Source organism: Pseudomonas sp. L-22-4S-12, assembly GCF_009799935.1.
Classification (GTDB): Bacteria; Pseudomonadota; Gammaproteobacteria; order Pseudomonadales; family Pseudomonadaceae; genus Aquipseudomonas.
On record NZ_WELL01000005.1, the window covers coordinates 1 to 56,800 of the forward strand.

The 56,800-nt window shown below is 65.3% G+C and carries 49 protein-coding genes and 2 pseudogenes (1 of these 51 cut by a window edge); 21 read left to right on the top strand and 30 right to left on the bottom strand.

The features are described from left to right. The 3 genes from F3I16_RS13110 to F3I16_RS13120 form a co-directional block, all read left to right on the top strand. Positions 1 to 428 (top strand): type IV pili methyl-accepting chemotaxis transducer N-terminal domain-containing protein (locus tag F3I16_RS13110; protein WP_178116668.1); only part of this gene is annotated, 428 nt, incomplete at its 5' end. A gap of 95 nt (positions 429 to 523) precedes the next feature. Continuing rightward, positions 524 to 1,204, top strand: a complete 681-nt coding sequence (locus tag F3I16_RS13115; protein ID WP_160079040.1) for a Crp/Fnr family transcriptional regulator — start codon at positions 524 to 526, stop codon at positions 1,202 to 1,204. 41 nt (positions 1,205 to 1,245) lie between these two features. Continuing rightward, positions 1,246 to 1,650: a putative zinc-binding protein gene (locus F3I16_RS13120; protein WP_160494042.1), complete on the top strand. Its 405-nt coding sequence runs from the start codon at positions 1,246 to 1,248 to the stop codon at positions 1,648 to 1,650. 569 nt (positions 1,651 to 2,219) lie between these two features. Here the strand turns inward: F3I16_RS13120 and F3I16_RS13125 are convergent. The 6 genes from F3I16_RS13125 to moaB all read right to left on the bottom strand — a co-directional run bounded on the left by F3I16_RS13125 (position 2,220) and on the right by moaB (position 8,367). Then, positions 2,220 to 3,806, bottom strand: coding sequence for a methyl-accepting chemotaxis protein (locus tag F3I16_RS13125; RefSeq protein ID WP_160494043.1), 1,587 nt, complete (start codon positions 3,804 to 3,806; stop codon positions 2,220 to 2,222). Between the two features lie 295 nt (positions 3,807 to 4,101). Then, entirely contained in the window at positions 4,102 to 4,611 is a 510-nt protein-coding gene (locus F3I16_RS13130; protein ID WP_160494044.1) for an SCP2 sterol-binding domain-containing protein, read from the bottom strand. Beyond that, the gene (locus F3I16_RS13135; RefSeq protein ID WP_160494045.1) at positions 4,605 to 5,495 is read right to left on the bottom strand and encodes a U32 family peptidase; all 891 of its coding nucleotides are present in this window, start codon (positions 5,493 to 5,495) and stop codon (positions 4,605 to 4,607) included. The genes F3I16_RS13130 and F3I16_RS13135 overlap by 7 nt, the downstream gene beginning before the upstream one ends. Positions 5,496 to 5,502: 7 nt before the next feature. Beyond that, a complete protein-coding gene (locus F3I16_RS13140) occupies positions 5,503 to 6,498 on the bottom strand; it encodes a peptidase U32 family protein (protein ID WP_160494046.1) in 996 nt (331 codons plus the stop codon). Between the two features lie 79 nt (positions 6,499 to 6,577). After that, positions 6,578 to 7,816, bottom strand: coding sequence for a gephyrin-like molybdotransferase Glp (gene glp, locus F3I16_RS13145; RefSeq protein ID WP_160494047.1), 1,239 nt, complete (start codon positions 7,814 to 7,816; stop codon positions 6,578 to 6,580). Further along, positions 7,813 to 8,367 (bottom strand): molybdenum cofactor biosynthesis protein B, encoded by a 555-nt coding sequence (moaB, locus tag F3I16_RS13150; RefSeq protein ID WP_160494048.1) that lies wholly within the window; start codon positions 8,365 to 8,367, stop codon positions 7,813 to 7,815. Before moaB ends, glp begins: the two co-directional genes overlap by 4 nt. A gap of 207 nt (positions 8,368 to 8,574) precedes the next feature. On the opposite strand from moaB, the gene F3I16_RS13155 reads away from it, so the two are divergent. Further along, the gene (locus F3I16_RS13155; RefSeq protein WP_160494049.1) at positions 8,575 to 8,793 is read left to right on the top strand and encodes a DUF3079 domain-containing protein; all 219 of its coding nucleotides are present in this window, start codon (positions 8,575 to 8,577) and stop codon (positions 8,791 to 8,793) included. 154 nt (positions 8,794 to 8,947) lie between these two features. On the opposite strand, the gene moaE is transcribed toward F3I16_RS13155, so the two are convergent. From moaE to norR, 4 genes are all read right to left on the bottom strand, one after another. Beyond that, entirely contained in the window at positions 8,948 to 9,400 is a 453-nt protein-coding gene (moaE, locus tag F3I16_RS13160; RefSeq protein ID WP_160494050.1) for a molybdopterin synthase catalytic subunit MoaE, read from the bottom strand. Between the two features lies 1 nt (position 9,401). Then, on the bottom strand, positions 9,402 to 9,650 hold the full coding sequence (gene moaD / locus F3I16_RS13165; protein ID WP_160488447.1) for a molybdopterin converting factor subunit 1: 249 nt from the start codon (positions 9,648 to 9,650) through the stop codon (positions 9,402 to 9,404). 295 nt (positions 9,651 to 9,945) lie between these two features. Then, a complete protein-coding gene (moaC, locus tag F3I16_RS13170; RefSeq protein ID WP_160494051.1) occupies positions 9,946 to 10,413 on the bottom strand; it encodes a cyclic pyranopterin monophosphate synthase MoaC in 468 nt (155 codons plus the stop codon). 17 nt (positions 10,414 to 10,430) lie between these two features. After that, a complete protein-coding gene (gene norR, locus F3I16_RS13175) occupies positions 10,431 to 11,960 on the bottom strand; it encodes a nitric oxide reductase transcriptional regulator NorR (RefSeq protein ID WP_160494052.1) in 1,530 nt (509 codons plus the stop codon). A gap of 139 nt (positions 11,961 to 12,099) precedes the next feature. Here norR and ytfE point away from each other — a divergent pair, with 139 nt between their 5' ends. The 3 genes from ytfE to F3I16_RS13190 all read left to right on the top strand — a co-directional run bounded on the left by ytfE (position 12,100) and on the right by F3I16_RS13190 (position 15,588). Continuing rightward, positions 12,100 to 12,783, top strand: a complete 684-nt coding sequence (ytfE, locus tag F3I16_RS13180; protein WP_160494053.1) for an iron-sulfur cluster repair protein YtfE — start codon at positions 12,100 to 12,102, stop codon at positions 12,781 to 12,783. A 109-nt stretch (positions 12,784 to 12,892) separates the two neighbouring features. Next, positions 12,893 to 15,052, top strand: coding sequence for a nitric-oxide reductase large subunit (locus F3I16_RS13185; protein ID WP_372239629.1), 2,160 nt, complete (start codon positions 12,893 to 12,895; stop codon positions 15,050 to 15,052). A 188-nt stretch (positions 15,053 to 15,240) separates the two neighbouring features. Further along, positions 15,241 to 15,588, top strand: a complete 348-nt coding sequence (locus F3I16_RS13190) for a hypothetical protein (protein ID WP_160494054.1) — start codon at positions 15,241 to 15,243, stop codon at positions 15,586 to 15,588. 64 nt (positions 15,589 to 15,652) lie between these two features. Here the strand turns inward: F3I16_RS13190 and F3I16_RS13195 are convergent, their stop codons facing one another. Together F3I16_RS13195 and F3I16_RS13200 are read right to left on the bottom strand one after the other, a co-directional pair. After that, positions 15,653 to 16,900, bottom strand: a complete 1,248-nt coding sequence (locus F3I16_RS13195; protein WP_160494055.1) for an acyl-CoA dehydrogenase family protein — start codon at positions 16,898 to 16,900, stop codon at positions 15,653 to 15,655. A gap of 168 nt (positions 16,901 to 17,068) precedes the next feature. Further along, complete coding sequence (locus F3I16_RS13200; protein WP_160494056.1) at positions 17,069 to 19,075, bottom strand: U32 family peptidase; 2,007 nt, start codon at positions 19,073 to 19,075, stop codon at positions 17,069 to 17,071. Positions 19,076 to 19,511: 436 nt separating this feature from the next. On the opposite strand from F3I16_RS13200, the gene F3I16_RS13205 reads away from it, so the two are divergent. From F3I16_RS13205 to F3I16_RS13215, 3 genes are all read left to right on the top strand, one after another. Continuing rightward, entirely contained in the window at positions 19,512 to 20,498 is a 987-nt protein-coding gene (locus F3I16_RS13205; RefSeq protein ID WP_160494057.1) for a DUF4105 domain-containing protein, read from the top strand. 28 nt (positions 20,499 to 20,526) lie between these two features. Next, positions 20,527 to 22,752, top strand: a complete 2,226-nt coding sequence (locus F3I16_RS13210; protein WP_218573249.1) for a patatin-like phospholipase family protein — start codon at positions 20,527 to 20,529, stop codon at positions 22,750 to 22,752. A gap of 502 nt (positions 22,753 to 23,254) precedes the next feature. After that, positions 23,255 to 23,509 carry a hypothetical protein gene (locus tag F3I16_RS13215; RefSeq protein WP_160494058.1) on the top strand — a complete coding sequence of 85 codons (255 nt, stop codon included), beginning with the start codon at positions 23,255 to 23,257 and terminating at the stop codon, positions 23,507 to 23,509. A gap of 166 nt (positions 23,510 to 23,675) precedes the next feature. Here the strand turns inward: F3I16_RS13215 and F3I16_RS13220 are convergent, their stop codons facing one another. The 6 genes and pseudogenes from F3I16_RS13220 to F3I16_RS13245 all read right to left on the bottom strand — a co-directional run bounded on the left by F3I16_RS13220 (position 23,676) and on the right by F3I16_RS13245 (position 27,254). Then, positions 23,676 to 24,404: a putative DNA-binding domain-containing protein gene (locus F3I16_RS13220; RefSeq protein ID WP_160494059.1), complete on the bottom strand. Its 729-nt coding sequence runs from the start codon at positions 24,402 to 24,404 to the stop codon at positions 23,676 to 23,678. Next, on the bottom strand, positions 24,401 to 25,270 hold the full coding sequence (locus F3I16_RS13225) for a DUF692 family multinuclear iron-containing protein (RefSeq protein WP_160494060.1): 870 nt from the start codon (positions 25,268 to 25,270) through the stop codon (positions 24,401 to 24,403). The genes F3I16_RS13220 and F3I16_RS13225 overlap by 4 nt, the downstream gene beginning before the upstream one ends. A gap of 3 nt (positions 25,271 to 25,273) precedes the next feature. After that, positions 25,274 to 25,561, bottom strand: coding sequence for a DUF2282 domain-containing protein (locus F3I16_RS13230; RefSeq protein ID WP_160494061.1), 288 nt, complete (start codon positions 25,559 to 25,561; stop codon positions 25,274 to 25,276). A 20-nt stretch (positions 25,562 to 25,581) separates the two neighbouring features. After that, positions 25,582 to 26,205, bottom strand: coding sequence for a glutathione S-transferase family protein (locus F3I16_RS13235; RefSeq protein WP_160494062.1), 624 nt, complete (start codon positions 26,203 to 26,205; stop codon positions 25,582 to 25,584). An 83-nt stretch (positions 26,206 to 26,288) separates the two neighbouring features. Next, positions 26,289 to 26,699, bottom strand: a pseudogene (locus tag F3I16_RS13240) (DoxX family protein); the annotation flags it as partial. A gap of 54 nt (positions 26,700 to 26,753) precedes the next feature. Next, on the bottom strand, positions 26,754 to 27,254 hold the full coding sequence (locus F3I16_RS13245) for a YHS domain-containing (seleno)protein (protein WP_160494064.1): 501 nt from the start codon (positions 27,252 to 27,254) through the stop codon (positions 26,754 to 26,756). A 176-nt stretch (positions 27,255 to 27,430) separates the two neighbouring features. On the opposite strand from F3I16_RS13245, the gene F3I16_RS13250 reads away from it, so the two are divergent. From F3I16_RS13250 to F3I16_RS13280, 7 genes are all read left to right on the top strand, one after another. Further along, positions 27,431 to 28,345 (top strand): LysR family transcriptional regulator, encoded by a 915-nt coding sequence (locus tag F3I16_RS13250; RefSeq protein ID WP_160494065.1) that lies wholly within the window; start codon positions 27,431 to 27,433, stop codon positions 28,343 to 28,345. A gap of 3 nt (positions 28,346 to 28,348) precedes the next feature. Beyond that, the gene (locus tag F3I16_RS13255) at positions 28,349 to 29,248 is read left to right on the top strand and encodes a LysR family transcriptional regulator (RefSeq protein ID WP_160494066.1); all 900 of its coding nucleotides are present in this window, start codon (positions 28,349 to 28,351) and stop codon (positions 29,246 to 29,248) included. Between the two features lie 140 nt (positions 29,249 to 29,388). Next, complete coding sequence (locus tag F3I16_RS13260; RefSeq protein ID WP_160494067.1) at positions 29,389 to 30,018, top strand: glutathione S-transferase family protein; 630 nt, start codon at positions 29,389 to 29,391, stop codon at positions 30,016 to 30,018. Positions 30,019 to 30,074: 56 nt separating this feature from the next. Then, complete coding sequence (locus tag F3I16_RS13265; RefSeq protein WP_160494068.1) at positions 30,075 to 32,138, top strand: pyridoxamine 5'-phosphate oxidase family protein; 2,064 nt, start codon at positions 30,075 to 30,077, stop codon at positions 32,136 to 32,138. 11 nt (positions 32,139 to 32,149) lie between these two features. Next, on the top strand, positions 32,150 to 32,461 hold the full coding sequence (locus tag F3I16_RS13270; RefSeq protein ID WP_160494069.1) for a cupin domain-containing protein: 312 nt from the start codon (positions 32,150 to 32,152) through the stop codon (positions 32,459 to 32,461). A 25-nt stretch (positions 32,462 to 32,486) separates the two neighbouring features. Then, complete coding sequence (locus F3I16_RS13275; protein ID WP_160494070.1) at positions 32,487 to 32,960, top strand: nuclear transport factor 2 family protein; 474 nt, start codon at positions 32,487 to 32,489, stop codon at positions 32,958 to 32,960. A 185-nt stretch (positions 32,961 to 33,145) separates the two neighbouring features. Continuing rightward, on the top strand, positions 33,146 to 33,472 hold the full coding sequence (locus F3I16_RS13280) for a hypothetical protein (protein WP_160494071.1): 327 nt from the start codon (positions 33,146 to 33,148) through the stop codon (positions 33,470 to 33,472). A gap of 74 nt (positions 33,473 to 33,546) precedes the next feature. On the opposite strand, the pseudogene F3I16_RS13285 reads toward F3I16_RS13280, so the two are convergent. Continuing rightward, positions 33,547 to 33,989, bottom strand: a pseudogene (locus tag F3I16_RS13285) (transposase); the annotation flags it as partial. Positions 33,990 to 34,710: 721 nt separating this feature from the next. Between F3I16_RS13285 and F3I16_RS13290 the strand changes: the two are divergent. Beyond that, positions 34,711 to 36,351, top strand: a complete 1,641-nt coding sequence (locus F3I16_RS13290; RefSeq protein ID WP_160494325.1) for a VRR-NUC domain-containing protein — start codon at positions 34,711 to 34,713, stop codon at positions 36,349 to 36,351. Further along, a complete protein-coding gene (locus F3I16_RS13295; RefSeq protein WP_160494072.1) occupies positions 36,348 to 38,621 on the top strand; it encodes an ATP-dependent DNA helicase in 2,274 nt (757 codons plus the stop codon). Before F3I16_RS13290 ends, F3I16_RS13295 begins: the two co-directional genes overlap by 4 nt. 283 nt (positions 38,622 to 38,904) lie before the next feature. On the opposite strand, the gene F3I16_RS13300 is transcribed toward F3I16_RS13295, so the two are convergent. Both F3I16_RS13300 and F3I16_RS13305 read right to left on the bottom strand, forming a co-directional pair. Then, positions 38,905 to 39,645, bottom strand: coding sequence for a hypothetical protein (locus F3I16_RS13300; protein WP_160494073.1), 741 nt, complete (start codon positions 39,643 to 39,645; stop codon positions 38,905 to 38,907). Between the two features lie 308 nt (positions 39,646 to 39,953). Continuing rightward, positions 39,954 to 40,973, bottom strand: coding sequence for a S9 family peptidase (locus F3I16_RS13305; RefSeq protein ID WP_256670173.1), 1,020 nt, complete (start codon positions 40,971 to 40,973; stop codon positions 39,954 to 39,956). A gap of 390 nt (positions 40,974 to 41,363) precedes the next feature. On the opposite strand from F3I16_RS13305, the gene F3I16_RS13310 reads away from it, so the two are divergent. Both F3I16_RS13310 and F3I16_RS13315 read left to right on the top strand, forming a co-directional pair. Next, on the top strand, positions 41,364 to 42,878 hold the full coding sequence (locus F3I16_RS13310; RefSeq protein ID WP_160494075.1) for a wax ester/triacylglycerol synthase family O-acyltransferase: 1,515 nt from the start codon (positions 41,364 to 41,366) through the stop codon (positions 42,876 to 42,878). 379 nt (positions 42,879 to 43,257) lie between these two features. Then, positions 43,258 to 44,583: an MFS transporter gene (locus tag F3I16_RS13315; RefSeq protein WP_160494076.1), complete on the top strand. Its 1,326-nt coding sequence runs from the start codon at positions 43,258 to 43,260 to the stop codon at positions 44,581 to 44,583. A 35-nt stretch (positions 44,584 to 44,618) separates the two neighbouring features. Here the strand turns inward: F3I16_RS13315 and F3I16_RS13320 are convergent, their stop codons facing one another. The 9 genes from F3I16_RS13320 to F3I16_RS13360 form a co-directional block, all read right to left on the bottom strand. Continuing rightward, the gene (locus F3I16_RS13320) at positions 44,619 to 47,282 is read right to left on the bottom strand and encodes a LuxR C-terminal-related transcriptional regulator (RefSeq protein WP_178116669.1); all 2,664 of its coding nucleotides are present in this window, start codon (positions 47,280 to 47,282) and stop codon (positions 44,619 to 44,621) included. A 293-nt stretch (positions 47,283 to 47,575) separates the two neighbouring features. Next, positions 47,576 to 48,934 (bottom strand): DUF1329 domain-containing protein, encoded by a 1,359-nt coding sequence (locus tag F3I16_RS13325; protein ID WP_160494077.1) that lies wholly within the window; start codon positions 48,932 to 48,934, stop codon positions 47,576 to 47,578. Between the two features lie 363 nt (positions 48,935 to 49,297). Beyond that, positions 49,298 to 49,753 carry a MaoC family dehydratase gene (locus F3I16_RS13330; RefSeq protein ID WP_160494078.1) on the bottom strand — a complete coding sequence of 152 codons (456 nt, stop codon included), beginning with the start codon at positions 49,751 to 49,753 and terminating at the stop codon, positions 49,298 to 49,300. A gap of 46 nt (positions 49,754 to 49,799) precedes the next feature. Beyond that, positions 49,800 to 50,939 carry an acyl-CoA dehydrogenase family protein gene (locus F3I16_RS13335; RefSeq protein ID WP_160494079.1) on the bottom strand — a complete coding sequence of 380 codons (1,140 nt, stop codon included), beginning with the start codon at positions 50,937 to 50,939 and terminating at the stop codon, positions 49,800 to 49,802. 13 nt (positions 50,940 to 50,952) lie between these two features. Next, the gene (locus tag F3I16_RS13340; protein WP_160494080.1) at positions 50,953 to 52,146 is read right to left on the bottom strand and encodes an acyl-CoA dehydrogenase family protein; all 1,194 of its coding nucleotides are present in this window, start codon (positions 52,144 to 52,146) and stop codon (positions 50,953 to 50,955) included. A gap of 12 nt (positions 52,147 to 52,158) precedes the next feature. Beyond that, positions 52,159 to 53,346, bottom strand: a complete 1,188-nt coding sequence (locus tag F3I16_RS13345; protein WP_160494081.1) for a lipid-transfer protein — start codon at positions 53,344 to 53,346, stop codon at positions 52,159 to 52,161. Between the two features lie 209 nt (positions 53,347 to 53,555). Further along, positions 53,556 to 54,356 carry an enoyl-CoA hydratase/isomerase family protein gene (locus F3I16_RS13350; protein ID WP_178116670.1) on the bottom strand — a complete coding sequence of 267 codons (801 nt, stop codon included), beginning with the start codon at positions 54,354 to 54,356 and terminating at the stop codon, positions 53,556 to 53,558. 73 nt (positions 54,357 to 54,429) lie between these two features. Beyond that, positions 54,430 to 55,572 (bottom strand): acyl-CoA dehydrogenase family protein, encoded by a 1,143-nt coding sequence (locus F3I16_RS13355; protein ID WP_160494328.1) that lies wholly within the window; start codon positions 55,570 to 55,572, stop codon positions 54,430 to 54,432. Between the two features lie 313 nt (positions 55,573 to 55,885). Further along, positions 55,886 to 56,800 carry the end of a LuxR C-terminal-related transcriptional regulator gene (locus F3I16_RS13360; RefSeq protein ID WP_160494082.1) on the bottom strand. Its footprint extends 1,791 nt past the window's final position, so the window shows 915 of its 2,706 coding nt (coding positions 1,792-2,706); its start codon lies off the right edge, out of view; it ends in the stop codon at positions 55,886 to 55,888.

Below are 56,800 nucleotides of genomic sequence, written 5' to 3' on the forward strand. Positions count from 1 at the left end.
TCAGCGACCAGCTGCTGGCGCAGAGCGAGCAGGTGGTGCTGCTGATCGAACGCCACACCGGCAGCCAGAGCGCCCGCCTGGTCAACCGCAGCGGCCGCCAGCGCATGCTCAGCCAGCGCATCGCCAAGCTCTACCTGGCCGTCAGCTGGCGTCTGCCGGTCGAGGGCCTGGAGGCGCAGCTGCAAAAAGCCACCGAGGAATTCGAAACCGCCCAGCAGGAACTGCTCGCCGCAAGGCAGAACACCCCGCAGATCAGCCAGGCGCTGCAGAAGGTCGATGCCCAGTGGCGCTTCGCCCGCGCCGGCTTTCGCCTGTCGGCCGACTCGCAGTACGTGCCGACGGTGATCACCACCACCACCGAGACCCTGCTCTGGCAAATGAACGACCTGACCAGCGCCTATGAACAGGCGCTGCAGCAGGGCAGCTGAGACGCGCACCCGGCACTGCCTCTTTGGAGGTAGTGCCATGGGGGAATGGGAGAGCCGTCCCGCGCCGCCTAGGATGACAGCCTAGGAGGTGACCCATGCTGACCGACTCAGAAAACCTCAAGGCCTTGCGCCAGCACCACTTGTTCAACCGGCTGCCCGAGGCCCTGTTCACGGAAGTCAGTTGCCTGGCCATCCAGCGCAAGCTGGACAGCGGCGATGCACTGTTCCACCAGGGCGATGCCGCCGACCGCTTCTATCTGCTGCTCAACGGCCAGATGAAACTGACCCGCGTACTGTTCGAGGGCCAGGAAAAGCTGGTGGAAGTCATCCAGCCCGGGCAGAGCTTCGCCGAGGCCCTGCTGTTCACCGGCGCCAGCCACTACCCCGTGACCTGCAGCGCGCTGAAAGCCAGCAACCTGATCAGCATCGACGGCACCCACTACCGGCGCCTGCTGGAAGAACAGCCGAAGATCTGCCTCGACCTGCTGGCCAGCTTCAGCATGCGCCTGCACCAGCGCCTGGACGAGATCGACACCCTCACCGTCGGCAATGCCAGCCGCCGCGTGGTGCGCTTCCTCTGCCAGGAGCAGCGCGAGGCCGGCAACGGCCAGATCCAGCTCAGCGTGCCCAAGCGCCTGATCGCCTCGCAGCTGGGCATCCAGCCGGAAACCTTTTCGCGCATCCTGCATCGCCTGATCGATGCCGGCCTGATCGCCATGGAGCGCCGCAGCATCCGCGTGCTGGACCGCCCCAGCCTGGCCAACTACTACGAGTGAGCCGGCGCCCGCGAGCGCCCGGCCGCCCGAGGAGAACCCCGATGTCCGATCCCAACCTTCCCCTGGTGTACTCCTGCTCCGGCTGCTCGAACGTGGCACAGCTGGCCAACACCCTGGCCGTGCGCCTGGATCGTGCCGGCCTGGCGGAAATGTCGTGCATCGCCGGGGTCGGCGGGCGCGTCGCCTCGCTGGTCAACAAGGCCAGCAGCGGCCGGCCGATCCTGGCCCTGGACGGCTGCCAGCTGCAGTGCGTGCGCGGCTGCCTGGACCAGCACGGGGTACGCGCCGACGTGCACCTGATCCTCAGCGACCTGGGCCTGAAGAAACGCTACGGCGAGGACTTCAGCGGTGACACGGTCGAGCAGGTCTATGCCGAGGTGGCCGGGCTGATCGCCAGCGACCGCCTGCCGGCGCGCACGGTGGCACTGCAGAGCGGCGGCCACTGACCCTGTAGGGTGCGCCGTACGCACCTAGTGGCCCCTAGGGCAGCCTGCTGAGCTGATTACCGAGCGGGCTGATGGTTTGGATTTCGCCCACCCGGGCGACTCACTTTGACTCGCTGTGCTCGCCCTGCGGGCCAGCCTGCGGCTGTTACTCCGCTTCGCTACGTAGCTTTGTTTGCGCAAAGAAAAGTAAGCAAAAGAAAGCGCACCCCGGCATCCGGCCCTGCGCTTCGCTCCGGGTGCCCTCCCTCCGGTGCCGCTCCGGGGGCCGGCTTACAAGGGCCATCCCTGGCCCTTTAAGCCTCTCGCCGCATCCCTGCGGCTCGTCCCCCTGCGCAACACCTCCACTACTCGCTGCGCTCGCCCTGCGGGCCAGCCTACGGCTGTTACTCCGCTTCGCTACGTTTCGGCCTCCTGACGGGGACTCGGGCTCCGAGCTGCCTGACCGCTCTTTCCTGCCGCTACGCGGATTTGCTTTCCACCCTGCAAGCCATGGAGCTGCACACAACACGCTATTGGGACATCGCCAACCTCAACGCAGCATGGCCGACGATAAAGAGATCCGAAGGTTCTTACAGGCGAAAGCGCGCCATCTGCGCCTGCAGACTGCCCATGTCCTGGTTGATCCGCTGACTGCCCTGCTCGGTGGCCTGCGCCGAGCTGGCCGTGGATTCGGCGATGCCGGCGATGCGCGTGAGCGACTGGTTCATTTCCTCGGCCACCTGCGACTGCTCCTCGGCGGCCGTGGCGATCTGCCCGGTCATGCCGCGGATGGTCTGCACCGCGTTGACGATCTGCACGAACACCCGCTGCACCGCCTCGACCTGCTGCAGGGTCTGCTCGCTGCCCTGGCGCGACTCCTCCATGGCCGTGCCGGCACGCCCGGCCTGGGCCTGCAGGCGCTCGATCAGGCCGCTGATTTCCCCGGCCGAGGCCTGGGTCCGCCCCGCCAGGCTGCGCACCTCGTCGGCCACCACGGCGAAGCCGCGGCCCTGCTCGCCGGCGCGGGCCGCCTCGATGGCCGCGTTGAGGGCCAGCAGGTTGGTCTGCGCGGCGATCGCGCTGATCACCTCCAGCACCCGGGCGATCTGGTCGCTGTCGGCCAGCAGCTGCTGCAGCACCTCGGACAGGCCTTCGACCTGTTGCGACAACTGGCGGATGGCCGCCACCGAGTCCTGCATCAGCGCGTCGCCGCGGCTGGTTTCCTGCTCGGCGGTGTCGGCGGCACCCGCCGCATCCACGGTGCTGCGGGCCACCTCGTGGGAAGTCGCCAGCATCTCGTTCATTGCCGTGGCCACCTGCTCGATCTCGCTGCGCTGGGCCTGCACATGCTCGGCATTGTCCGCCGCCATCGCCGACATCTGCACGCACTGGCCGGCGCCCCCTTCGGCGGCCTGACGCACCGCCCGAATCATCTCGCCGACCTGCTCCAGCAGGCGGTTGTAGGCCGTGGTGATGCGGCCGATCTCGTCATCGCCGTGGCGCACCGCCAGCGGCCGGGAGAAATCGCCGCCGGCGACCAGCTCCAGGCGCCCGCGCAGCTCGTCGACCCGCGCCATCAGCCAGTTCATCCCGGCCAGGCGGCCGAGCACCACCAGCAGCAGGATGGCCAGGGTCGCGCCCATCGACAGCCAACGCTGCAGCGCCGCCGTGTGGTTGCTGTCGGCCGACAGCAGCGTCACCACCTGGTGCATGTCCTTGAGCAGGGCCTCCGATTCGCCGGCCAGCTGCTGCGCCGCGCTGGCCTGGCCGCCGGCGACCCGACGCACCAGCTCGCGGTAGCCCTGCCAGCGCTGGTCGACCAGCTCCAGCTGCGCCCGCGCCGCGGGCAGCTGCACCGCCGGCAGGCCGGCCGGGGCGCCATCGCGCAGGCTCCGGTGGCTCTGCTCGAAGCGCTGGATGGTCTGCTCCAGGCTGCTGGCCGGCAGCAGGTCCTGGGCCACCAGCAGGCTTTCCTTGGCCATTTTCTGGCTCAGCATGCGCTGCGCCCCGGCCATGTCCAGCTGGCTGGCGTCGCGCACCGAAAGGAACAGCACGGCGGCCGTCAGCGCGGCGCAGAGGAAGATCAGGCTGTAGGAGAAGAAGAACTGCGCATTGATGGTGCGCAGGCCCAGGGCGCGCAGGGCGGCCTGGATGCTATCGGTGATCCAGTCGAACATGAGGTTCTCCTTGAAGCCGCCCCGCGTGCCGTGCGGGCCGCTTGTGACGAGCCCACGGACCACGCGGTGACGGATGAATCCCTGTCGCACCGGCCCCATGCCGGATGCAGACATTGCAGCTCCCCTGGCGCCGCCGTATAGCCGGCGGCACCAACGAATTGCAGTACAGCAAAAAACCGGCCAAACACCAGGCCGGCTGCCGTCTGCGCTGCTCTCGGAACCTGTCTACGATCCGCTGCGCGGCAGCCATGCCGGGTTAGAACCGGCTCTAGCTCGCGGGATCGCAGACAGATGTTCAGCCGGCGCTGCCGGCCGCTGTCGATCGGCGTTGCGCCAGGTCCTCGCGCAGCACTTCGCCGACCCGGCACAGCGAGCGCCACAGGCGCGGCGGCAACTGCTCGGGGTCGAGGCTGTCGATCAGGTTCTTCATCGCCAGGCCCAGTTCGGTATCGCCTTCGATGACCAGGCGCCGGCGGAAGAACAGGGTGTCCGGGTCTTCCTGGCGGCTGGCCAGCAGCACGAACTCACGCCAGTTGCCGCGGATGCACACGTCCACCGGCGCCCGCGCCGCCATGCGCAGGCCGCGCCGCTCGCGGGTCAGGCACCAGGCCAGCTGCAGGTCGCTGACCTCCAGGCGCAGCCAGCGCCCTTGCAGCAGATCGAAGGCGCCCTCCTCCACCGGCTCGGCAAACAGCCGCGCCACCACGGCTTCGAGCACCCAGCGCTGCAGGGTGAACGGCACATGACGGGCCAGCCCGAGCAGCGGGTCGGCACTGCGCAACGCCAACTGGGTCAGGTTCAGCACAGGCCGACCTCCTCTGCGCTGAGCATGCCCGGACGGCCATGCCAGTAGCCGTTGCAGCCCTGGGCCAACAGCGGCGGCAAGGCGCCCTGGCGCACCGCGTGGTAGTCGCCGATCACCGCCGGCATGCCTTCGGCCCGCGGGCTCAGGCGCAGGCAGTCGACGCCGCTGTGCTGCACCTCGCGGTAGTCGGCGAGCAGGTTGTTGACCCGCGCCGAGAGGGTCTGGATGCCGTTGAGGGTGAACAGCGCCTCGCCCTCCTGGCTGAGCAGGGGAATGCCTTCGGGGTAGTTGATGCAGCAGAACTGGCAGTCGTCCTTGGGCCGGTTTTCCGCGCGGGCGGTGAAGCAGCGCGCCGAATAGGCCAGCGGCAGGTGGCCGTAGGCGAACAGCTCGACCTCCGGCCGCGGCCGGCCGAGGGCATCGAGCTGGCCCAGGCAATCGCGCAGCAGCGCGGCCGAGCACTCCACCGGCGGCACCCAGCGGCGCAGCCCGCAGTCCTGCAGCTCGGCCAGGGCCTGGGCGTTGTACAGGTTGAGCGCGGGGCCGGCGACGAAGTCCAGGCCCTGCTCGCGCAGCAGCTGCACGGCGCCCATGTCGTTGGCCTCGACCAGCAGCTCGCCATTGCCGCACAGGCGTTTGAGGCTGGACAGCTCGGAAGCCGCCTCGATCAGCGCCAGGCCGGACAGCACCAGCTCGGCGCGCGTGCATTCGCGCAGCTCGCGGGCCAGCCCCAGCCAGTCGTCGAGCGACAGGGCGCGGCGCTTGGAACAGACGGTCTCGCCCAGGTAGATGATGTCGAGCGGCTGGTTGGCCATCTCGGCATAGAAATCCAGCAGTTTGTCGCGCTGCCAGTAGAACAGGACCGGCCCCAGACTCAGTTTCATAACGGCCTCACTGCCAGGATCTATGGTAGGCGCCGAGGGTGCTCTGGCTGCCTTCGGAGAGCCCGTCCAGGGCGCTGCGCCATTGCGGCAGCACGCTGAACTGGGCCGGCGCGCGGGCATGCGCATCCAGCGCGGCGCGCCACACGCGGGTGACCTGCTCGACATAGGCAGGGCTGCGCTGGCGGCCCTCGATCTTCACCGCGGCGATGCCGATCTCGGCCAGCTGCGGGATCAGGTCCAGGGTGTTCAGGCTGGTCGGCTCCTCCAGGGCATGGAAGCGCTGGCCATTGACCAGGAAGCGACCCTTGCACAGGGTCGGGTAGCCGGCCGACTCCTCGGGCCCGTAGCGGTCGATCAGCACCCCGCCCAGGCGCGAGCTGAGGCCCTCGGCCTCCTCCTGCCAGCGCACCGCCTTGGCCGGCGAGCAGACCCCGCACAGGTTCGGCGACTCGCCGGTGACGTAGGACGACAGGTGGCAGCGGCCCTCGGCCATGATGCACAGGCTGCCGAAGGCGAACACCTCCAGCGGCACCGTGCTGCGCTCCGCCACCTGGCGCACCTGGGCCAGCGACAGCACCCGCGGCAACACCGCGCGGCGGATGTTGTAGCGCTGCTGGTAGAAGGCCAGCGCCGCCGCGTTGGTCGCCGAGCCCTGCACCGACAGGTGCAGGTTGAGGTCGGGGTAGCGCCGGCTGGCGTAGGCCAGCACGCCGGGATCGGCGGCGATCAGCGCATCCACGCCGAGATCGGCGGCCTGGTCGACCGCGCGCTGCCAGCGCGCCCAGCCCTGCGGCTGGGCGTAGGTGTTGACCGCCACATAGAGCTGCTTGCCGCGCTGGCGGATCAGCTGCAGGCCGCAGTCCAGCTGCTTCTCGTCGAGGTTGAGGCCGGCGAAGTGACGGGCGTTGGTGTCATCGCGAAAGCCCACGTAGATGGCGTCCGCGCCTTGCTGCAGCGCAGCCTTGAGGGCGGGCAGACTGCCCGCCGGACACACCAGATGCATGCGAAAACCCCTTGCTCGGAATGCGTGGCGCCACTCTAGGGCGCTGCCCGGTGCACGCCTTGACCATGGTCAAGCCGTGTCAGTCGAGCAGCGCGCTGAACGGCAGGAAGTCGATCGGTTCGCCGGCCACCAGGGTCCGCTCGCAGTCGACGATGGCCAGGCCGTCGGCCCAGCAGGCGGCGGTGAGCATGGCCGAGCCCTGCTTGGGATGCGCCACCGCGCGCAACTGGCCGTCGACCATCTGCAGGCGCGCGCGCAGGTACTGGCGGCGCGCGTTGCGCTTGCTCCAGGCGAAGCCGGCGGGGACCTGCAGCGGCTGCGGCATGACCTCGCGGCAGCCCTGGGCACGCAGGAGGAACGGCCGCGCCACCACCAGGGCGGTGATCAGCGCCGCCGCCGGGTTGCCCGGCAAGCCGATCCACGGCGTGCCGCAGACGTGGCCGAAGGCCAGCGGCTTGCCCGGCTGGATCGCCAGGCGCCACAGGTGCAGCTCGCCCAGTTCGCGCACGGCCTGCTTGAGGTGGTCTTCCTCGCCGACCGAGACGCCGCCGGAGGTGATCAGCACATCCCATTCCGAGGCGGCCAGGCTCAGGGCGTCGCGGCTGGCGGCCAGCTCGTCGACCAGGATGGCGCAGTCGTCCACCTCGCAGCCCAGGCTGCGCAGCACGCCGCCGATGCTGTAGCGGTTGGCGTTGTAGATCTGCCCGGGCAGCAGCGGCTCGCCCGGTTCGCGCAACTCGTTGCCGCTGCTCAGCAGGCCGACGCGCAGGCGCCGGTGCACGGCCACCTCGGCGATGCCCAGGCTGGCCAGCAGGCCCAGTTCCTGCGGACGCAGGCGCACGCCGGAATCGAGCACGCAGCTGCCGGCGTCGAACTCCTCGCCGCGCCGGCGCACATGGGCGCCGGCCACCACCGGCGGCAGGTGCACCGCGGCGCCCTCCTCGCGCGCCTGCTCCTGCGCCACCACGCTGTCGGCCCCCGGCGGCAGCGGCGCGCCGGTGAAGATGCGCACCGCATGCCCAGCCGGCAGCGGTTCCAGGGCCGAGTCGCCGGCGGCGATGCGCCCGGCCAGCGGCAGCTTGCCGCCCTCGGCCGGCAGGTCGGCGGCGCACAGGGCGTAGCCGTCCATGGCGCTGTTGTCCCAGGCCGGCATCGGCCACAGCGCGTGCACCGGCTCGGCCAGCACGCGGCCGCCGGCCTCGCTCAGCGGCACCCACTCGGCCAGCGGGGCCGGCGGTACGCGCTGCAGCAGTTCGGCAATCGCCTGGTCGACCGGGCGCAGCTCATGGCCGTGGCCATCGCAGCCACAGGCGCTCACGAGCGGGCTCCGCACGCCGCCACCGGTTGCTCCGGCAGCTGCTTGAGGTGCGGCACGAAGTTGCACGGGCGGGTGCGGCTATCCAGCTGCTCGACCAGGATCTTGCTCCAGGCGGTGCGGCAGGCGCCCGGCGAGCCGGGCATGCAGCACACCAGGGTGCCGTTGCTGATGCCGGCCAGGGCGCGCGACTGCACGGTGGAGGTGCCGATCTCCGCCAGGGACACCTGGCGGAACAGCTCGCCGAAGCCGTCGACCTGCTTGTCCAGCAGCGGCGCCACCGCCTGCGGCGTGTTGTCCCGCGCGGTGAAGCCGGTGCCGCCGGTGATCAGCACCGCCTGCACCAGCGGGTCGGCGATCCAGGCGCACAGGCGTGCGCGGATCTGCCAGATGTCGTCGGGGACGATGGCGCGCTCGTACAGCGCATGCCCGGCCGCCTCCAGGCCATCGATCAGGGTCTGTCCGGAGCTGTCGGTGAGCACGGTGCGCGTGTCGCTGACGGTGAGCACTGCGATGCGCAGTGACTGGAATTCGACGCTGGACAAGTGGGCCATGCTGCAAATCTCCGCAAGATATCTGCGCGCAGCCTGCGCCCCCACCTGGCCGGCGCCCATTCCCCGTTGGAGGTATCACCCGGGGTAGCTCGCCGCAGCCTTGACCGGGATCAATGCCCGGCGCGGCCCTTGATCCCGATCAAGGCCGCCGCGATCCGGCGCGACTAGCCTGACGACAACGGCCTGGAACCCGACCAAGGTGGCGCCATGAGCAAGAAATTCCCCCTGCAGCCCAAGCACCCCGAACGCATCTGCTGGGGCTGCGACCGCTACTGCCCGAGCGGCTCGCTGGCCTGCGGCAATGGCGCCGACCGCACCATGCACCCGATGGAGATGCTCGGCGAGGACTGGTACCTGTTCGGCGACTGGGGCATCGATCCGCCGGCCGAGCAGGCCGACTCCGGCCCCAGCGACGAGGCGGCCTGAGCCGCTCGCTATAGATTCGGCCCGCAAATAGATTGATTGGTGTAGGAGTCAGCTTGCTGGCGATGCTCTTCACGCCCCGAATCGCCAGCAAGCTGGCTCCTACAATCAATAGCTACGCCGTTTAACCCGGCCTTCACACTTTATTCGGGCCGGATCAAAAGGCCCAGCGCTGCGCGGCCTGCTGGTCGCTGTCACGGGCGGCCACCCACTGGCTGCCCTGGTCGCCGAGTTCCTTCTTCCAGAACGGCGCGCGGGTCTTCAGGTAATCCATGATGAAGGCGCAGGCGTCGAAGGCCGCCTGGCGATGGGCGCTGGCCACGCCGACGAAGACGATCGGCGCACCCGGCGCCAGCTCTCCGACCCGGTGCACGATGCTCACCGCCAGCAGTGGCCAGCGCTGACGGGCCTCGGCCTCGATGGCGGCCAGGGCCTTCTCGGTCATGCCCGGGTAGTGTTCGAGAAACAGGCCGTGCACGTCCTGGCCGACATTGAAGTCGCGCACATAGCCGACGAAGCTGACCAGCGCGCCGACGCCCGGGTTCTGCCCGTGCAGGGCATCGAGCAAGGCGCCGCTGTCGAAGGGTGCGCTCTGCACACTGACGCTCATCTCAACCTCCGGTCACGGGCGGGAAGAACGCCACTTCGTCGCCGTCGACCAGCGCTTCGGCAGGGCTGCACAGCTCCTGGTTGCGTGCGCACATCAGGTTGCGCGCGGCCAGCTCGGTCCAGTTGCCGCCGCGTTCCACCAGCAGCTGGCGCAGTGCACCGACGGTCGCCAGCGCGGGCTGCCAGGCCAGCTGCTCGCGGTCCAGGCCGAGCTGCTCGCGGTAGCCGGCGAAGTAATGAATGGTCAGCATGGGACTCTCTCCTTGCACTCGGGGCCAGGCGCATACGGCACCGGCCCGAGGCCTGTTTCAGCTAACAGGCTGTTGAAAAACTACCTGCGTTGTCTGGCCGTTGTTAAAAACAGCCTCAAAATGCTCATTTACAGCTCGTAAACTGCGCTTTTTCGGCTGTTTTTGCCTAGTCCAGCCTGCCTCGCCGACGTTTTTCAACAGCCTGCTAATGGATGCGCTCGGTGCGCCTGGGCGCGGCCGCGTTGCGCCGACCGGGCTATCCCAGCAGCTTGCACACGCGCCGCCTTGACCAGACTCAAGGGGCGCGGAAATCTCCGGACGCCCCGCCGCTCTTCTGCAGCAGGCGTACCGATTCGATGAGCATGCCGCGGTCCACCGCCTTGCACATGTCGTAGATGGTCAGCGCGGCGACGCTGGCGGCCGTCAGCGCCTCCATCTCCACCCCGGTCTGCCCGGCCAGCTTGCAGCGCGCCTGGATGCGCACGCCGTCCTCGCCGCAAGCCTGCAGCTCGACCTTGACGCTGGTGAGCATTAACGGATGGCACAGTGGAATCAGCTCCGAGGTTTTCTTCGCCGCCTGGATGCCGGCGATGCGCGCCACGGCGAACACGTCGCCCTTGGGGTGGCCGCCGGCCACGATCATCTGCAGGGTGGCGGGCAGCATGCGCACCCGGGCTTCGGCCACGGCCTCGCGGGTGGTCGGCGGCTTGTCGGTGACGTCGACCATAGTGGCGCGCCCCTGGGCATCGAGATGGGTCAGCATTGCGGTTTCCTCATGGTTCAGATCAGGTTCAGTCGGCGCGCCAGCTTGCGCAGGTTGCTCGGATCCATCTGCAGGTCGCGGGCGGTGGCCGCCCACTTGCCCTGGCGGCGGGCCAGGGCGGCTTCGATCAGTTCGCGCTGGCAGCGCTCCACCGCCGCCTGCATCGCCTCGACCGCCGGCGGTGCCAGGGCGGGGGTGGCCTTGTGCTGCGCCGCCGGGGTGGCGTCCAGGCCCAGCCAGGGCGCCTCGATGCTGAGCAGCGCGGTGCGTGATTCCGCCTGGCTGAGCACCTTGAGCGCCGCCCGGCTGATGACGTGTTCCAGTTCGCGCACATTGCCCGGCCAGGTATAGGCCAGCAGCGCCCGCTCGGCATCGCTGGACAGGCGCAGGCAGCGCAGGCCGAGGCGCGCGCGGTTGAGTTCGAGGAAGTGCCCGGCCAGCACCAGCACATCGCGGCCGCGCTCGCGCAGCGGCGGGATATGCACCGGGTAGACCGACAGGCGGTGATACAGGTCGGCGCGGAAACGCCCCTCGCGCACCTCCTCCCACAGGCGCCGGTTGGTCGCCGCGATCACCCGCACATCGACGTGCCGCGGCTGGTCGGCGCCCAGGCGCTGGATCTCGCCGTTCTGCAGGGCGCGCAGCAGCTTGGCCTGGATCGACAGCGGCAGCTCGCCGATCTCGTCGAGAAACAGGGTGCCGCCATTGGCCGCCTCGAAGCGCCCGGGGCGGTCCTGGCCGGCGCCGGAGAAGGCGCCCTTGGTGTGGCCGAACAGCTCGCTCTCGGCCAGGGTCTCGGGCAGCGCCGCACAGTTGACGTAGACCAGCGGCTTGCGCGCCCGCGGCGAGTGGGCGTGCAGCCAGCGGGCGAACAGCTCCTTGCCCACCCCGGTTTCGCCCTGCAGCAGCACCGGCAGGTCGGAGTCGGCGACCACACCGAGCTCGTCGAGCAGCTCGCGCAGCACCGGGCTGCCGCCGAGGATCATCGACTCGCGCTGATCGCCGTCCTCGACCGACTCGCGCCGCGCCAGGCGCAGGCTGCGCACCTCGCCTTCCAGGCGGCTGACCCGCAGCCCCGCCTCGATCAGCAGGGCGTAGCGCTGCAGGCGCTCGCGGGCGTGGCGGTCGAAGCTGCCGGGGCTGAGCGCGTCGAAGGTCACCGCGCCCCACAGGGCGCCGTCCAGGTACAGGCTCATGCCCATGCAGTCGTGCACCGGCAGCGGCTCGTCGGGGCTGTCTTCGAGCAGGCCGTCGTAGGGGTCGGGCAGCTCGCTGTCGGCGGCGAACTGCAGCGGCTCGCGCTGCGCCAGGATCTGCGCCAGGCGCGGGTGGCGGGCCAAGGCGAAGCTGCGGCCGAGCACATCGTGGGCCAGGCCGACGGCGGCCTGCGGGCGCAGGCTCTCGCCATCCAGGCGCAGCAGCACCACGGCGCTGCAGGCGAAGGCCTCACGCAGGCTGACCACCAGGCGCTGCAGGCGCACGGCGGTCGGCAACTCGCCGGCCAGGTCGGCCAGCAGCACGTTCTGCAACGGGGTCAAATCTACCATTTCGGGTACCTGGCACCTTGAAATTCCCGGGTAGATTAGACCTCAAAAGGACGCAAGCCCTTGATTTTCGTCAAGTCCAGACCCGGCACGCTGCTTGCGATAGAGCATTCGAGACTTAGCCCGATACGGAGCCCCCCCAATGGCCACTCAACTGCTCGATCACACCCTCGGCAACCTGGCATGCAACATCCCCGGCGCCACCCGGGTATTCCACGCCTTCCATCTGGACTTCTGCTGCGGCGGGCAGAAGTCCCTGCGTCAGGCGGCGCTGGAGCGCGGCATCGACGCCCTGGCGGTGCAGGAGCGCCTGCTCGCCCTCAACCCGGACGACGCGCTGGAAGCGGACTGGCGCAAGGCCTCCAACGAGCGCCTGATCGAACACCTGCTGCAGCGCTACCACGAGGTCCATCGCCAGCAACTGCCGGAGCTGATCCGCCTGGCGGCACGGGTCGAGCAGGTCCACGGCAGCCGCGCGGAATGCCCGCGCGGCCTCACCGACCTGCTGATCGCCATGCAGCAGGAGCTGGAAAGCCACATGCAGAAGGAGGAGCAGATCCTCTTCCCGATGATCCAGCGCGGCGGCGGCCTGATGGCCGGCGGGCCGATCTCGGTGATGCGCTACGAGCATGAGCAGCACGGCGACGCGCTGGAGCAGCTGATCGAACTGACCGACGACATGCAGCCGCCAGCCAATGCCTGCAACACCTGGCGCGCCCTGTACCGCGGGCTGGACGAGCTGCGCATCGACCTGATGCAGCACATCCACCTGGAAAACAACCTGCTGTTCCCCCGCGCCCTCGGCGAGGAGGCCCAAAATGGGTGAGTACCGCAAACTCTGGTAGCTGCTGATCGGCGTCCTCGGGGTCACCTTCTGCCTGCTCGGCTGGTTCGGCCGCGAGGTCTACCGCCAGGCTCCGCCGATCCCCAGCCAGGTGCAGAGTGCCGATGGCACCCGGCTGTTCGGCGACGAAGACACCCTCGACGGGCAGACCGCCTGGCAGAGCGTCGGCGGCATGCAGCTCGGTTCGATCTGGGGCCATGGCGCCTACCAGGCGCCGGACTGGACCGCCGACTGGCTGCACCGCGAACTGACGGCCTGGCTCGACCTGGCCGCCCAGGACGGCTTCCAGCGGCCCTACGCCGAGGTCGACGAGGATCACCAGGCCCTGCTGCGCCAGCAGCTCAAGCGCGAGTACCGCGGCAACCAGGTGGCCGACGGCGTGCTGGTGCTGAGCGAACGCCGCCTGGCCGCCATGCAGCAGACCGCCGCCTATTACGACGCACTGTTCGGCAGCGACCCGGCCCTGCAGGGCAGCCGCAAGAGCTTCGCCATGAAGGAAGGCACCCTGCCCGACGCGGCGCGGCGCGAGCAGCTGACCCGCTTCTTCTTCTGGACCGCCTGGGTGGCCGCCACCGAGCGGCCGGGGCAGCAAGCCACCTACACCAACAACTGGCCGCACGAGCCGCTGATCGGCAACCAGCCGACCGCGGAAAACCTGATGTGGTCGATCCTCAGCGTGATCCTGCTGATCGCCGGGATCGGCTTCCTGGTCTGGGCCTGGGCCTTCCTGCGCGACCACGAGGAGGACGAACCCGCCGCGCCGCTGCACGATCCGCTGAGCCTGGTGGCGCTGACCCCGTCGCAGAAGGCGCTGGGCAAGTACCTGTTCCTGGTGGTCGCGCTGTTCGGCTTCCAGGTCATGGTCGGTGGCGTCACCGCGCACTACACGGTGGAGGGCCAGGATTTCTACGGCATCCCGCTGTCGCAGTGGTTCCCCTACACGCTGATGCGCACCTGGCATATCCAGAGCGCGCTGTTCTGGATCGCCACCGGCTTCCTCGCCGCCGGGCTGTTCCTGGCGCCGATCATCAACGGCGGCAAGGACCCGAAATTCCAGAAACTCGGCGTCGATGTGCTGTTCTGGGCCCTGGTCGCGGTGGTGGTCGGCTCCTTCGTCGGCAACTACCTGGCCATCGCCCAGATCATGCCGGCCGAGTGGAACTTCTGGCTCGGTCACCAGGGCTATGAATACGTCGACCTCGGCCGCCTGTGGCAGATCGGCAAGTTCGCCGGCGTGGCCTTCTGGCTGCTGCTGATGCTGCGCGGCATCCTGCCGGCCTTCCGCCAGCCCGGCGACAAGAACCTGCTGGCCCTGCTGTCGGCCTCGGTGATCGCCATCGGCCTGTTCTACGGTGCCGGCTTCGCCTACGGCGAGCGCACCCACCTGTCGGTGATGGAGTACTGGCGCTGGTGGGTGGTGCACCTGTGGGTGGAAGGCTTCTTCGAGGTCTTCGCCACCACCGCGCTGGCCTTCATCTTCTCCAGCATGGGCCTGGTGTCCAGGCGCATGGCCACCACCGCCAGCCTGGCGTCGGCCTCGCTGTTCATGCTCGGCGGCGTGCCCGGCACCTTCCACCACCTGTACTTCGCCGGTACCACCACCCCGGTGATGGCGGTCGGCGCCACCTTCAGCGCCCTGGAAGTGGTGCCGCTGATCGTGCTCGGCTACGAGGCCTGGGAGAACTGGCGGCTGAAGAGCCGCGCGCCGTGGATGGAACGGGTCAAGTGGCCGCTGATGTGCTTCGTTGCCGTGGCCTTCTGGAACATGCTCGGCGCCGGGGTGTTCGGCTTCATGATCAACCCGCCGATCTCGCTGTACTACGTGCAGGGCCTCAACACCACGCCGGTGCATGCGCATGCCGCGCTGTTCGGGGTCTACGGCTTCCTCGCCCTGGGCTTCACCCTGCTGGTGCTGCGCTACATCCGCCCGCACCTGCAGTTCAACGAGAGCCTGATGAAGACCGCCTTCTGGTGGCTCAACGGCGGCCTGGTGCTGATGATCGCCACCAGCCTGCTGCCGATCGCCATCCTGCAGTTCCACGCCAGCGCCAGCCAGGGCCTGTGGTACGCCCGCAGCGAGGCTTTCATGCAGCAGGACCTGCTGCAGACGCTGCGCTGGGTGCGCACCTTCGGCGACGTGGTGTTCATCATCGGCGCCCTGGCCATGGCCTGGCAGGTGATCTACGGCGTGCTGTTCGGCGCCCGCGAGCCGGAACCACTGGCCGAGGTGCAGGCGCAACGCAGCCGCTGAGGAGGCGCAGGAGCGAATCGGCAAAGCGCGCTACGCTCTAGTGGTCTGTACGGTTAATTCATGCCTAGCCACACAGGCCACTATCCATGCACCACGCTCCCCGGCGTGCGTGCATGAACCACGACCCGCTGCCGCCTGCGGCAGCGACCCCAAGGATAAACGGGCCGCCAGCAGCCCCGGGAGGTGATATGAGCAAGCTCCAGCAGATCTTGAATGAACCGGGCAGCACGCCGCTGTGGGTGGTGTTCTGGCTCTACGGCGTGGCGCTCAGCCATGTGCTGTTCGGCCTGATCATGGTCGCCTTCAACACGGTCGATACCGCGCTGTTCGGCCTGATGTTGCTGAGTTTCGTCGCCTACACCGCCTTCGTGCTCAACGCCGTGTGGCGCAATGCGCAGAATGTCGGCGAGCCGATGTACGGGCAGATCGCCCGCTACCTCACGGTGGCCTGGTCGATCAATGCGGTGCTGGTGTCCGGCTTCCTGTTCCTCAGCCACCTGAATGCCGTGGTTACGCCGCTGCCGTCGGTTTTCTAGCCCGCGCAGCGCCCTCCCCCCTCAAGCCACAAGGCCCGCTAATGCGGGCCTTGTGCTTTCACTTTCAACCAAGGAAAGGCATCAGATAGGCCGCCGTATGGCCGCGCCGTTCGGCGCTTTCGCTCAGCTCCCAGTGCGCCAGGCTGCGCAGGTGCACTTCATCCGGCCCGTCGGCGAAGCGCAGCGCCCGGCCCAGGGTGTAGAAATCCGCCAGCGGCGTGTCCGGGCTCAGGCCCATGGCGCCGAACACCTGCATGGCGCGGTCGACCACCCGGCAGAGCATGCGCGGCACCGCCGCCTTGATCATGGCGATCTCCCTGCGCGCCGCCCTGGCCCCCACCGCATCGAGCATCCAGGCGGTCTTCAGCACCAGCAGGCGCGCCTGTTCGATGTCCAGGCGCGACTCGCCGATCCAGTCGCCGATATTGGCGTACTGCGCCAGGTGACGACCGAACAGCTTGCGCTCCTGGCAGCGCTCCAGCAGCAGCTGCAAGGCCAGCTCGGCCATGCCGATGGCGCGCATGCAGTGGTGCACGCGCCCCGGCCCCAGGCGCGCCTGGGCCATCATGAAACCGTCGCCTTCGGCGCCGAGCAGATGATCGAGCGGCACCCGCACATCGCGCAGGAGGATTTCCGCATGACCTTCCGGCGAGACGTGGTTGAGCACCGGGATATTGCGCAGCACCTGCACGCCGGGCGTGTCGAACGGCACCAGGAGCATGCTCTGCTGGCGATGGGCAGGGCCATCCGGGTCGGTCTTGCCCATCACGATCAGCAGCTTGCAAGCGGGGTGCGTCGCGTTGGTGATGAACCACTTGCGCCCGTTGAGCACGTAGTGCTCGCCCTCGCGGCGGATCAGGGTCTGGATATTGCTGGCGTCCGCGGACGCCACGTCCGGCTCGCTCATGGCGAATGCCGAGCGGATGCGGCCGTCGAGCAGGGGATCGAGCCAGCGCTCGCGCTGCGCCGGGCTGGCGAACAGGTGCAGCAGCTCGATATTGCCGGTATCCGGCGCGCTGCAGTTGAACACCTCGGACGCCCAGGGGATGGCGCCCATGATTTCCGCCAGCGGCGCATATTCCAGGTTGCTCAGGCGGGTGCCCGGCTCATTGGCCTGCAGCCCCGGCAGGAACAGGTTCCACAGGCCCTCGCTGCGCGCCAGCGCCTGCAGGTCGGCCATGAACGACACCGGCAACTGCCCGGCGCGCACCTCGGCCTGCCACTGGGCATGCCGCGGCAGCACATGCTGGTCGATGAAATCGCGCAGTTGCCGGCGCAGGCTGTCTACTCGGGGGCTGAAGGCGAACTCCATGGGGCTGTCCTCTCTAGGATTCAGCCTGCCACGCTAGGCCGATAGCGCGAGCGACAGAAGCATGTTGGCCGGCGCCGATGGACGACCATCAGCGCCGCGCCTTCTTGACCGCCATCATGGTGCCGGCTGCAGGCCGCGCCAGGCGCGGCAGTTGCCGAGGGGCGCGGCTCAGTGGCCGCCGGCCGGCTTGCGCTTGATGGTCTTGAGCAGGTCTTCGGGGCTGATATAGCCGACCATGCTGGCACTGCTGCCCGGCTGCGGCTGGTGCAGGATATGGCCCTTCATCTTGCCGATGATGTGCATCTCGCAGGGCTTGCAGTCGAACTTGAGGGTCAGCACCTCGTCCTGATGGATCAGCTGCATGTCCGCCACCTTGGTGCGTACGCCGGTGACGCCCTTGGCCTGCTTGGGGCACAGGTTGAAGGAGAAGCGCAGGCAGTGCTTGGTGATCATCACCGGCACCTCGCCGCTTTCCTCGTGGGCCTCGTAGGCCGCATCGATCAGTTGCACGCCAAAGCGCTGGTAGAAGGCGCGGGCCTTGGCGTTGTAGACGTTGGCGAGGAAGGTCAGGTGCGCCTCCGGGTACACCGGCGGCGGCACGCTGACCGGCTTGCGGCTGCCACGCGGATGGGCGGCCACCCGCGCCGCGGTCAGCGCCTCGATGGCTTCGCGGCGCAGGGCCTTGAGCTGCGAGTTGGGCACGAACAGGGCCTGCGGTGCGTCGATCTGCACGGCAGTGACGTAATAGATGGTGGTGCCCAGCTTGCTCAGGGTGTCGGCCAGCTGCGCGCGGGCCTGCTCGGCATCCTTGGCCGGGCCGAACGGGCCGGGCAGGCTGACGCTGGCGCTGCTGCCGTCCTCGCTGGTCACCGTCAGGCGCAGCCCGGCTTCGCCCAGCTCGGCCTGCCAGCCGACCGCCACGCGGCGCTCGGACGAGGTCTTGAGCAGCGCCTGCTGCCAGTTGTGGTCGAGGTTGCGGTTGAGCACCTGGTGCGGGCGCAGCTGCTTGAGCTCGGCCGGCATCTCGTTGGGCACCACGCGGTACTGCCACTGGCTGCTGCCTTCTTCCTCGACCTGGGCCAGCTGCTCCACTGTGTTGGCGCGAAAGCCCACCACTTCGCGCTTGATCAGCACGTTGAGGCCATCGCCATTGTTGAGCTTCTCGCTGGTCTGCACGGTGAGGTCGTGCTTGCCGACCTTGAGCACTTCACCCACCGGCAAGCCGACGAACTTGGGCGACTCGAAGGCGCCGATGTCGATCTTGCGGTCGGTGACGAAGTAGTCGGTGCTGCCGCGGTGGAAGGTCTTTTCCGTGTCCGGGGTGAAGAAGTGCTCGGTGCGGCCGCTGGAGCTGCGCGCCAGTTCCGGGCGCTGGGTGAGGATGGCGTCCAGCTCCTGGCGGTAATGAGCGGTGATGTTCTTCACGTAGCTCATGTCCTTGTAGCGGCCCTCGATCTTGAACGAGCGCACGCCGGCATCGACCAGGTGGATCAGGTTGGCGGTCTGGTTGTTGTCCTTCATCGACAGCAGGTGCTTGTCATAGGCGACCACGCGGCCCTGGTCGTCCTTGAGGGTGTAGGGCAGGCGGCAGGCCTGGGAGCAGTCGCCGCGGTTGGCGCTGCGCCCGGTCTGCGCATGGGAGATGTTGCACTGGCCGGAGAAGGCCACGCACAGCGCGCCGTGGATGAAGAACTCGACGGCGGCATCGACGCTGTCGCTGATGGCGCGGATCTGCTCCAGGTTCAGCTCGCGGGCCAGGACGATCTGCGAGAAGCCGGCCTGGGACAGGAACTTGGCCTTGTCCAGGGTGCGGATGTCGCACTGGGTGCTGGCATGCAGCTCGATCGGCGGGATGTCCATTTCCATCACGCCCATGTCCTGCACGATCAGCGCATCGACGCCGGCGTCGTAGAGCTGCCAGATCAGCTGGCGCGCCGGCTCCACTTCGTCGTCATGCAGGATGGTGTTGATGGTGACGAACACCTTGGCGTGGAACAGGCGGGCGAACTCCACCAGCCCGGCAATGTCCGCCACGCTGTTGCTCGCATTGTGCCGCGCGCCGAAGCTGGGGCCGCCGATATACACGGCGTCGGCGCCATGCAGGATGGCTTCCTTGGCGATGGCGGCATCGCGCGCCGGGCTGAGCAGTTCGAGGTGGTGCTTGGGCAGGGACATGGTCTGGATTCGGCTTCGCGCTGGGTGGTCACGGAATAGCCGGCCATTTTAGCGCGAAAGCCGGTGGATTCCGCGCCCAGATGACAACCGGGTACGCGGGCGCTGCCGGCAGAGCGCAAAGGCGCTCAAGCTGCGCGAAATGCCGGCCGGGCTCGAACAGCCGATTAGCAGGCTGTTGAAAAACGTAGGCGAGGTAGTCAGCGCAAGGCAAAAACAGGTGGAACGTAGCAACGCGGAGTAACAGCCGAAGGCTGGCCCGCAGGGCGAACGTAGTGAGTCAAAAGCGCAGTTTACGAGCTGTAAATGAGCATTTTGAGCCTGTTTTTAACGCCGCGATGGCAACGCAGGTAGTTTTTCAACAGCCTGATAGACCTGCATAGCATGTGGGTTAATCTGGTATACGGATGGCAGTTCCCCTGTGCAGATTGCGCCCACCATGCAGACATTCGCAAAGATCCTCCTGGCCCTCGCCCTGCTCTGCCTGACCGCCTGGGGCGCCGCCGCGCTGCTGATCGCCGGTCCCCAGGGCAGCCTGGGCCAGGCGCTGGCCGCCGGCATGGCCCTGCCGAGCCTGTTCGCCGTGACCCGCCTGTGGCGGCGCCCAGGCCGCGCCCTGGCCACCGGCCTGCTGCTGGCGGTCGGCGCCACCTGGCTGCTGTGGTGGCAGTCACTGGCGCCGTCCAACGAGCGCCAGTGGCAACGCGATGTGGCGGTGCTGCCCTCGGCCACCGTCGAGGGCAACCGCATCACCCTGCACAACGTGCGCAACTTCCAGTATCGCAGCGAGTACGACTACAGCCCCGCGTACTACGACAAGCAGGTCAAGCTGGACGAACTGGTCGGCGTCGACCTGATCGCCACCTACTGGATGGGCCCGTCGATCGCCCATATCTTTCTCAGCTTCGCCTTCGCCGATGGCCAGCACGTGGCCGTGTCCATCGAAACCCGCAAGGAAGTCGGCGAAAGCTACTCGACCATCAACGGGTTCTTCCGCCAGTACGAGCTGTACTACGTGGTGGCCGACGAGCGCGACGTCATCGGCCTGCGCACCAACCACCGCGACAACCCGCCCGAGCAGGTCCATCTGTACCGCCTGCAAGGCCCGCTGGACAACGCCCGGCGCCTGTTCATGGCCTATGTCGAGCGGATCAACCAGCTGCACCAGCGCCCCGAGTTCTACAACACCCTGACCACCAACTGCACCACCAGCATCTGGATGAGCAGCCAGGTCAACGAACAGCACCTGCCGTTCAGCTGGAAACTGCTGGCCAGCGGCTATCTGCCCGAATACCTCTATCAGCAAGGCCGGCTGGCCGGCAGCCAACTGCCCTTCGCCAGCCTGCAGCAGGGTGCCCTGATCAATGCCAAGGCGCGCGCTGCCGGCGACTCGCCGGAGTTCTCGCGCCTGATCCGCCAACCCTGACCGACAGCCCACACCGCCAAGGCCGACCATGACCGCCATGCCCCGCTTTCTCGCCCTGCTGCTTGCCAGCGCCGTCCTGCCCCCCGCCCAGGCGGCGGTGAACAGCCCATCTGCCGAGGCCCCCCCGAAACGCCCGCGCATCTGCCTGGTGCTGTCCGGCGGCGGCGCCCGCGGCGCGGCCCATGTCGGGGTGCTCAGGGTGCTCGAGGAATACCGCGTGCCGGTGCACTGCATCGCCGGCACCAGCATGGGCTCGCTGGTGGGCGCGGCCTACGCCACCGGCACCACCCTGCCGGAGATGGACGTCATCCTCAGCAGCATTTCCACCGAGCTGCTGTTCAAGGAGGAGCCGCCGCGCCAGGAACTGGCCATGCGCCGTAAACAGGACGACTACGAAATCCTCTTCACCCCCGAGGTCGGCCTGAGCAAGGGCGAGGTCAAGCTGGGCAAGGGCATCGTCACCGGCGTGCAGCTGGAAACCGTGCTGCGCCAGCTGAGCAAGACCAAGGGCTACCAGCACTTCGACCGCCTGCCGATTCCCTACCGCGCGGTGGCCACCGACCTGGTCACCGGCCAGGCCGTGGTGTTCGAGGAGGGCGAACTGGCCAACGTGATGCGCGCCAGCATGTCGGTGCCGGGCGCCGTGGCCCCGGCCGAGTTCAACGGCATGATGCTGGTCGACGGCATGCTGACCAGCAACCTGCCGGTCGAGACGGCCCGGCAGATGGGCGCCGACGTGATCATCGCGGTCAACGTCGGCACCCCGCTGCTCAAGCGCGAGCAGCTCAACGGCATCCTCGGCGTCTCCGGGCAGATGCTCAGCATCCTCACCGAGCAGAACGTGCAGGCCTCGCTGGCCAGCCTGCAGCCACAGGACATCCTGATCTCCCCGGAGCTGGGCGACTACGCCACCGGCGACTTCGACGCCCTGCCGCACATCGCCCCGCTCGGCGAGGCCGCCACCCGCAAGATGGAGCAACGCCTGCGCCCGCTCGCGCTGCCGCCGGCCGAATATGCCGCCCTGCGCCAGCAGCAGACCCACCAGGCCAAGCCCGAGCAGCTGGTGGTCGACCGGATCCGCTTCGACAACCTGCAGCGGGTCAACCCCCAAGCCTTGGTCGGCCTGGTCGACACCCAGGTCGGCCAGCCGATCGACCAGGCCGTGCTCGACAAGGACATGCGCCGCCTGTACGGCACCGGCGACTTCGAGCATGTCAGCTACCGGGTGCTGGAAGAGGACGGCCAGCGCGTGCTGGCCATCGACGCCGTCGAGAAGACCTGGGGCCCCGACTACCTGCGCTTCGGCCTGGGGCTGGCCAGCGACTTCGACGGCGACTCGTCCTTCAACCTGCTCGGCAGCCACCGCCAGACCTGGCTCAACGACCGCGGTGCCGAGTGGCGCAACGACATACAGATCGGCCAGACCACCAGTTGGCAGAGCGAGTGGTACCAGCCGCTGAGCGCCGGCAACCCGCTGTTCGTCGCCCCGCACCTGGCCATCACCCAGCGCAGCGCCGACCTCTACGACGATGACCGGCGCATCGGCACCTACGACATGTTCTCGACCCTGGCCGGCGTCGACGTCGGCAGCCAGTTCAACCGCTACGGCGAACTGCGCCTGGGCCTGGTCACCGGCCAGGTCAGCCCCAGCCTGGACAGCGGCCCCGACTACCTGGAGCCGCTGGACAAGCGCCTGCAAGCCGGCGCCCTCACCGCGCGCCTGCGCCTGGACCAGATCGACAGCGCCAACTTCCCCCGCTCCGGCTGGCGCGGCGAGCTCAATGTGTTCGATTCGCAGCAGGCGCTCGGTGCTGAAGAGGAATATGCCAAGTGGTCGGGGAGCTTGAACTCGGCCATTTCCTTCGGCCCGCACACCTTCAACTTTGCCTTGTTCGCCGCGGACAAGCTGGGTAACGAGCCGCTGCCCAACCACGAGTACTTCCAGTGGGGCGGCTTCCTCAAGCAGTCCGGCTATGCCCCGGACCAGCTGCTCGGTGAAAGCCTGCAGTTCGGCCGCCTCATGTACTACCACCGCATCATGCAGGGCACCCTGCTGGAAGGTGCCTACGGCGGCATTTCCATGGAAGTCGGGCGCGTGGGCGAACCGCTGGTGAAGAGCAACAGCGACGACTGGATCCTCTCCAACAGCCTGTTCATCGGCACCGACAGCCCGCTCGGCCCGCTCTACCTGGGCTACGGCCGCGCCGACGACGGCAACAGCAGCCTGTACTTCTACCTGGGCCGACCGTTCTGATGGTTTGCGAACGGCGCGGGGGCGACAACAGCCAGCTCAACCGGAAACCAGGATTTACCCTGGATTCTGCGTTTGCAGGAACCTGCCTCAGGGCTGCCGTAGAAGACGAAAGCAGCCCCATCGCATGATCCCCAGCCGCCCCTACCGACGAAACAGTTCTGGACTGAAGCCTAAGCTCGAAGGTATCACTTCCCTGTTTTCGGCGTTGCCTCAGACCACACGCAACAACCTGACATGCAACCACTCTGAGCCTGCAAAACCGGCATCAGACGAGACCGACGAGCCAGCAAAAACAATCCACGGCCTTCAGGGTACTGGCAGGGGCGCGTGAGCCAGCCACATGGTTTCATCGTTGCGCGTGCAGCCCGCAGCGAGTGAGTGATCTCCCATGAACTCCGAATACTGAAATAGTCAAATTACAATTAAGGATATTCTTGCCAAAAAAATTTATTGAGAGACTTTCCTCACCGCCGGAAACGGCACCCGACCCGAGGATCTCACCATGCAAAACCTGAATCGCAAACATCACCTATTCGTAGCCCTGCTGCTCGGCAGCCTCATCACCCTCGGCAGCGCTTCGTCTTTCGCAGCGGACGGCAGTGAACGCCTGAAGCTCAGAGCCGCCCCTATCACGGCAAGCAAACTTCAGCGCCTGGCAGAAGATGGCAGCGAACGCAGCCGCCTCTACCGGCTCAAGCGTCATCTTGATGTGGTGGAGGGCGGTTCAGATCGTGCGTTGCTATCACGCAAAGCATGATCCATGCTCGCCCCAGCAAGCCCCTGAGCGGAGCCCCGATCAGGGGTTTTTATTGGACATGAAAACGCGACCGCAGAAACAGTACCGAGTTGCTGCAATGTGTTTGCCTTTGCAATCAGGGTGGACAGAGAGCAGTACTTCCAAAGCCAAGCTTGAGATTCTTTTACTAGCAGGCAAACACTTGCCAGTGAAGCAACTGCAGCAGATGGCCGAGCCACTCCGGGTGTTCGGCCAGCGCCGCGGGCAGGCGATTGGGTTGGATAGCCAGTTGCAGTAACTGAACTCTTACCGCATCAATCGGTTCGGTGCGCAGCAGCAGCCCCTGGCGCCAGACCAGTACGTTTTCTGCCGGCCAGTCCTGGGCTGTGGGTGCCGTGGCGGTCCCGTGCTGACTGGCCCACAGGCGGTACAGCGGATGATCCGAGCACAGCAGGGTTACCGAGGGATGCCAGTGCAGCGGCTGTGTCAGGCGATCAGTGAGGGTCGCCAGGTCCATGTCTGCCAAGCTCAGTACGGGGGCATCAGCAGCGTGGAAGGTACACAGGCGAGCCCACTCCAGTCGGGCAATGTCCGCGAGATAACCGAGCGCACTCAAAGGCTGAAAATCAGCGATGAAATCGGACAGCTCGGCGCCGTATTCATGCAGGGCGGCCGAGCGTGGTGGATGCTGCTGGATGAACACTGCGGCCAGCGCGGTGAAATAGTCCGCCCCGAGCAACTGCGCCAGCACCGGAAAGCCCTGACGCAGAGCTTCCGTACGGGACGCCCGGACGTTGTTGCGGTAAACGGCAAAACGCCGGGAAAAGGCCAAGTCACCCGGCTCGCCCAGATGCAGCGGAACGGCTTCCGCGCTGTGCAGCGCCTGGTTGAATTCCTCCAGCGCCATGGGCGTCATAGGTGTTTCTCCCGGCCGGCGCAGGGCGGCATATAGGGGCTTTGCTGCAGCGCCCTGGCGCAATCGACTTCGGCCGCCAAGGTGCTCCAGGCGGGCAACTCGCGGTCCCATTCGATCAGGCTGGGACGCGGGCCGGCCAGCAGCAGCCACTGCACATACAGGGCCCAGGTGTCGTCGGCCACCGCACTGGCGTGATCGTCGATCAGCAACGTGCCGTCGCCAATCGTCATGCGGGTGTGACCAGCCAGGTGCAGCTCCCCTACCCGCTCAGCCGGCAAGGCTTTGAGGTAGGTGTCCGCGCTGCCACCGCAGTTGTGACTGCTGACCAGGAGATTGTTCAGATCCAGCAGCAGGCCGCAGTCGGTATCCCGGCAAAGCTGACGGAGAAACTCCACCTCGCTCATGTCGGACTCGTCCAGACGCAGGTAAACGGCCGGATTCTCGATCAGGATCGTGCGCCCCAGCGCCTCCTGCACCTGCTGTATGCGCGAGCTGACCCGCTGCAGCGTGGCGGCGTTGTAGGCCAGCGGCAGCAGATCGCCCAGGTACTGGCCGGCATGCCCGGACCAGGCCAGGTGCTCGGACACCAGTTGGGGTTCGTAGCGTTCGCATAGCCTGCGCAGGCGTTGTAGATGCTCAACGTCCAGCGGATCAACGCCGCCCAGCGAAAGCCCCACGCCATGCACCGACAGCGGCAGGTGCCGGCGCAGCTCGGCGAGCTGGGCATGCAGCAGGCCGCCTTGGCCGAAGTAGTTTTCCGCGTGGATCTCGATGAAGTCGACGCGCCCCGGATTGGCCAGCAGGGCGTCGAAGTGCACCGGCTTGAACGCCACACCGGCACCGCCACGGAGCGCGAGACTGTTCATGGTTCAGGGCCTCTGCACGGGCTCGAGCGAACCTTTGCCGAAGGGGGTTTCGATCTGCAGACAGGTGCCTGCCGGAACCAGCTTCCAGGCGTTGCCCTGATAGTCGATCTTCGAGGTGCCCGCGCAGGAGGTGCCGGGGCCGGCGGCGCAGTCGTTCTGCCCGGCCAGCGAAATGCCGTAGCACTTTTCCTTGCCAGCATTGACCGGAGCATCGGCCGCGCTGGCCGACTGGCTGGCGGCGAGCAAGGCACTGGCCAGCGACAGGGCCAGGCAGGTGTTGAGCTTTTGCATAAAGTACTCCTCAGGGAAGGTCAGTTCTGCAGCCGGGCCAGTGCCCGCTGCACGGCGGGCCGGGCACTGATGCGTTCAACCCAGGCGCGGACATGGGGGAATTGGTGCAGGTCGACGCCGGCATAGTCGGCGATGCGCAGCCAGCTGAAGTGCATGATGTCGGCGATCGAGTAGCGGCTGCCGGCGAGCCAGGGCACTTCGGCCAGACGCTCGTCCAGGAGAGCGGTCAGGCGCAGCGACTCGTTGCGGTAACGCTCGATGGCCAGAGGTACCGGCTCGGGTGCCGAGCGCAGGAACCAGCCGGCCTGGCCGAACATCGGCCCGACACTGGCGACCTGCAGGAACAGGTATTCCATGGCGCGCTGGTACTCACGCGGATCAACCGGCAGCAAGTCACCGTGCTTCTGCGCCAGGTACAACAGAATGGCGCCGGATTCGGCCAGATTGAGCGGTTGTGCGCCGGGACCGTCGAGATCGACCAGCACGGGAATCCTCCCATTGGGATTGAGCGCCAGAAACGCCGGGCGCTTCTGCTCACCCTGGCTCAGGTTGACCTTGATCAGCCGGTACTCGATACCCAGCTCTTCCAGGGCGATCGGCACCTTGAGACCGTTGGGGGTATTGGCGCTGTAGAGTTCAATCATTGCGGTGCCCTCAGGCATTGTTCCGGATCGGCATGACCGGCACAGGGGTTCTGGCTGACGCCGTGGTGGCATTGCCTCAGTCGTTGCAGTCCGTGATCCAGCGACAGACGTCCGCCGTCCTGCCCGATCAACAGCAGCAAAGCCACCGCCCAGGTACCGTGAGTCGCCCAGGCATCGGGGTAGACCAGCAACTGAATCACCAGCGTCATGCCCAGCAGGCCGGCAGCCGCCAGACGGGTGCCCAGCCCGAGCAGCAACAGGATCGGCAACAGATGTTCGGCAAAGGCAGCGAGCCCGGCGGCCAGCGCCGGATCGATCAGCGGCAGGCGGTATTCCTCCTGAAACAGATAGAGCGTCGACTCCCTGAGCTGCCAGCCATCGACCTTGGTCCGACCGGATTGCCAGAACACCGCCCCTGGGGTAATGCGGGCCAGCAGCAACAGGGCATCACGGCCCAGCGCCTGCCAGCGTGCGGATACGGTTTGGACAGTCATGTCATCTCTCCGGAAAGCCCCTGTCGGCGGCATTCGCCAACAGGGGCAGCAGGGTTACAGGCTGCTCGGGGCCTTGTCCTTGATGGACGGCCAGTTGGCGTCGGCCTTGGCGATGTTGCCCGGCACGTCCTCGGACCACTTCTTGAACACGTCCGCATTGACGTTCAGGTACAGCTTGCCGTCGACCACCTTGTACTGGCTCGGGTCGACGTCGAGCTTCTTGCCCAGCGCCGCGCCCATGGCACAGAAACCGCCGTACTGCGGCACGTAGTGCGCGGCGTCGCTCTGGAAGGTCTTCATGTTCTCGGCCGAAGCGAAGTAGTAGGTGGCACCTTCATGCTTCACGGCGAAACGCTTGTCGCCCATGGCCGGCTTACCCTGGAAATAGGACACGCTGTCGTAACCCTTGAGGATCACCTGGCCGGCTTCGACGTTGATCGAGGCGGTGGAGGCCTCGTCGTAGGCGAAGCTGCTGGTGGCGGTCAACAGCGCAGCTCCGCCAGCGGCCAGCGCAACAGACAGGGAGGTGGCAATAAATGAGTTCTTCAGGTTCATCGTGGTCTTCCTTACTGGATCAGTTGAACAGTGGGTGAACGTCAGAACCCGTTGAGTCCGACGTGAGCGCACTGTAAAAACCCACAGAAAGAACAAGAACAACCCAAGTTGACAAAGCTCTATTGCAGAATCTGCAATTAACCGCGCAGACTGTGTCCTCACTTCAGGAGGCCGACATGGATCGTTTTCAGGAAATGCAGGTGTTTCTGGCGGTTGCCGAGGAACAGGGGTTTGCTGCGGCGGCCCGCCGCCTGAACATGTCGCCGCCCAGCGTGACCCGTGCCGTGGCCGCACTGGAAGAACGCATCGGCACCCTGCTACTGAACCGCACCACCCGCAGCGTGTACATCACCGAGGCCGGCCAGCGCTATGCCGAGGACTGCCGACGCATACTCGCCGAACTGGAAGAGGCCGAAGAATCCGCCGCCGGCAGCCATGCCATGCCCCGGGGCCAACTGACGCTCACGGCGCCCGTGTTGTTTGGCGAACTCTTTGTCACCCCGTTGATGGTCGACTTCCTGGAACAGCATCCGGCCGTGCAGATCCGCGCGCTGCTGGTAGACCGGGTGGTAAGCATGGTCGATGAAGGCATCGATGTGGCCGTGCGCATCGGCAACCTGCCGGACAGCGGGCTGAACGCCGTGCGCGTAGGTGAAGTGCGCCGCGTAATCTGCGCCTCTCCGGCGTTTCTCGATGAACATGGCCGGCCGACTCATCCTGAACAATTGCAGCAGTTGCAGGTGGTAGCCTCGGCCAGCAGCCCGCTGCTCAGCGATTGGCAGTTCGAGGACAACGGCAGCCCGCTCAGCGTGCGCCTGCAACCAAGGCTGGTGGTCACCGCCAACCAGGCGGCCATCAATGCCGCCGCATTGGGCTGGGGCCTGACCCGGGTACTCAGCTACCAAGTGGCGTCCAAAGTGGCCAGTGGTGAGCTGGAAATCGTTCTGCAGGACTTCGAGCAGCCACCGTTGCCCGTGCACGTGGTCTACCAAGGCGGGCGCAAGGTGGCGGCCAAGGTGCGCGCCTTCGTCGACTTCTGCGAGCAGCGCCTGAGCCAGGACCCGGCGCTCAATCCACACAGGCAGCACTGAGCCATGGACCGCCAGCAGCAGATGCAGGTGTTCCTCGCGGTCAGCCAGACCCTGAGCCTGGCCGCCGCCGCACGCCAGCTGGAACTCTCCGCGCCGACCGTGACCCGCGCCATCGACGCGCTGGAAGCGCGGCTGAATCTGACGCTGCTGCAACGCAGCACCCGCGGCGTGCTGCTCACCGAAGCGGGTGAGCGCTTTGCCGCCGACTGCCAGCGCATTCTCGCCGAGGTCCTGGAGGCCGAAGCCTCGGCCAGCGGCCTGCACAGTCAGCCGCGCGGGCATCTGACGGTCAGCGTGCCCCTGCTGTTCGGTCAGGAACTGATGCCGGCCATCCTCCTCGATTACCTGCAGCAGTATCCCGAGGTGCAGCTGTATGTGCGCTATCTGGACCGCCAGCCGAACCTGCACGAGGAAGGCGTGGATGTGGCGATCCTCGCCGGCGCCCTGCCCGACTCCTCACTGTTTGCCCTCAAGGCCGGGCAGATCCGCCGCGTGGTTTGTGCCAGCCCGGCCTACCTCAGCCGACGTGGCACCCCACAACACCCCAATGAACTGGGGGATCATCAGATTATCCATTCCAGCGCCGATGCACGGCTGACCGAGTGGCGCTTTCAGGTCGACGGCTCGCAGCGGCATTACCCGCTGCGCCCCCGTTTGAGCTGCACCACCAATCAGGCGGCGATTCGCGCGGCCTGCGCCGACGGCGGGCTGACCCGCTGCATGAGCTATCAGGTGCATGAACGCCTGCAACGCGGCGAGCTGGTCGAGGTGCTGCAGGGGTTCGGTTTGCCTGAGCTGCCCGTACACGTGGTCTACCGTGAAGGCCGGCGCGCCGCCGCGCGGGTGCGCAGCTTTGTCGACTTCGCGGTGGGTCGTTTGCGCGAACACCCGGCGCTGGCCTGACCAACGCGTTCATTTCATTTCGCGCAACAATGGATTGCCAGTTCTGGCGATTCTGCGATTCGGCTCTGTGACTCAGTATGGCTCCCACAGCACGGCACACCCGGTGCCGCTGTTTCACCTAGCCAACTGCGGAGTCCACCATGTCCAAGCCGATCAAACTCTTCCGTCATCCCCTCTCCGGCCACGCCCATCGCGTCGAGCTGTTCCTCTCGCTACTGAATGTGCCGACCGAACTGGTGTTCGTAGACCTGGCCAAGGGCGCGCACAAATCGGCCGAATTCCTGGCCATGAACCCCTTCGGCCAGGTACCGGTGATCGACGACAACGGTGTGGTGCTGAGTGACTCCAACGCCATCCTGGTGTACCTGGCGAAGAAGTACGACACCAGCGGCCAGTGGCTACCCAAGGACGCCCTGCTGGCGGCCCAGGTACAGCGCTGGCTGTCCGTCGCCGCCGGACAGATTGCCTCGGGCCCGGCTACCGCCCGCCTGATCACGGTGTTTGGCGCGCCTTATGACGCCGAATCGACCATCGCCCGCTCCCATGCCCTGCTCAAGGTGATCGAACAGGAGCTGACCGGCCGTCCCTTCCTCGCCGGCAACCTGCCGACTCTGGCCGATGTCGCCAGCTATACCTATATCGCCCACGCGCCGGAGGGCAATGTGTCGCTGGCCGACTACCCGCAGGTGCGTGCCTGGCTGGCCCGCATCGAAACACTGCCGGGTTTCGTGCCGATGCAGAGCAGCGCCGTCGGCCTGCAAAGCGCCTGAGTCATCCCGGCGCAGCCCAGCGCCGCGCCGGCCTTTTCATTCAGCGGAGCCCCGCCATGACCAGCCCACTGCCGCCCGATTCATCTCCCTGGCACGCCGGGGAAAAGCAGCTGCAGGAACGCGCAGGCGTGGCCGAGCGCATGGAAGCATTCGGCCGGCGGGTGATCCGCGACCATATGCCCGAGCAGCACCGCGATTTCTACCGGCAGCTGCCGTTCGTGCTGCTGGGCTCGGTCGATGTCGAAGGGCGCCCCTGGGCCAGTATCCTTGAGGGCCCGCCCGGTTTTGCCCATTCCCCGGAGCCGTGCCTGTTGCGGCTGGACAGCCCGCTCGGCGCGGGCGACCCGGCGGCGCGGGCGCTGCAAGAAGGCGCAGCTGTCGGCCTGCTGGGCATCGAGCTGCATACCCGCCGGCGCAATCGCCTGAACGGCCACGTGCTCGGGCGTGACGCGCAGGGGCTGGGCATCGCCGTGGATCAGGCGTTCGGCAACTGCCCGCAGTACATCCAGTTGCGCCAGCACCTGCTGCCCGTCAGCCAGCCACAACCGGCGGTGGAGACCGAGCGGCTGGACCATCTGGATGAGCCGGCGCAGCAGATGATTGCCGGCGCCGACACCTTCTTCGTCGCCAGCTACGCCACTCTGGAGGATGGCCAACTGGCGGTGGACGTTTCCCACCGCGGCGGTCAGGCCGGTTTCGTGCGGGTGCAGGGCAATCGCCTGAGCATCCCGGATTTCGCCGGCAACCTGCACTTCAACACCCTCGGCAACCTGCTGCTCAATCCTCGGGCCGGTCTGCTGTTCATCGACTTCGCCACGGGTGATCTGCTGCAGCTCAGCGGACGCACCGAGCTGACCCTGGAGGGTGAGGAAATCCGAGCCTTCCAGGGCGCCGAGCGGCTCTGGCACGTGGAGGTCGAGCAGGTGGTCCGCCGGCGCGGCGCGCTGGCGCTGCGCTGGGATTTCCAGAGTTACTCGCCCAACAGCCTGATGACCGGCAGCTGGGAGCAGGCCGAGGCCCGACTGCAGGCGCAGGCCCTGCGCGATCAGTGGCGGCCCCTGCGGGTGGCCCGCGTGGTCGAGGAAAGCGCCAGCATCCGCTCGTTCTATCTGCAGCCGGCCGATGCCGGCGGCTGGCCGGCGTTCTCGGCGGGGCAGCATCTGCCCCTGCGCCTGACGATTCCCGGGCAGGCACATCCGGTCATCCGCACCTACAGCCTGTCCAGCGCCCCATCCGATAACTTCCTGCGCATCAGTGTGAAGCGCGACGGGCTGGCATCCAGCTATCTGCATGAGCAGGTCGGGGTTGGCAGCCTGCTGGAGGCCAAGGCCGCGCAGGGCCAGTTCGTGCTCGACCCCGAGCAGCGCCGGCCGCTGGTGCTGCTGGCCGCAGGCGTGGGCATCACCCCGCTGCTGAGCATGCTGCGCGAGGTGGCTTACCAGAATCGAAGGCTGCGCCGCCGCCGCGGGGTCTGGCTGTTCCAGAGCTCTCGCCAGCTGGCGGAGCTGGCCTTCAGCCGCGAGTTGCATGAACTGCAACAGCACAGCGGCGACACCCTGCAATGGCTGCGGATCCTCAGCCAGCCCGAAGACGGCCTGCAGGAGAGCCTGGATTTTGACCTGCACGGGCGTATCGATGTGGCGCTGCTCAAGGCCGTGCTGCCCTTCGACGACTATGACTTCGTGCTGTGCGGGCCGGCCGGTTTCACCCAGGCGCTGTACGACGGTCTGCGCGAACTGAACATCAGCGACAGCCGCCTGCATGCCGAGACTTTCGGCCCCTCCAGCCTCAAGCGGCGTCCCGATCAGGCCGGTCCGACACAGGACTGGCCACCGGCGGCCAGCACGCCGGTGCCCGTGCTGTTCGAGCACTCGGCCAAGGAAGCGCGCTGGCTACCCGGCAGCGGCAGCCTGCTGGAACTGGCCGAGAGCCGCGGCCTGACTCCGGAGTTCAGCTGCCGGGGCGGCACCTGCGGCACCTGCCGCACACGCATCGTCAGCGGTCAGGTGACCTACCCGCAACCGCCGGCCAACCTGCCGGCCGAGGGTGAGGCACTGATCTGCTGCGCCGTGCCCGCCGTCGGCAAGGACGGAACGCAGCCACTGGTCCTCGACCTCTAGGAATGTCGCCCATGAAGATTATCCGTAGTAAGGACTTCACCGCCGAGCGTGCCTGGGGCGCGCTCGATATCGCCAGCATGAACGGCATCACCACCCGCCTGCACTGGACCGACCAGCCCTACCACTGGCACATCAACGACGGCGAGGAAGTCTTTGTCGTGCTCGATGGCCAGGTGCGCATGCACTACCGCCAGGATGGGCAGAAACTTGAGTGCCTGCTCGACTGTGGCGACATCTTCTATGCCAGTCGCGGCACCGAGCACGTGGCCCACCCGGTCGGGGTGGCGCGGGTGCTGGTCATCGAAACCGCCGGCAGCATCTGAACCTCTCGCATAAGGAGCCTCCCCAATGCACCCCGAAGCACGTCCGCCCTTCCCGCCCTTTACCCGTGAAACCGCCGCGCAGAAAGTGCGCATGGCCGAGGATGGCTGGAACAGCCGCGCCCCCGAGCGGGTGGCGCTGGCCTATACCGCCGACAGCCAGTGGCGCAACCGCAGCGAGTTCCCGCGCGGCCGCGAGCAGATCCGCGACTTCCTTACCCGCAAATGGCAGCGTGAACAGCAGTACCGCCTGATCAAGGAACTCTGGGCCCATGACGGCAACCGCATCGCCGTGCGCTTTGCCTACGAATGGCATGACGAACATGGTCAGTGGTACCGCTCCTACGGCAACGAGAACTGGGAGTTCGACGAACACGGCCTGATGCAGGTGCGCCATGCCAGCATCAATGACCTGCCGATCCGCGAGAACCAGCGGCTGTTCCACTGGCCCCAGGGGCGCCGCCCAGACGAGCATCCCGGCCTGAGCCAGCTCGGTCTCTGAATGCCTCTCAGCGCAGCGGCTGCCGCTGTCAAAAGCCCTCTTCGGAGGGCTTTTTCATACCCGATCTATTTCTTTTAATGAAATTAAGCAGTGCTGATCATGGTTATTCTTGCTGAATCAGCATTTTGAGAAGCTATCTCCGTCGGCTGAACAGCCCCTCACATCGCCTTACGGAGAACTGCACCATGAACAAATTCCTGCTTGCCCTGGCCCTGATCGCCCCCCTGGCCAATGCCGCCGAGATCGTCGGCACCACGGAAGACAACCGCGCCGGAGAAGTATTCGGCAGTGGCGTGGGCGTCCTGCTCGGCGGCGCCGCAGGCGGCCCGGTCGGCGCTCTGGTCGGTGCCGGCATCGGCTACTGGGGCGGCCAGAAGACCCAGCAGGGCCTGGGCCAGACCGGCACGGCCTATCTGCTCAAGGACGATCAGGGTCAGATCCGCGAAGTGCGCCGCAACCGTCTGCCCACCCAACTGCGCGCAGAGGTCGCACAGCTCGACTCGCGGCACTAAGAACATGTCCACTCTTGTGAGCCGATGCTCTCTGCTCCACTGGCTCAAAGCCCCCCCCAAATGGGTAACGCTGTTCACTTAAGCGGAACAGCATCGCGATCCACCGGATAGCGGGTTGGGGAGATCTTCACCGTCCTGGGTAGAGAAGGCCTTGGGCGGTGATCCAGAAACAGTCCTCCCAGCCCCACCCTCAATGCAGACAGACGCCTGCCCGTTGCCGAGAGCGGATTGGCGGCAGCCATCACGATCAGTTGCACGGCGATGTACTGGCATGCCGGTTTGAAGATGGCGAGCGGCCGAATGCCGCTGCTGCCAGGCCGGCCTCGCGACGGATGACTTTATAGGCCAGCAGCAAGCCCCAGACTTCCTGGTAGATCAGCTCGACACGCTTGCTGCGCAGGGTGACGTGGTTGTGCTGCATCGAGCTTTTGATGTTCCGGAATCCCAGCTCGATTTCCCTGCGCGCCTGGCACAGCTCGGCGACGGCCTTGGGACTGTAGGTCTGCGCGGGAAGCGAGGCCCCATGCCTGAGCCATGCCCGCAGGGTAGATGTCCGCAGGGCGTGTGAGGTGTTACGGTATTTTGTATAAGTATATGCGAATTATTATCATCGCCACACATGGGCTTGACGATGTTCCACCCGGGCAGAGAGATGGCGATATTTAGGTCAGCAGGGATGAGAGGCAGCAGCCAGAAAGGGGGCTAGCCAGAAGCGGGGGGAGTAGTGAAAATGAGTAGTGAAATCAGACAATAAAAAGCCCCGTAACTCATTGAATTACAGGGCTTTTCTTTATATGGCGGGAAGATAGGGATTCGAACCCCGAACAGAATAAACACACACCGCTGCAGACCGCTATATACCTGGAATCCTTCAGTGCTCGGTGGTTCCAAAAGGGCTATAGCGGCCTCTGTTTTGCCCTAAATTTGCCCTAACCTACTCAGTCACATTGGTGTCGCAGCGATCGATTGAATCCACAGTCGAAAGTAGATACTGCCCAGTCCGACCGGCTTCCTTGCCCGATGCGCGCCGATCGGTGGGCAGAGGTAAGAGTGTAGCCCGATCAAACGCCCCCTCGTTTGCGACGGGAAGCCGCACACCGCGCTCCACCTGTCGGGCGTAAGCTGGCCACAGCAAGTCACCGACTACCCACCGCATCTGACTGCCCATCTATCTCCTGTAGTTGATGAATCACGCCACAGACCGGACAATCCTGTACAAGAATACAGTGATCGCCACCATGCCCTCCTCGTTACCTCCCGAGTTGTACTACCTCAGCAACTTCTGCACTGCGCTCGCCTGGGTGGGCGAGCGCTATGCCGATGTGCTGAACGCTGAGGAAAAGGCATTTATCGATACTTTCGGCACCCTGCACCGCCCCTCACAGGCGCTGCTGGTGCGGATGATCATGCGCCGTGGCCTCCACTTTCGCCTGCGCAAACTCAGCTACCCCGAGATTGGTGATTGCACGGCCGCAGCACGCCCCTTGATTGAGCTCAGCTGGGTCACCGAGCAGGCGCTACTGATGCCCGAAGAGATTGCCGAACTACTGCGCAAGGATGAGTTGCTGAACCATTTACCTCTGCCGGATTGCCGTGCCTCGCAGAAAAAATCCGAGCTGATTGATCAGTTGCTGACGCAAGGCTTGCCGGCCCAACCTTTTGCCCACTGGTGCCCCGGGCTGGATGATCGCCTGCTAAGCCTACGAGTGGGCGAGCTGTGTGACCGTCTGCGCCTGATGTTCTTTGGCAACCTGGCTCAGGACTGGTCCGAGTTTGTGCTGGCGGATCTGGGCATCCATCGCTATGAGGCCGTCGAAGTTGGCCCGGAGTCACGAGGGTTTCGCTGCCGGCAGGATATCGACGACTACCTGCATCTACGTGAGCAGCGAGAGCGCTTCGAAGCCGGCGCGCCGCTTGAGGAAATCCTGCCATCTCTATGGGGCTTTCATTCTGACAATTCCTACCTGTACTCTCGGCGAGCCAGGTTGTTGTTCCAGATTGCTCAGCACCTTGAGAAACAAGGGGAACTGGAACAGTCACTGGATCTATACCAAGCAACCGAGCACGGCGAGGCACGCTGGCGCCAGATCCGGGTACTGGAGCAGCTCGAACGTTTTAATGAAGCTCTGGAACAGGTTCAGCACTTCAGCGCAGCGCCACACAGTGATGAGGAGACCCAGCGCCTTGAGCGCGCCCTGCATCGGCTACAGCGCAAGCTTGGCGAGCCATTGGCGAAGAAGCCGAGCCGGCCGGCCGAACACCGGATCGAACTGATGTTGCCGGTGCCCGATCAGGGCAGTGTGGAACTCGCGGTACGCGATCATCTGCACAAAGAAACAGCTCCCGTGCATTACGTCGAGAACACCCTGCTCTGCAGCCTGTTCGGCCTGCTGTGCTGGGACGCGATCTTCGCGCCCTTGCCCGGCGCCTTTTTCCACCCGTTCCACAGCGGCCCGGTCGACCTGTATAGCGCGGACTTCCATACGCGCCGGCAGGAATTGTTTGACCGTTGCCTGGAGCGCCTGGACCGCGATGATTACTGCGACCTGATTCGTCAGCGCTACCAGGAAAAATTCGGGACTCAGTCGCCGTTTGTGTTCTGGCACATCCTCGATGAGCGCTTGCTCGAGCAGGCGCTGCACTGCATTCCCGCCCGACATCTGCATGCCTGTTTCGAGCGCATGCTGCGCGACCTCAAGGCCAACCGTGCCGGCATTCCCGACCTGATCCAGTTCTTCCCGGCCGAACGGCGCTACCGGATGATCGAGGTGAAAGGCCCTGGTGACCGCCTGCAGGACAACCAGAAGCGCTGGCTGGCGTTTGCCGCCGAGCAGGGCATTCCGGTCGAGGTCTGTTACGTGAGCTGGGACGCGGCATGAGCTACGCAGTGGCGGTGCGCGCCCTCTGCGAGTTCACCGCCAAGGAGGGTGATCTCGACCTGCGCTTCACGCCCTCACCCACTGCTCAGGAAGGCATCTCTGGCCACCAAACCGTGGTTGGCCGCCGCGGCGGCGATTATCTCGCCGAGCTGCCACTCAGCGGCAGCTACCCCGGGCTGTTCGTCAGTGGCCGCGCAGATGGCTATGACCCAGAGCGCAATCGTCTCGAGGAAATCAAAACCCACCGCGGCGACATCAGCCGCATCCCAGCCAACCACCGGGCTCTGCACTGGGCGCAGGTGAAGGTCTATGGCTGGCTACTGTGCCAACAATTGGATCTGCAGGAGGTGGAGCTGGCCGTCGTTTACTTCAACGTGCTCACCCACACCGAGAATGCCTTCATCGAAGTGATGAGTGCCGCCGATCTACAGCAGTTTTTCGAGCAGCAGTGTCAGCGCTTTCTGAACTGGGCAGAGCAGGAAGAAGCCCACCGCGAACGACGCGATGCCTACCTGGATACGCTGCGCTTTCCCTACCCCGATTTTCGCCGTGGGCAACGGCAGTTGGCCGAGGCTGTGTACCGTAGCGCCCGTGATGGCCATACCCTTATGGCTCAGGCCACCACCGGTATCGGCAAGACGCTGGGCACCCTCTTCCCTCAGCTCAAGGCCATGCCAGGCCAGCAACTGGATCGGCTGTTCTTTCTCACGGCCAAGACGCCCGGTCGGCGTCTGGCGCTGGACGCCCTGCACAACCTGCGCGAAGGCAACGACACTACACCGCTGCGGGTGCTGGAGCACGTAGCCCGCGACAAGGCCTGCGAGCACCCCGACAAGAGCTGCCATGGCGAATCCTGTCCGCTGGCCAAGGGTTTCTACAACCGCCTGCCAGAAGCCCGTGAGGCCGCGCTGCGGCAGAGCTGGCTGACCCAGGAACAGGTGCGCGCCATTGCCCTCGCCCATCAGGTCTGCCCGTACTACCTGAGCCAGGAGCTGTGTCGCTGGGTCGATGTGGTGGTCTGCGATTACAACTACTACTTCGACATGGGTGCCCTGCTCTACGGCCTCGCCCAGGTCAACGAATGGCGCGTAGCCGTGCTGGTCGACGAAGCCCACAACCTGGTCGAACGCGCGCGAGGCATGTACACCGCCGAACTCGATCAAGAAGAATTTCATGAGCTGTGCCGCATTGCCCCCTCAGGCCTGCGCAGCGTGCTGCAGCGCGTCAGCCGGCATTGGGAGCAGCTCAATCAGGTACAGCAGGTGGACTATCAGATCCACCCCGTCGTGCCGGACCTGCTCGTGGCGGCGCTGCAGCGCGCCGTCAGCGCCATCACCGATCACCTGACCGACCACCCCAGCGGCCAGGATCGTCTGCTGCTGCAGTTCTATCTGGATGCCATGCTGTTCTGTCGCCTGAGCGAGGCCTCTGGGCCGCACTCGCTGTTCGATGTCACCCGCCAGGACACCCAGGCTATTGGTGATCACACCACGCTTTGCCTGCGCAATATCGTGCCGGCCCCCTTTCTCGCCAGCCGCTTCAGCGACACCCACACCACCACCCTGTTCTCCGCGACGCTGCGCCCAGCCCGGTACTACCAAGATCTACTGGGGCTGCCCGAGGAAACCCAGTGGATCGATGTGGAGTCCCCCTTCTCGGCCGATCAGTTGGCTGTGCGCGTGGTACGCAACCTGTCGACCCGCTACCAGCACCGCGAGTCCAGCCTCGCGCCGATCTGCCGGTTGATGGCCGAGCAGTACCGAAGCGCTCCGGGCAATTATCTGGCCTTCTTCAGCAGCTATGCCTACTTGCAGCAGGTACGTGAGCTGTTCATGACGCTGTATCCGGAGATTCCGAGCAGTGTGCAGACGCGCAGCATGAAAGAAGGGGAGCGCCAGGCCTTTCTCGACAGCTTCACGATCCACTCCGAAGGCATCGGCTTTGCCGTGCTCGGTGGTGCATTCGGTGAGGGTATCGACCTACCCGGCAAGCGCCTGATCGGTGCGTTCATTGCCACCCTCGGCCTACCGCAGATCAATGCGATCAACGAAGAAGTCAAAGCACACATGCAGCAGATGTTTGGTGAAGAAAATGGCTACGACTACGCCTATCTCTATCCTGGCATGCAGAAGGTGGTGCAGGCGGCCGGTCGAGTGATTCGCACCACCGCCGATCACGGTGTGGTGTACCTGCTAGATGACCGCTTCAGCCAGAGCAAGGTCAAAGACCTGCTGCCGGGCTGGTGGAAGGTAGATCCCTACCGGCTATGACTGCTTGGCGACAAATGTCGCCGCCAGCAGTTCGAACGCTACAGCCGCAACAAAACTCGCTTCTTGGCGGGAGGTAAGACATCGGTTCATCGGCGAAGGATGAACCTTCGCTTGTAGTGGTGAACGCGGAGCTTTGCGACCCAGGAAGCTTCGTTGCGATGCCCAGCACCGCCTACCGAGTTGCACGCGCGGCAGCAGCTGACGTCACCGCAGCAGTTTGAATTTTCTCAGTTTCAGCTCATGACGTATTTGCTGGCCATGTCCTACTGATGCTGCTAGAGCGCTACTCGGCCAGAACAGTGCTGATGGTCGCAGCGAGATCGTCGAGGTCACTGATAGCGCGATCGAGGTAAAAGTTAGCACCTCCGCTGAGGTGACCATTGCCCTGGAGCAGCTGGCTCCTGACAAAGCGGTAGGTGTTATCTATCTTGCCCAGCGCCACGGCATGCTGCGGATAGTTGGCCTGCAGCTGCTTGAAGCGTTGGTTGACCTCGGCATCGAAATGACGGACCTGCTCGCTGCTGAGCGCGAAGGGTTGCGGATCGGGCAATGGATAGCCACGCAATTGGTAGTCCAACAACAACGACGCCAGTGCCCTGCTCTGCGCACCGAGTTCCTCTGCCAAGGGATCGCTGGCGGAGCTCGTGACAGTAGCAAGAGCCGTCTGCTGCAGCGCATCACTCGACTCCAGCAACTGACGGACCAGCGGCGGGAACTGCGCCGACTCTTTCCGAGGCAGCCCTTCAAGGGTTTCGAATACAGTCCTCATGCTCTGCAGCGGGCGGTGCAACGATTCCGAGCCGCCCAACTGGACTACCAGTGTGTCGAGTGCCATGAGGTTGTGGTACACCGACGTCAGACCGCGAGTGTCAGGCTCACGCTCGCGCGGATCGAAATAGGCCATGGCACTGGCGCAGAGCAGCTTGCTGCGACTGTCAATTTCGTTCAGGCGTTGCGCATCGAGCGCGTTGCCACTGGCCAGTAGGGGATGCAGCAGGCAGAACAGTAGCAGTGTCTTACGCATCGGCCGAGATCCTTCTTGTTCTTGTGGCAGATCGACTACGAGACAAACCTTGAGCCGGTAGAAACCAGCCCAGAGCGCATAGGAAATACTGGACGCCGCAATGTGCACACCCTCCTTTTATGGGGGGCGTTTCTGGTCGCAACATAAAGCAAGCACCGCTCGGCAAGCTCTTATCCACTGCGTCATCGCGACTGAACTGTCCCTCACGGTTAGCAGCGCGCGACAGGCGAGATCGGTCCTGAGGCTGTTCGACCTGATCGCCGGCGATCGAACCCAGATGCCGGGGCGACCTGCCTTCAAATCCGGCGCTACAGGCCGGAATAGCGGTCCATCAGCTCGCCCATGCGCGTCAGGTACTCGCGGCGGCCAAAATGGAGGATGTGGTTGCCCGGGAACCAGTGCAACTCACTGCCCACCCAGTGCTGCTGGAGCAGGCGCAGGTGACGTGGCATGGTGACCCGGTCTCCGGCGCCGCCAATGATCAGCACGCGTCGGCCGTCTAGGTGCGGGGCATAGGTCAGCGGGTTATGCACGGCGAGCAGCCCGCGCATTTCGGCCACGCCAATGCCCTGCCGGCGCATCAGCCGGGAGAGCAGCAGGCCCGTAGGCTGCCATTCGAGAAACGCATCGACCGGGCTGACCGCCGGCACAATGGGAACGCAGTAGTCCAGGCGCTCGTCGACGGCAGCCAGCAGCGCTGCGGTGTAGCCGCCGAGGGAAATACCCGCCACCCCGATATGCTCGACACCCCGCCCCTGCAGGTAGTCGATGAAAACCTGCAGGTCGTGGATCGCATGTAGCGGCGCCTCATTGAAGGCCACCAGGCCACGGCCGAACACCCCCTGGCCGCTGAACCAGGAACCGCGCTCGGCGCGCCGGCCATGATGCGGATAGGTGAATAGCAGGATGTCATAGCCCTTTCGATAGAGGCCGGCCAGCGACAGCGCATGGGCATTCATACAGTGCGAGTCGGCGGCGAAACCGTGGATGACGATCAGCGTCGGCCGTGGCCGGTCGCCATGACACCAGTGCTGGGCATGAGCGAAAGTATTGCGCTGCATGGCCTCGAACTGCGGGAGAGCGAACGGGTTCAGCGGCTTGAACGGACTGGCGAAGCGCAACTGAAGGCGCCGGATGTCCTTCCCGGGCAACACGCGCTCCGAGATGTCGATGCCCTTCGGCGGTGGCAGGAATACCCGCGAAGCGTCCCCGGCGCGCGCCAGGGGTTCGTAGAAACGCAGCGCCTCGAATTCGCGCTGCAGACTGCCGGGCCCGAGCAGCGATGACAGCGCGGCCGACGCCACAGTAGCCGACAGGGGGGTACGCATCACTCGCTCGACGGCTGCGGCCCCATGGATCCTCAAGCGGTGCCGAGCATCCAGTTCGGTGCCATCGGCCTGCCGGCAGAAATCCTCCGGCAAACGCTCCCACCAGAAAGCACGCGAGTCGCTCGCACCGTCGACGCATTCTCCCTCATTCCACACGAAGAGTCCTCCTGAGAAAAATCCAGCTTGCCCATCCTGCCGACCCACACAGGAGACTCGCGATGTTCATCACAGTAGGGACTGGCCACCACGCACTCCCCCCCCTTTTGAAGGGGGACTAGCAGAGGCAGATCGACGAGGCTGCCTCAATGAGCTCCAAGTTAACCAGCTCGCCAGATCGAGTGATTCAGCCAGTCATCCAACCTCAACCATAACCTTGCGAGGGACTCAAAGATGAGCAAACTCAGCGGGCAAGACGCCATGTTCCTGACATTTGATCGTCCGCATGCGGGATCACATGGCACCATGATCTACATCTACGATCAGTCCACGGTTGATGGGCAACGCCTCGGCTTCCGCGAGATCGTCCGCCATATCTCGGAGCGCCTCGATGTGTCGCCGGTGTTCCGGCGCAAGATTGTCCAGGTGCCCTTCAGCCTCGGCTATCCGTACTGGGTCGAGGACGACCTGTTCGACATCGACTTCCACGTGCGCCATTTCGCACTGCCCAAACCGGGCGACTGGCGCCAGTTCTGCATCCTCGTGTCGCGCATCCATGCCCGCTCGGTGGACCTTTCCCGGGCGCCCTGGGAGATGTACGTCATCGAGGGGCTCGACAACATCGAGGGCATCCCCAAGGGCAGCTTCGCCATCCTTACCAAGTTGCACCACGCGGCGATGGATGGCACCGCCGCGGGCGAGCTGACCTGGGCCCTGCACGACCTTGCCGGTGCACAGGGCAAACCCGTAGCGGTGGTCAACAACCATCCGCCAGCCAGCTCGCAGCGGCACCGATGGGGCGTGCTGGACGCAGTCAGCCGCATGTTCACCGATAACATCTCGGCTTCGGTGCGCATGGCCCGGCCGCTGGCCCGCGTGCTGCCTAAGCTCGCGGTGACCAGCCTGCGCAGCATCGCCCGCTCGGTGCTGACCGCCGAGGGCGGTGCGCCGCGCACACGTTTCAACAGCGATGTGTCGGCCAGCCGGGTGTGGGATTCGGTCACCCTCGATCTCGACGTGGTGAAACAGATCAAGAACCTGGTGCCGGGGGCGACAGTCAACGATGCGGTCCTCGCCCTGATCGGCGGGGCGATGCGTCGCTATTTGCAGGCCCACGACGAACTGCCGGTCAAGTCGCTGGTGACCCTGGCGCCTGTCAATACACGCCAGGGCGATGAAGCCAGCGCCAGCGGCAACACCATATCGATCGTCACCTTTCCCCTGTGCACCGATATCGAAGAGCCCATCGCTCGCCTGGAGGCGGTGCACACGGCGACCGCGGAATCCAAGGCGATGCAGAATGCGATCGGCGCCCGGGACCTGACCAATCTGCAGAAGTTTGCGCCGCCGGCCACCCTGGGCCTCGCCGGTCGCCTGGCTACGGCCATGGGCGTAGGCGGTAAAGGACCAGTGGTGTTGCACAACTGCCTGGTGACCAACGTTCCGGGACCCAGCGTGCCGCTCTACATGCTCGGCGCCAAGCTGGTGTACTGGTGCGGCGTCGCCCCCATCAGCGACGGACTTTCGCTGATCTGGAACCCCACCAGCTATTGCGGAAAGATGTTCATCTCGCTGACCAGTTCGCCAAACGTGGTGCCCGACCCGGATTTCCTCGCGCAGTGCCTGAAGGACTCCTACGAGGAGATGAAGGCGGTGGCGACCGGGACCGAGACACGCAAGGCCGCAAAAGGCGGGCGAGCGGCCGAAAAATCGACCGCACACAAGGCCAGCGGCAAGCTGGAACCCTAGCCCCTGCCACTTACCCCCTCTCCCGCCCAGGGAGAGGGGTTGCCCTACCTAGCCACCGGAGCCGGCCCGCCCGTCCCTGCCGTCTCTCCCACTCATGAACTCACCTTGCCCAGCCTTGCCGGCGAGGGAAATCCACCGCTGGGTGAGGCCGGTGCCGAGTCCCACCGACAAATTCGGAAGACGCCGCGCCCAGACCCAGAAATGTGAATTTTCCACTTAAATATCAGCCAATTAGATAATCACCCAATCCGGAAAGGTGATTAGCCTGGCGCCCCTATACTCGACCCTGTGACCAGGTAGCACGCACTTCCAGCCGAGACGCGCTCCCACCGTTTCCCCATCTCAAGAACAACAAACGGGCCACCCGCAGGAGCGGCACATGAGCGACACCCTTGAGCAGTACCCGACCACCGCCACCGCGCCACTCACACTGAAGAGCATCTACGCCAAGGTGCTATGGCGGCTGATGCCCTTTTTGCTGCTGGCTTTCATCGTCAACGCCATCGACCGGGTCAACCTATCCTTCGCCAAGCTGCGCATGGCCGAGGATATCGCGCTCAGTGACGCCGCCTACGGTATCGGCGCAGGGATCTTCTACCTCGGCTATATCCTCTTCGAGATCCCCAGCAACCTCTACATGCAACGGGTTGGCGCGCGCCTCACCCTGACTCGCATCATGCTGCTGTGGGGCATGATCACCGTAGCGACCGCCTTCGTCACCACGGCCAACCAGCTGATCGCAGTGCGCTTTCTGCTTGGCGTGGCAGAAGCCGGATTCTTTCCCGGGGTGATCCTGTACATGACCTACTGGCTCCCGGCGTCCCTGCGCGGACGGGTCACTGCCGCGTTCATGATGTCGGCGATGGTCGCTGGAATTATCTGCGGACCACTGTCCGGCGTGATCATGACCCATCTGGACGGCTGGCTGGGCTTCAAGGATTGGCAGGTGCTGTTCATTCTGACCGGCGCACCGACCATTCTGCTTGGCGTGTTCGGCTGGTTCTGGCTGACCGACCGTCCCGAGCAGGCCAACTGGCTGACCGACGAGGAAAAACGCCAGATCGCCCAGACCCTGTCCAGCGAGCCGCACGGCGTGCACGGCCACTTCGGTGGCGTGCTGCGCGACCCGCGTCTGTACGTCGCCGGGCTCGTGTACTTCTGCATCTACAGTGGTTCGAACACCGTGACCTACTGGATACCGACGCTGATCCGTGGCTTCGGCCTGGAAGATCTGAAACTGATCGGCATGCTCGCCGCCCTGCCATTCCTCGTCGCCCTATGCGCCATGTACCTGCTGGGGCGCAGTTCCGACCGGCACATGGAGCGCCGCTGGCACCTCGGTCTGACCATGCTGGTGGGCGCGAGTAGCTTCGCCCTGCTCGGCCTGGTGCATGGCAATGTTCCGCTGTCGATCTTTCTCATGAGCCTGGGTGCCGCCGCCGCGCTGTCGGCGATCCCGCTATTCTGGACGATCCCGCCAGCACTGCTCAGCACCGCCGGCGCGGCGGGCGGCATCGCCATCATCAGCAGCCTCGGCAACCTCGCTGGCGTTCTTAGCCAGGCCGCCGTCGGGGCGATCAAGTCGGCTACCGGCAGTCTTTATCTGGCGTTCGATGTGATGGCCGCGGTGATGGTACTCGGTGCACTGCTCCTGCTGCTCGGGATCCCGGCGCATCGCCTCAGGGACAGTCGGAGCACCGACTAAGTGAAGCGCCGCAGGCCTCGCTTCGGGCCTGCGCCTTACTCGATCAGGTCATGCTTGCGGGCCCAGGAAATCGCGTCGTAACGGCTGGAAACGCCGAGTTTCACGTAGATATTCTTCAGGTTCCATTTCACCGTTTCCAGCGAGATATTCAGCTTCAGCGCCACTAGCTTGTTTGACATGGCCTGGCCGATCAGCTGCAGGATGGCCAGCTCCCGGGGCGTCAACATCGCCGACGCGCCGGCACCGTCCGACTCCACGGCGTGCGCCACCTTGTTTTGGCAGAAGCGCGACAGCAGCATCCGCACGTAGTCACGCTGCCTGGATGACGATAATTGGTCTCCCAGCGAGGACAGCAGGCGCTGCACTGCAACCCCCTCGTCGAGGAAGGTACGCACCAACCCCAGGCGCTCCCCAGCCTCAATGGCCTGCAGTAGCCATTGCGGATCCTGCACGCAAGCCTGAGCCATCAGCAGCAAGGCGGTGACATCCCATTGCCCACGATGGTATTCACAGGTGTAGCGGCGCACGACTTCCAGTGCCTCGAACGCCTGCTGCGGCAGCTCGGTGGCCAGTAGCAATCTGGCTCGCGTAAGCGCCGCAAGGGCCGGGATTTCGGCCTGAAAGCCGCGCGCCTGTTCATAGCCAGCCGCCAGGGCATCGAGTCGTGCTGCATGCTCCTCGGCCAAAGCCCGGTCGTTCCCGAGCAGCGCGATGCGCACCTGTTCGGCCAGGCAGTGCACCAGGGCGCGGTCCAAGCCGAGGTTGCGAAAATGCCGCTCCTGGCGCTCGAGGAACGCCAGGGCAGCGGCGGCTGACTCCTGGAGCAGTACCAGACGTGCCTGGCAGATGCTGGCCAGCAACATGGTTTGCGGCATCGCCCATTGCAGCAGGCTCTCGCGGTTCGCCAGGATATCCCGCGATTCGTCGATGCGATCCTGCTCGCGGTACACCTCGGCGAGGTTCGCCGCGCCCAGGTAGGCGCTCACCGAGCGATAACCGTGCACCCCTATCGCCCGCGCCAGTTGAGCCATACCCACCCGCTCTGCATCCGCGATACGCCCTTCGAGCATGTGACAGAGCATCCGCGCGCCGCCGGCCACCAGCGACAGCTCCGTGTCGAGATCGGCCTCGGCGATCGGATTGTCGTCCAGGCAACGCAACGCCTCGGCATGCCGCCCCGCCGCTGAGTAAGCGATGGCCAGCAGCACCGGCGCACCATAGCGCGTCACTGGGTAGTCGTTGGACAATGCCTTAAAGCGCTCCAGCAGGCCTATCACCGGGTCGGTGCGATCACGTTGGATTTCGATCGCCGCCTGCACGAGAGGCACACGGAAATCCTCGTCGCTCTGCTGCGCGGCGCCGCTGCGGCGAAACTGCTCGAGCCAGACTTCCGCCTTCGCCGGCCGGGCGGTCAATGCGTATGCCAGGCAGCCGAGGAAGAACAGGCGCGGCCGGGAAAACAGCACATCCTGGGGCAGGCGATCAAGCAGACGCAACAGCGGACCGAGTTGCTCCAACCCCCAGGACGCCGGGTCCGCGCGCTCGATCACCAGGGCGGCGAACTCCAGATCACCGCCCTGGGTGGCGTGCCGAACCGCCTCAGCCAGCAGACGATGCTCGGCCAACCAATGCGCCGCGCGCCGATGCAACTCACTGACAACCGCCGGATCGCGCCGCTCGAGGCGGGTGGAAAGGAACTCACCGAACAGCGGATGAAAGCGGTACCACGGCTGCCGGTCATCGGACTCGACGCGGAAGATCAGCATGTTTTCTTCGTCGAGCCGCTTGAGCATCTCCTGTGCACTCTGGCAGCCGGTTACCGCTTCAGCCAGCGAGGCATTGAAGCGTCGGCACAGACTGATGCCTTCCATAAATCCGGCCATGTCCGCCGGCAGGTGGATCATCACGTCCTCCGCCAGGTAGGTATGCAGATCATCGGAACGCCAGACCAATTCGCGCAGGGTACCGCGCGCCTGGGGATTGCTGCGCAGCAGAATGGCGATCAACTGCAGGCTCGCCGGCCAGCCGCGGGTCAGCTCATGAATGAGGTGCAGTTCTTCCGTGCTCAGCTTCACTGCCGGCAGGTTCTGCTCGAGAAAGGCGCGGGTCTCGCCGGCTTCGAACGGCAGACCGCCGCAGTCCAGCTCCACCACCTGCCCCATCAACCGCAGCCGACTTAGGCTGAGCGGCGGACCGACGCGGGAGGCGATAACGAAATGCAGGTTGTCCGGGCAATGATCGAGCAGCTTCTGCATCAGTTGATGGGCACGAGGATCGGCCACGTGCTGGTAATCGTCGATAACAAGGTACAGTTCCTTGGTCAGGCTGCCGGCACCGTCGATGATGCTGGCAACCATGGCATCGACGAACTCCTGACGGGCAGACTCCAGCGGAATGCGGTTGTCGAGCGGTATCCCCAGTCGCTGCAGTGCACCACGCAGGTAGGCGAAGAACACTGAAAGCTGCCGGTCATCGACACTCAGCGACAACCATGCCACCTCAGCCCCCTCGCGCATCATGGCCTGGCGCCACTGCGCCAGCAGGGTAGTCTTGCCATAGCCCGGACTGCCAACCACCAGCCCAACCCGACATTGCGTCATGAGCTGGAATTCGTCGAGGAGCCTCTGACGAAGAATTGTCTGCGTGCCGATCCGCGGCGGCGAGAACTTCGTCGACACGAGCAACTTATCGATATGCATGTCCAGCCCCAGCCTCCGCCCCTCCAGTTACCCACCGGCGACACACTTCAGCCGACGCAGGGCGCCACCCGTGCGCCGCATGAGCGTGCCGATTCAAATTCAAGCATAGTTCTTTGCCAATCCGGACAGTGGCCGTGCAGCCAGCACCGGACCGCCTAAGTGCAGAATGTACGACGAGCCAACGCTGATGATGGGCCTAATTTGCGGCCCACCGAGCGGTAGCTCGATCGTCTGTCTGTGAAATGGGCATGCGGAGCCGATAGCGGCTCCGCATGGGTGACGCAGAGAAAAACTCAGCGAATACCGGTACCCGCAAGATTGTCCGGTGTCCACTTGTTGTCCGGCAGCGGGGTTTTGGACACCTTCACGCCGTATTTTCCGGGCCACAGATTGATGTAGTAGGTTCCGGCGATGAGGTCGTAATGACCCACGGGGGTATTGTTGGTCGCTGGCTGATCGTACAACGAGGTGATGTAGGTGAAGCCTGGACGCCACAGATCGCCACGGCCGTCATACTGATCGACCGCCAGGGCCGCCCAGCTGTCCTCGTCGAGGTAGTAGGTGCGCTTCGAGTAGATGTGGCGCTGACCTTCCTTCAGCGTGCCCTCGACTACCCATACCCGATGCAGCTCCCAACGAACCACGTCCGGATTGATGAACTTGGGACCGAACACCTCTTCCGGGTTCTGGGCATAGGTAAAACGATAGGTGTTATAGGGAACGTAGATTTCCTTCTTGCCAACCAGTTTCCAGTCGAAGCGGTCAATTTTGCCGCTGTACAGGTTGAGGTCATCGATGGTGGACATGCCGGAGGTCGAACCATTCGGGGTGTCGTAGGCCAGATCCGGCGCCAAGCGAACGCGACGCTGGCCAGGCAAGTACTGGTACGCACGACGAGCGCCGGTGTCGTAGTTGATCGGCTCGGCAATTTGCATCGCTTCGCCCGCACGCCGTGCCGGACCTGTGTAGTTGTTACGGGAACGGGTCAGCAGGTTTTCATCGGCAGGACGCGACGTGTCGTAGAACAGCGACTCGGTGCCGGCGATGCCCTGGCTGGACAGCACCATCTTGCCTGCGGCGTTGATGTTGAAGGCGCTGGATTTCGGCAGGATGAACGCCACGCCTTGATAGCGGGCCAAATGGTTGATCATGACCTCGTTGCCGGTCTTAGGAATCGGGAACGGGATACCCGCCCGAGCGTTCTGCATCGAATAGCCATCTGCAGACAACGAGGCGCGGGTGGCGTTCTTGACAGTGTTATCCAACACAAACTGCGGAAAGGCCACAGTACGATGCGTCTGATAGACGTCAATGCGATAACCAGGCTTGCTCTTGAGCAGCGCCTGAGAGCCGGCGGTCAGTTTGGCCGCGTACTGGTCCACGTTTTTCGCATCGACCGAAAACAGCGGCTTCTCGCTCGCAAACGGATCCGGGCGAACGCCCGAGCCTGGTTCGAAGCCAGCTGGCGCGGTGGTCAGGCCACCGGTGTACTCGGGAATCGAGCCATCCGCATTGCCCGCCTTCTCGGCTCCGACAAAGGTCAGGGTAGTGCCCAATTTCTGAGCTTCTTCCGCCGACACTGCCGCATGGAGCACGCCTGCATGCGCCGCCAGCAAGCTGGCCGCGATCAGGGTTCTTGTGAGTTTAGTCATGTCTCCACCTTTCTAGGGTCTGAAATCAAGTCATGCACGCCTGCCTCGGAGCACCAGAACGATGGTATTCGGCGACAGGCGTGAGCACCTTCATCGATTGAATGAAACACACGAGCGGGCCATCGATGCAGGCCCCTAGTCTCAATTTGAGAGTAATAAGGGAAGCGGTACGCCCGCCCCTCCCAAAGTGGAGTAATAGGGGGGGAGGGGTGGCCCAGGACGGCACATTTCAGCCTTAGGCCACCGGCCGGATAGAATGAAAAAAGGCCATGGCGCGGCGGTCCGCCCCATGGCCTCAAGAACGCAAGAACGACTGGGGACAGCCTCCCCCCCCCCCCCCGATTGCGCGCACCATCGCCTGGCTCAACCGAATACCCGCAGTATAGCCTCGGCAACGCAGGCAGGCTTCGCCACGCCCTCGATCTCGACGGTCATCTCATAGGTGATCTGCGCGCCATTGCCTGGCAGAGCTTCCCACGACTGCACCTTGAAGTGCGCGCGCAGGCGGCTGTCAACCGGCACCGGCTGGACGAAGCGCACCTTGTTCATGCCGTAGTTCACGCCCATCTTCACGTTGCGAATCTCGAAGGCATTGGTCATGAAGGTCGGCAGCAGGCTGAGGGTCAGGAAGCCATGGGCGATCGGCTTGCCGAACGGTCCCTGGGCAGCGCGCTGCGGATCGACATGAATCCATTGCTGATCGCCGGTGGCGTCGGCAAAAGTGTTGATGCGCTGCTGGTCGATGCTCACCCAGTCGCTGGTGGCAATCACTTCGCCCACCAGGGCTTGCAGTTCGGTCAGGTTCTCAAAGCTTTTCATATCGGCGTACTCGAATGGATTAGATGCGGATGAGTTTTCGCGACCACTAAACGCCGAGCTCGGCCTGCAGCGCCGCAGCGCACAGGGCCTCGTGGCTGTCGCTGCTGCCCAGCAGCAGGTCAGCGACCACGGCGCGTTTGTAGTAGTGGCCGACCAGATACTCCTCGGTCATACCGATGCCGCCATGCAGCTGGATACCCTGACCGCAGACGACCTTCGCCGCCCGGCCGATCAGCATCTTGGCGGCCGATAGGGTCTTCAGGCGCGCCGGCTCCTCGTCGTTGGCCAGCGAGGCCAGTGCTGCATGCAGCATCGAACGCGACAGCTCCAGCTCGGCAGCCATGTCTGCCATGCGGTGCTGCAACGCCTGGAAGGCACTGATCGGCACGCCAAACTGCTTGCGCACCTTGAGGTATTCGGCTGTGACCTCGATAGTCTTTTCCATCACCCCGATCAGCTCGGCGCACAGCGTAACGGTACCACTGGCCAGACCAGCGCGCAGGGCGCTGAGGCCCAGGCCGGCTTCGCCGAGCAGCGCATCCGTGCCAACCTGGACGCCAGCGAAGGTCAGCTCCTCGACCCAGCTGCCGTCATGCAGCGGCAAGACCTGGCGGGTCAGTCCGGCGCTGTCGCCGCCGACCAGCAACAGGCTGATGCCCGAAGTGCCGTCGATCCGCGCCGAGACGATAAACGCCTGCGCACCAACCGCACCCAGCACCAAGGACTTGGTGCCGTTCAGCACGAAGCCGGAGCCAGTGCGCTCGGCGCGCAGCGAGACAATGTCTGGCATGCCGCGCGATGCCGGCTCACTGTAGGCCAGGGCGATGCGATAGCTACCATCGGCCAGTTGCGGCAGCAGCGCCTCCTGCTGCGCCGGCGTGCCACCGGCGACCAGGGTCTGTGCCGCCAGCACCGCGCAGCCGAGGAACGGCTCGAGTACCAGGCCACGCCCCAGCTCCTGGCTGATGATCATGCTGTCCACCAGCGTTCCGCCAAGACCGCCGTATTCCTCGGGCAGCGCGGCCATCAACCAGCCGTTCTCGGCGAACAGGTTCCAGTTCGCTGCGCTGCCATTGCGGTCACTCTGCAACAGCGCGGTGCGCGCCTCGAAACCGTAGGCCTTGTCGACGTAGCGCCGCACGCTGTCCTGCAGCAGCTTCTGCTCCGACGTCAGTTCGAAATCCATGCCTGCTCCCCTCTCAAAATTGGAACAGCATCTTGGCGATGATGCCCCGCTGTACCTCGCTGGTACCGCCGTAGATGGTCGATGCCCGACGCAGGAACATGTCGTTGGAAATCCCGCGCGCCAGCGCCTGCAGCGGATAAGGCTGTGCGGGCGCCGCCTCATGCGGATGTGGATAGGCGATGGCGCCGTAGTCGCCGAGCGCTTCGATCTGTGCCTCGGTGATGCGCTGCTGCAGCTCGGTGGCGCGTATCTTCAGCATCGAGCCGAGCACATGCGAGGCCGGGTCGTGTTGCTGATCCAGACGAGCCACGCGCTGCACCAGCATGCCGATGGCTTGCAGCTCGGCATCCAGCCGCGCCAGCTTCAGGGCGAACTCCGGTCGAGCACCGAGCGCTTGGTCGCCGACGCGCAACGTCGTGGCGAACTGGCGCAGCTCGCGCATGTAGCGTTTGAGCTCCGGCAGGTCAGCGGTGGTGGCGTGCTCGTTGTTGAGCAGGAACTTGGTGATATTCCAGCCCTGGCCTTCGGCACCGATGAGGTTCTTCACCGGCACGCGCACGTTGTCGAAGAAGGTTTCGTTGAGGTGATGCGCATCGTCGATGCTGCGAATCGGACGCACGGTGACGCCCGGCGTTTTCATGTCCACCAGCAGGAAGCTGATACCCGCCTGCTTCTTGCCTTCCGAGCTGGTGCGCACCAGCAGGAAGATCCAATCCGCGTGATGCGCATAGCTGGTCCAGATCTTCTGGCCGTTGACCACGTAATGCTCGCCATCGCGCTCGGCGCGGGTACGCAGCGAGGCCAGGTCCGAACCGGCGCCCGGTTCGGAGAATCCCTGGCACCACATGCGCTCACCACGGAAGATGGCCGGCATGTGCTCGGCCTTCTGCTCCGGGGTGGCGAAGGCGTTCAGCACCGGGCCGAGCATCTTGTGCACGAAGGCGTCCTGGGTCGGCGTCCCTGCGGCGCTGCACTCGTCGTCGAACACCAGGATCTGCGGCACGCTCCAACCGGTACCACCATGCTCCTTGGCCCAGTAAGGCGCACCCCAGCCCTGCTCATCGAGCAGCTGCTGCCAGCGCTCGATCTGCTCGCGCGGCGAACGCGTGCAGCGCTGCAGCCCTTTCAAGTCGGCCGGCACCGACTCGAGGAACTGCCTGACCTCCTGGCGAAACGCCTCGAGGCCGGTGTCAGGTTGAAAATCCATTGCTGGCTCCCGTCAATCTTTGCGGTACATGGTGACCACGGCCGCGCCACCGATACCGATGTTGTGCTGCAGGGCGATGCGCGCACCCTCGACCTGACGCTGCTCGGCCTGGCCGCGCAACTGCAGGACCAGCTCGGTGCACTGTGCGAGGCCAGTGGCGCCGATCGGGTGGCCCTTGCAGAGCAGGCCGCCGGAAGGGTTGACCACAAATTTACCGCCGTAGGTGTTGTCGCCGTCCTCGACAAACTTCTGCGCGCCGCCTTCTGGGCACAGGCCTAGCGATTCGTAGGTCAGCAGCTCATTCTGCGCGAAGCAGTCGTGCAGCTCCACGACGTCGACATCCGCAGCGCCCACGCCAGCCATCTCGTAGACTTTGTTGGCCGCCGCGCGGGACATGGAGTAACCAGCGAGATCACGCATGTCGCCGGAGGTGAAGGTTTCCACGCCGTCGGTAGTCAGGGCCTGACCAGCAATGGACACGCTGCGGTCGAGGCCGTGTTTCTTCGCGTAGGACTCGCTGCACAGCACCACAGCGCCGGCACCACAGGTCGGCGGGCAGGCCATCGAGCGGGTCATCACGCCCGGCCACATCACCTGTTCGGCGAGCACGTCTTCGACGGTGACGATCTTGCGGAACACTGCCTTGGGGTTGTTCGCCGCGTGGCGGCTGGCCTTGGCACGGATCTTGGCGAAGGTTTCCAGCGGCGTGCCGAAGCGCTTCATGTGCTCGATGCCGGCACAGCCGAAGATGCGCAGTGCGGACGGGATTTCCGCCGCGCCCGCAACACCTTTGTCACACTGATCGAGGAACAGCTCCAGCGGGCTGGGACGGTCGGCGAAGGAGCTCGGGATGGCACCGGGATTCATCTGCTCGAAGCCGAAGGCCAGCACGATGTCGACCATGCCGCTGGTGATCGCCTGATTGGCCAGGAACAACGCGGTGGAGCCGCTGGCGCAGTTGTTGTTGACGTTGATCACCGGAATGCCGGTCATGCCCACGTTGTAGAGCACGCGCTGGCCGCTGGTGGAATCACCGAAGACATAGCTCGCGTAGGCCTGCTGGATCGACTCATAGCCGACGCCGGCGTCCGCCAGGGCCATGCGCACTGCTTGCTCACCCATCACCGGGTAGGTATCGCTCTGGCCGGGCTTGGTGAATGGAATCATGCCGACACCAGCAACAACGACTTTCTGCATCATGCCTTTCTCCTCTCGTTTTTCTGTTAGTCACCAGTAGAACGCCGCCCCTGACGGGCAAGGCCGGCGCGCGGTGAAGTCATGATTTTTAGGGTATGCATCGCTTGGAGCCACTTCCCCCCCCCTCCAGGCAGTCGCTTGGGGGGGGACCGGAATTGGACGCAAGGCCGCTCGACCTAGCGTGGCGAGCCGCAACGGCCGTGCGGTCAGGATCAGCGGCGGGCAGGACCCGGATAGATCGCCGGCTCCTTGGCCGTGAAGCGGCGCACCGCCTCGGCGTGATAATCACTGGCTACGCACAGCGATTGCGCCGCTGCCTCGAGCTGGGTCAGCGCCGCCCGATCCGTCTCGAAGGAGCGGTTGAGAATGGTCTTGGCCAGCGCCAGGGCCCGTGGTGGCGCCTCGTCGAAGCGCTGCGCGTAGGCGAGCGCGGTGTCCAGGAGGTTTTCCACCGGCACAACGGCCTGGGCAATACCAAGCGCGACGGCGTCCTCGACCGCTACCGGGAGCGCAGAGAAGACGATTTCCTTGGCCTTGGCCAAGCCGACCAGCCGTGGCAGCACGTACATCATCGACAGGTCGGGGACCAGGCCGAGGCCGAGAAAGGAGGGCAGCAGCCGCGCCCGCTGACTGAGGAACACGAAGTCCGCCGCCAGCGCCAAGGAAAAGCCGGCACCCACCGCCACCCCATCAACTGCCGCAATGACCGGCTTCTCCATGCCGACCAATTCGGCAAACCAGTCCTGCGAGGCCAGCACCACGTCGCGACCGATGAAAGCCTTCTCACTGCTACTGGCGCTTCCCAGATAGGCCCCGGAACAGAATGCTCCACCCGCGCCGGTAAGCACCACCGACGCCACCGAACGATCATCGCGCGCGCGCCTCACGACCTCGGGCAAAGCCGCCATGATCGCCTCGTCGAGCGCGTTCTTGGTCTGCGGTCGGTTTAGCGTGATCACCGCCGTCTTGCCGACCTTCTCGAAAACCACCGCATCGTCTGTCACGTTGCTCATCATCTGCTCCCCAGGGTTGTATCGGTCCGACCGCCCGTCTGGCGGCCAGGCGCTGTATGGCAGTGCGAACCGCTTACAGGTTGCGCGAGATGATCAGCTTCTGGATGTGGCTGGTGCCTTCATAGATCTTGATCACCCGCGCATCGCGGTAAAAGCGCTCGACCGGGAAGTCGGTGAGGTAGCCATAGCCGCCGTGAACCTGGATCGCATCCGAGCAGACCTTCTCGACCATCTCGCTGGCGAACAGCTTGATCAACGACGCTTCCTTCGGGCAGCGGATCCCGGCCTGGCACAGGCGGGCGGCGTGCAGCATATACACGTGCGAGACGTCCACCTGGGTCGCCATGTCGGCCAGATCGAAGGCCACGCCCTGCAGATTGATGATCGGCGCGCCGTAGGCTTCGCGCTCCTTGGCGTATTTCACCGCGGCTTCCAGTGCCGCACGCGCCACACCGGTGGCCAGCGCAGCAATCGCCACACGGCCTTCGTCCAGACCGGCAATGATGTGTTTGTAGCCGGCCCCTTCTGCGCCCAGCAGGTTGCTCACCGGCGTACGGCAGCCTTCCATCTGGATCGCAGCCAGGTTGGCCGTGCGCTGGCCCATCTTTTCTTCGTTGCGGGTGACCACGAAGCCCGGAGTGCTGGGGTCGACCATGATCAGGCTGACGCCTTTCTTGCCAGCGGCCTTGTTGGTGACGGCCACCACGATGGCTACGCCCGCTTCGCCGCCGTTCGAAATGAACTGCTTGCTGCCATTCAACACATAGTGGTCGCCATCGCGGCGGGCCGAAGTGCGGAAGGCGGCAGTATCCGAACCGGCGTGCGGTTCACTCAACAAAAAGCACCCGATCTTTTCCCCACGGATCATGGCCGGCAGCCATTGGCGCTTTTGCTCCTCCGTGCCGTCCCGGAAGATCGACAACGCGACGGAGTTGTGCACATGCAGGGCGGTGGCAAAACCGGCATCGACAGCGGCAAATTCTTCGATGGTGAGGCAGTACTCCGGGAAGCTGAGGCCGACACCGCCATACTCTTCCGGGATGTGCATGCCGAGAAAGCCGAGCTCGGCGATAGCATTCAATTCCTCCCGCGGCCAGGCGCCAGTGCGGTCGCGCTCGGCTGCAGTCGGCGCGACCACTTCCTGGGCCACCTTGCGGGCGGAATCGCGGATCATGACTTCCTGCTCGCTCAGGAACGCTGCAGATGTATCGCTCATTGTCTTCCTCGTCTGTCTGGGGCTGCTACCGACATGCTGTCTTGCAGTGCGGCCTGGTACACGGCCGCGCATCACAGGCGGCCAGCGATGGAGGACCGTCGGATCGACCACACTTACAGCATGAGATGACGACCGCCAGCGTCGCTCCTTCCCTATTGGGAGGGGATACCCCCCCCCCCGACAGCTGAAGTGACAGGCGAACACCGCGCCCAGCAGACATAAGCAAAGGGACCAATGACAGGCGAGTGCAACCGGACGCAGCGCGTCCAGGAGGCACTAAATCGAAGGATTGCAGCCATCGATTGCCGGCTGCCTACTTGAGCAGACCCTGCTGGCGGGCCGTGGTGATCGCGCCATAGCGACTCGACACGCCCAGTTTCGCGAGAATGTTCTTCACGTTCCACTTCACGGTGCCGAAGGTCAGGTTCAGGGTCAGGGCGATACGCTTGTTCGACATGGCCTGGGAGATCAGGCTGAGAATTTCCAGCTCGCGCGGGGTCAGTACTGCCGGTTGCCCGCCAGCGGTCTCCCGCGACAGCGCCGCACCCGGCGCGCCGTCCTCGTCAGCCAGGTGCGACAACAGGTCCGCCAGATACTGCTCGGTGAAGGTGTCCAGTGGAATTACCCCACGCAGCCGCTCAAGCAGCTGCATGGCCTCGCTCTCGTCGAGCAGAGTACGGACCAGCCCGAGCGTTGCGCCGGTCTGCAGCGCCTGGGCCAGGGCGGCGGCCGCGGTTTCCGTCTGACCTTGAATGTCATGGGCGAGCGCGGCGAGCAGATTGGTCTTCACCATGGCCCGCCCCCGACCGTAGCGCTCGGCAAAGCGCCGAACCTCGGCCAGCGCCACCAGCGCGGCGGCCGGATCGCGGTCGGCAATCGTGATGCGTGCCCGCACGAGCGCGCTGATCGCGGCAATCTCCCCTTGCGCGCCAGCGTTGCCGCCCTGCGCCTCCACCAGCGCCTGCAGCCGCGCCATGAGTTCGCCAGCATGCCTACGATCGCCCAGCGACAGCAGCATGGCAGCCTGTTCAGCGATCATGGTCGCCTGCGGCCGGCTCAGGCCAAGCAGGTGGAAGTGCGCCGCCTGATCCTCAAGGAAACGCAGCGCCTCCTGCGGCTCGCCGCGCAGTACTTCGATGCGGGAGCGGCACAACGAGGCGCGCGCCATCACGTCCGGCATCGAGAACTGCAGGATGCCCGAGCGGTTGGCCAGCACCGCCAGCGCGTC

Excerpts from the sequence above, each read along its gene's own strand:
- F3I16_RS13115 (WP_160079040.1), top strand. The coding sequence starts at position 524 with ATGCTGACCGACTCAGAAAACCTCAAGGCCTTGCGCCAGCACCACTTG.
- F3I16_RS13120 (WP_160494042.1), top strand. The coding sequence starts at position 1,246 with ATGTCCGATCCCAACCTTCCCCTGGTGTACTCCTGCTCCGGCTGCTCG.
- F3I16_RS13125 (WP_160494043.1), bottom strand. The coding sequence starts at position 3,806 with ATGTTCGACTGGATCACCGATAGCATCCAGGCCGCCCTGCGCGCCCTG.
- F3I16_RS13135 (WP_160494045.1), bottom strand. The coding sequence starts at position 5,495 with ATGAAACTGAGTCTGGGGCCGGTCCTGTTCTACTGGCAGCGCGACAAA.
- F3I16_RS13140 (WP_160494046.1), bottom strand. The coding sequence starts at position 6,498 with ATGCATCTGGTGTGTCCGGCGGGCAGTCTGCCCGCCCTCAAGGCTGCG.
- moaB (WP_160494048.1), bottom strand. The coding sequence starts at position 8,367 with ATGGCCCACTTGTCCAGCGTCGAATTCCAGTCACTGCGCATCGCAGTG.
- F3I16_RS13155 (WP_160494049.1), top strand. The coding sequence starts at position 8,575 with ATGAGCAAGAAATTCCCCCTGCAGCCCAAGCACCCCGAACGCATCTGC.
- moaE (WP_160494050.1), bottom strand. The coding sequence starts at position 9,400 with ATGAGCGTCAGTGTGCAGAGCGCACCCTTCGACAGCGGCGCCTTGCTC.
- moaD (WP_160488447.1), bottom strand. The coding sequence starts at position 9,650 with ATGCTGACCATTCATTACTTCGCCGGCTACCGCGAGCAGCTCGGCCTG.
- moaC (WP_160494051.1), bottom strand. The coding sequence starts at position 10,413 with ATGCTGACCCATCTCGATGCCCAGGGGCGCGCCACTATGGTCGACGTC.
- norR (WP_160494052.1), bottom strand. The coding sequence starts at position 11,960 with ATGGTAGATTTGACCCCGTTGCAGAACGTGCTGCTGGCCGACCTGGCC.
- ytfE (WP_160494053.1), top strand. The coding sequence starts at position 12,100 with ATGGCCACTCAACTGCTCGATCACACCCTCGGCAACCTGGCATGCAAC.
- F3I16_RS13190 (WP_160494054.1), top strand. The coding sequence starts at position 15,241 with ATGAGCAAGCTCCAGCAGATCTTGAATGAACCGGGCAGCACGCCGCTG.
- F3I16_RS13195 (WP_160494055.1), bottom strand. The coding sequence starts at position 16,900 with ATGGAGTTCGCCTTCAGCCCCCGAGTAGACAGCCTGCGCCGGCAACTG.
- F3I16_RS13200 (WP_160494056.1), bottom strand. The coding sequence starts at position 19,075 with ATGTCCCTGCCCAAGCACCACCTCGAACTGCTCAGCCCGGCGCGCGAT.
- F3I16_RS13205 (WP_160494057.1), top strand. The coding sequence starts at position 19,512 with ATGCAGACATTCGCAAAGATCCTCCTGGCCCTCGCCCTGCTCTGCCTG.
- F3I16_RS13210 (WP_218573249.1), top strand. The coding sequence starts at position 20,527 with ATGACCGCCATGCCCCGCTTTCTCGCCCTGCTGCTTGCCAGCGCCGTC.
- F3I16_RS13215 (WP_160494058.1), top strand. The coding sequence starts at position 23,255 with ATGCAAAACCTGAATCGCAAACATCACCTATTCGTAGCCCTGCTGCTC.
- F3I16_RS13220 (WP_160494059.1), bottom strand. The coding sequence starts at position 24,404 with ATGACGCCCATGGCGCTGGAGGAATTCAACCAGGCGCTGCACAGCGCG.
- F3I16_RS13225 (WP_160494060.1), bottom strand. The coding sequence starts at position 25,270 with ATGAACAGTCTCGCGCTCCGTGGCGGTGCCGGTGTGGCGTTCAAGCCG.
- F3I16_RS13230 (WP_160494061.1), bottom strand. The coding sequence starts at position 25,561 with ATGCAAAAGCTCAACACCTGCCTGGCCCTGTCGCTGGCCAGTGCCTTG.
- F3I16_RS13235 (WP_160494062.1), bottom strand. The coding sequence starts at position 26,205 with ATGATTGAACTCTACAGCGCCAATACCCCCAACGGTCTCAAGGTGCCG.
- F3I16_RS13245 (WP_160494064.1), bottom strand. The coding sequence starts at position 27,254 with ATGAACCTGAAGAACTCATTTATTGCCACCTCCCTGTCTGTTGCGCTG.
- F3I16_RS13250 (WP_160494065.1), top strand. The coding sequence starts at position 27,431 with ATGGATCGTTTTCAGGAAATGCAGGTGTTTCTGGCGGTTGCCGAGGAA.
- F3I16_RS13255 (WP_160494066.1), top strand. The coding sequence starts at position 28,349 with ATGGACCGCCAGCAGCAGATGCAGGTGTTCCTCGCGGTCAGCCAGACC.
- F3I16_RS13260 (WP_160494067.1), top strand. The coding sequence starts at position 29,389 with ATGTCCAAGCCGATCAAACTCTTCCGTCATCCCCTCTCCGGCCACGCC.
- F3I16_RS13265 (WP_160494068.1), top strand. The coding sequence starts at position 30,075 with ATGACCAGCCCACTGCCGCCCGATTCATCTCCCTGGCACGCCGGGGAA.
- F3I16_RS13270 (WP_160494069.1), top strand. The coding sequence starts at position 32,150 with ATGAAGATTATCCGTAGTAAGGACTTCACCGCCGAGCGTGCCTGGGGC.
- F3I16_RS13275 (WP_160494070.1), top strand. The coding sequence starts at position 32,487 with ATGCACCCCGAAGCACGTCCGCCCTTCCCGCCCTTTACCCGTGAAACC.
- F3I16_RS13280 (WP_160494071.1), top strand. The coding sequence starts at position 33,146 with ATGAACAAATTCCTGCTTGCCCTGGCCCTGATCGCCCCCCTGGCCAAT.
- F3I16_RS13290 (WP_160494325.1), top strand. The coding sequence starts at position 34,711 with ATGCCCTCCTCGTTACCTCCCGAGTTGTACTACCTCAGCAACTTCTGC.
- F3I16_RS13295 (WP_160494072.1), top strand. The coding sequence starts at position 36,348 with ATGAGCTACGCAGTGGCGGTGCGCGCCCTCTGCGAGTTCACCGCCAAG.
- F3I16_RS13300 (WP_160494073.1), bottom strand. The coding sequence starts at position 39,645 with ATGCGTAAGACACTGCTACTGTTCTGCCTGCTGCATCCCCTACTGGCC.
- F3I16_RS13305 (WP_256670173.1), bottom strand. The coding sequence starts at position 40,973 with ATGCGTACCCCCCTGTCGGCTACTGTGGCGTCGGCCGCGCTGTCATCG.
- F3I16_RS13310 (WP_160494075.1), top strand. The coding sequence starts at position 41,364 with ATGAGCAAACTCAGCGGGCAAGACGCCATGTTCCTGACATTTGATCGT.
- F3I16_RS13315 (WP_160494076.1), top strand. The coding sequence starts at position 43,258 with ATGAGCGACACCCTTGAGCAGTACCCGACCACCGCCACCGCGCCACTC.
- F3I16_RS13320 (WP_178116669.1), bottom strand. The coding sequence starts at position 47,282 with ATGCATATCGATAAGTTGCTCGTGTCGACGAAGTTCTCGCCGCCGCGG.
- F3I16_RS13325 (WP_160494077.1), bottom strand. The coding sequence starts at position 48,934 with ATGACTAAACTCACAAGAACCCTGATCGCGGCCAGCTTGCTGGCGGCG.
- F3I16_RS13330 (WP_160494078.1), bottom strand. The coding sequence starts at position 49,753 with ATGAAAAGCTTTGAGAACCTGACCGAACTGCAAGCCCTGGTGGGCGAA.
- F3I16_RS13335 (WP_160494079.1), bottom strand. The coding sequence starts at position 50,939 with ATGGATTTCGAACTGACGTCGGAGCAGAAGCTGCTGCAGGACAGCGTG.
- F3I16_RS13340 (WP_160494080.1), bottom strand. The coding sequence starts at position 52,146 with ATGGATTTTCAACCTGACACCGGCCTCGAGGCGTTTCGCCAGGAGGTC.
- F3I16_RS13345 (WP_160494081.1), bottom strand. The coding sequence starts at position 53,346 with ATGATGCAGAAAGTCGTTGTTGCTGGTGTCGGCATGATTCCATTCACC.
- F3I16_RS13350 (WP_178116670.1), bottom strand. The coding sequence starts at position 54,356 with ATGAGCAACGTGACAGACGATGCGGTGGTTTTCGAGAAGGTCGGCAAG.
- F3I16_RS13355 (WP_160494328.1), bottom strand. The coding sequence starts at position 55,572 with ATGAGCGATACATCTGCAGCGTTCCTGAGCGAGCAGGAAGTCATGATC.